48 protein-coding genes, 1 tRNA gene and 2 pseudogenes (2 of these 51 running past the window's edge) are annotated in these 56,174 nt (G+C 72.1%); 26 read left to right on the top strand and 25 right to left on the bottom strand.

What is annotated here, in order from left to right:
- From AB0C66_RS23165 to metH, 3 genes are all read right to left on the bottom strand, one after another.
- Positions 1 to 803, bottom strand: partial view of an ABC transporter substrate-binding protein gene (locus tag AB0C66_RS23165; protein WP_362441629.1) — the 5' portion only. Its footprint begins 802 nt before the window's first position; 803 of the gene's 1,605 nt are visible here — the first part of the coding sequence; the start codon lies at positions 801 to 803; its stop codon lies off the left edge, out of view.
- A 337-nt stretch (positions 804 to 1,140) separates the two neighbouring features.
- Positions 1,141 to 1,842 carry an HAD family phosphatase gene (locus tag AB0C66_RS23160; protein ID WP_362441626.1) on the bottom strand — a complete coding sequence of 234 codons (702 nt, stop codon included), beginning with the start codon at positions 1,840 to 1,842 and terminating at the stop codon, positions 1,141 to 1,143.
- Positions 1,843 to 1,981: 139 nt separating this feature from the next.
- Complete coding sequence (gene metH, locus AB0C66_RS23155) at positions 1,982 to 5,491, bottom strand: methionine synthase (protein WP_362441623.1); 3,510 nt, start codon at positions 5,489 to 5,491, stop codon at positions 1,982 to 1,984.
- A 321-nt stretch (positions 5,492 to 5,812) separates the two neighbouring features.
- Here metH and AB0C66_RS23150 point away from each other — a divergent pair, with 321 nt between their 5' ends.
- The 6 genes from AB0C66_RS23150 to AB0C66_RS23125 all read left to right on the top strand — a co-directional run bounded on the left by AB0C66_RS23150 (position 5,813) and on the right by AB0C66_RS23125 (position 12,361).
- Positions 5,813 to 6,577 carry an IclR family transcriptional regulator gene (locus AB0C66_RS23150; protein WP_362441620.1) on the top strand — a complete coding sequence of 255 codons (765 nt, stop codon included), beginning with the start codon at positions 5,813 to 5,815 and terminating at the stop codon, positions 6,575 to 6,577.
- Positions 6,578 to 6,829: 252 nt separating this feature from the next.
- Positions 6,830 to 7,627: an MIP/aquaporin family protein gene (locus tag AB0C66_RS23145; protein ID WP_362441617.1), complete on the top strand. Its 798-nt coding sequence runs from the start codon at positions 6,830 to 6,832 to the stop codon at positions 7,625 to 7,627.
- Positions 7,628 to 7,660: 33 nt separating this feature from the next.
- A complete protein-coding gene (gene glpK / locus AB0C66_RS23140) occupies positions 7,661 to 9,208 on the top strand; it encodes a glycerol kinase GlpK (RefSeq protein WP_362441615.1) in 1,548 nt (515 codons plus the stop codon).
- 4 nt (positions 9,209 to 9,212) lie between these two features.
- On the top strand, positions 9,213 to 10,823 hold the full coding sequence (locus AB0C66_RS23135) for a glycerol-3-phosphate dehydrogenase/oxidase (protein ID WP_362441613.1): 1,611 nt from the start codon (positions 9,213 to 9,215) through the stop codon (positions 10,821 to 10,823).
- 290 nt (positions 10,824 to 11,113) lie between these two features.
- Entirely contained in the window at positions 11,114 to 11,584 is a 471-nt protein-coding gene (locus AB0C66_RS23130) for a hypothetical protein (protein WP_362441610.1), read from the top strand.
- A gap of 105 nt (positions 11,585 to 11,689) precedes the next feature.
- Complete coding sequence (locus AB0C66_RS23125) at positions 11,690 to 12,361, top strand: FadR/GntR family transcriptional regulator (protein ID WP_362441608.1); 672 nt, start codon at positions 11,690 to 11,692, stop codon at positions 12,359 to 12,361.
- Positions 12,362 to 12,374: 13 nt separating this feature from the next.
- Here AB0C66_RS23125 and AB0C66_RS23120 read toward each other — a convergent pair whose 3' ends face one another.
- From AB0C66_RS23120 to AB0C66_RS23090, 7 genes are all read right to left on the bottom strand, one after another.
- Positions 12,375 to 13,226, bottom strand: coding sequence for an amidohydrolase family protein (locus tag AB0C66_RS23120; RefSeq protein WP_362441605.1), 852 nt, complete (start codon positions 13,224 to 13,226; stop codon positions 12,375 to 12,377).
- 23 nt (positions 13,227 to 13,249) lie between these two features.
- A complete protein-coding gene (locus AB0C66_RS23115) occupies positions 13,250 to 14,251 on the bottom strand; it encodes an aldo/keto reductase (protein ID WP_362441602.1) in 1,002 nt (333 codons plus the stop codon).
- Positions 14,252 to 14,277: 26 nt separating this feature from the next.
- Positions 14,278 to 15,318 (bottom strand): ABC transporter permease, encoded by a 1,041-nt coding sequence (locus AB0C66_RS23110; protein ID WP_362441599.1) that lies wholly within the window; start codon positions 15,316 to 15,318, stop codon positions 14,278 to 14,280.
- On the bottom strand, positions 15,315 to 16,958 hold the full coding sequence (locus tag AB0C66_RS23105) for a sugar ABC transporter ATP-binding protein (protein WP_362441596.1): 1,644 nt from the start codon (positions 16,956 to 16,958) through the stop codon (positions 15,315 to 15,317). Before AB0C66_RS23105 ends, AB0C66_RS23110 begins: the two co-directional genes overlap by 4 nt.
- Before the next feature lie 2 nt (positions 16,959 to 16,960).
- Entirely contained in the window at positions 16,961 to 18,001 is a 1,041-nt protein-coding gene (locus AB0C66_RS23100; RefSeq protein WP_362441593.1) for a sugar ABC transporter substrate-binding protein, read from the bottom strand.
- A gap of 96 nt (positions 18,002 to 18,097) precedes the next feature.
- Positions 18,098 to 18,913 carry an SDR family oxidoreductase gene (locus AB0C66_RS23095; protein WP_362441590.1) on the bottom strand — a complete coding sequence of 272 codons (816 nt, stop codon included), beginning with the start codon at positions 18,911 to 18,913 and terminating at the stop codon, positions 18,098 to 18,100.
- Positions 18,910 to 20,265 carry an enolase C-terminal domain-like protein gene (locus AB0C66_RS23090; RefSeq protein ID WP_362441871.1) on the bottom strand — a complete coding sequence of 452 codons (1,356 nt, stop codon included), beginning with the start codon at positions 20,263 to 20,265 and terminating at the stop codon, positions 18,910 to 18,912. Before AB0C66_RS23090 ends, AB0C66_RS23095 begins: the two co-directional genes overlap by 4 nt.
- A 268-nt stretch (positions 20,266 to 20,533) precedes the next feature.
- Here AB0C66_RS23090 and AB0C66_RS23085 point away from each other — a divergent pair, with 268 nt between their 5' ends.
- A complete protein-coding gene (locus AB0C66_RS23085; RefSeq protein WP_362441587.1) occupies positions 20,534 to 21,721 on the top strand; it encodes a PAC2 family protein in 1,188 nt (395 codons plus the stop codon).
- A 120-nt stretch (positions 21,722 to 21,841) separates the two neighbouring features.
- On the opposite strand, the gene mshC is transcribed toward AB0C66_RS23085, so the two are convergent.
- From mshC to AB0C66_RS23065, 4 genes are all read right to left on the bottom strand, one after another.
- Entirely contained in the window at positions 21,842 to 23,071 is a 1,230-nt protein-coding gene (gene mshC, locus AB0C66_RS23080; RefSeq protein WP_362441584.1) for a cysteine--1-D-myo-inosityl 2-amino-2-deoxy-alpha-D-glucopyranoside ligase, read from the bottom strand.
- Positions 23,072 to 23,225: 154 nt separating this feature from the next.
- Positions 23,226 to 24,107, bottom strand: coding sequence for an SCO1664 family protein (locus tag AB0C66_RS23075; protein WP_362441581.1), 882 nt, complete (start codon positions 24,105 to 24,107; stop codon positions 23,226 to 23,228).
- Positions 24,071 to 24,661 (bottom strand): DUF3090 domain-containing protein, encoded by a 591-nt coding sequence (locus tag AB0C66_RS23070; RefSeq protein ID WP_362441578.1) that lies wholly within the window; start codon positions 24,659 to 24,661, stop codon positions 24,071 to 24,073. The genes AB0C66_RS23075 and AB0C66_RS23070 overlap by 37 nt, the downstream gene beginning before the upstream one ends.
- 150 nt (positions 24,662 to 24,811) lie before the next feature.
- Positions 24,812 to 25,507 (bottom strand): histidine phosphatase family protein, encoded by a 696-nt coding sequence (locus AB0C66_RS23065; protein ID WP_362441575.1) that lies wholly within the window; start codon positions 25,505 to 25,507, stop codon positions 24,812 to 24,814.
- Positions 25,508 to 25,640: 133 nt separating this feature from the next.
- Here AB0C66_RS23065 and corA point away from each other — a divergent pair, with 133 nt between their 5' ends.
- Positions 25,641 to 26,633 carry a magnesium/cobalt transporter CorA gene (gene corA, locus AB0C66_RS23060; RefSeq protein WP_362441573.1) on the top strand — a complete coding sequence of 331 codons (993 nt, stop codon included), beginning with the start codon at positions 25,641 to 25,643 and terminating at the stop codon, positions 26,631 to 26,633.
- A gap of 13 nt (positions 26,634 to 26,646) precedes the next feature.
- Here corA and AB0C66_RS23055 read toward each other — a convergent pair whose 3' ends face one another.
- Positions 26,647 to 27,450: a ferritin-like domain-containing protein gene (locus tag AB0C66_RS23055; RefSeq protein ID WP_362441570.1), complete on the bottom strand. Its 804-nt coding sequence runs from the start codon at positions 27,448 to 27,450 to the stop codon at positions 26,647 to 26,649.
- 223 nt (positions 27,451 to 27,673) lie between these two features.
- Positions 27,674 to 28,726: an LLM class F420-dependent oxidoreductase gene (locus AB0C66_RS23050; protein WP_362441567.1), complete on the bottom strand. Its 1,053-nt coding sequence runs from the start codon at positions 28,724 to 28,726 to the stop codon at positions 27,674 to 27,676.
- 127 nt (positions 28,727 to 28,853) lie between these two features.
- Here AB0C66_RS23050 and AB0C66_RS23045 point away from each other — a divergent pair, with 127 nt between their 5' ends.
- Together AB0C66_RS23045 and AB0C66_RS23040 are read left to right on the top strand one after the other, a co-directional pair.
- Positions 28,854 to 29,834, top strand: coding sequence for an aldo/keto reductase (locus tag AB0C66_RS23045; RefSeq protein ID WP_362441564.1), 981 nt, complete (start codon positions 28,854 to 28,856; stop codon positions 29,832 to 29,834).
- The gene (locus AB0C66_RS23040; protein ID WP_362441561.1) at positions 29,831 to 32,023 is read left to right on the top strand and encodes a helix-hairpin-helix domain-containing protein; all 2,193 of its coding nucleotides are present in this window, start codon (positions 29,831 to 29,833) and stop codon (positions 32,021 to 32,023) included. The genes AB0C66_RS23045 and AB0C66_RS23040 overlap by 4 nt, the downstream gene beginning before the upstream one ends.
- A 317-nt stretch (positions 32,024 to 32,340) precedes the next feature.
- Here the strand turns inward: AB0C66_RS23040 and AB0C66_RS23035 are convergent, their stop codons facing one another.
- Complete coding sequence (locus AB0C66_RS23035; RefSeq protein ID WP_362441558.1) at positions 32,341 to 33,006, bottom strand: hypothetical protein; 666 nt, start codon at positions 33,004 to 33,006, stop codon at positions 32,341 to 32,343.
- Between the two features lie 47 nt (positions 33,007 to 33,053).
- Between AB0C66_RS23035 and AB0C66_RS23030 the strand changes: the two genes are divergently transcribed.
- Positions 33,054 to 33,242 carry a DUF5703 family protein gene (locus tag AB0C66_RS23030; protein WP_014059547.1) on the top strand — a complete coding sequence of 63 codons (189 nt, stop codon included), beginning with the start codon at positions 33,054 to 33,056 and terminating at the stop codon, positions 33,240 to 33,242.
- A 137-nt stretch (positions 33,243 to 33,379) separates the two neighbouring features.
- Here the strand turns inward: AB0C66_RS23030 and AB0C66_RS23025 are convergent, their stop codons facing one another.
- Both AB0C66_RS23025 and AB0C66_RS23020 read right to left on the bottom strand, forming a co-directional pair.
- Positions 33,380 to 34,240: a chaplin gene (locus AB0C66_RS23025; protein ID WP_362441555.1), complete on the bottom strand. Its 861-nt coding sequence runs from the start codon at positions 34,238 to 34,240 to the stop codon at positions 33,380 to 33,382.
- A 468-nt stretch (positions 34,241 to 34,708) separates the two neighbouring features.
- Positions 34,709 to 36,046 (bottom strand): M20/M25/M40 family metallo-hydrolase, encoded by a 1,338-nt coding sequence (locus tag AB0C66_RS23020; RefSeq protein ID WP_362441552.1) that lies wholly within the window; start codon positions 36,044 to 36,046, stop codon positions 34,709 to 34,711.
- Between the two features lie 253 nt (positions 36,047 to 36,299).
- Between AB0C66_RS23020 and AB0C66_RS23015 the strand changes: the two genes are divergently transcribed.
- The 3 genes from AB0C66_RS23015 (at position 36,300) to AB0C66_RS23005 (ending at position 37,562) form a co-directional block, all read left to right on the top strand.
- Positions 36,300 to 36,384 (top strand) — tRNA-Leu (locus tag AB0C66_RS23015).
- A gap of 142 nt (positions 36,385 to 36,526) precedes the next feature.
- Positions 36,527 to 37,123, top strand: coding sequence for a DinB family protein (locus AB0C66_RS23010; protein ID WP_362441549.1), 597 nt, complete (start codon positions 36,527 to 36,529; stop codon positions 37,121 to 37,123).
- 1 nt (position 37,124) lies between these two features.
- A complete protein-coding gene (locus AB0C66_RS23005) occupies positions 37,125 to 37,562 on the top strand; it encodes a VOC family protein (RefSeq protein WP_362441546.1) in 438 nt (145 codons plus the stop codon).
- Positions 37,563 to 37,817: 255 nt separating this feature from the next.
- Here AB0C66_RS23005 and AB0C66_RS23000 read toward each other — a convergent pair whose 3' ends face one another.
- Positions 37,818 to 38,549, bottom strand: coding sequence for a CDP-alcohol phosphatidyltransferase family protein (locus tag AB0C66_RS23000; protein WP_362441543.1), 732 nt, complete (start codon positions 38,547 to 38,549; stop codon positions 37,818 to 37,820).
- A gap of 125 nt (positions 38,550 to 38,674) precedes the next feature.
- On the opposite strand from AB0C66_RS23000, the gene AB0C66_RS22995 reads away from it, so the two are divergent.
- The 5 genes and pseudogenes from AB0C66_RS22995 to AB0C66_RS22975 all read left to right on the top strand — a co-directional run.
- Positions 38,675 to 39,652, top strand: coding sequence for a zinc-binding alcohol dehydrogenase (locus tag AB0C66_RS22995; RefSeq protein WP_362441540.1), 978 nt, complete (start codon positions 38,675 to 38,677; stop codon positions 39,650 to 39,652).
- A 100-nt stretch (positions 39,653 to 39,752) separates the two neighbouring features.
- Positions 39,753 to 40,151 (top strand): 6-carboxytetrahydropterin synthase, encoded by a 399-nt coding sequence (locus tag AB0C66_RS22990; RefSeq protein ID WP_362441537.1) that lies wholly within the window; start codon positions 39,753 to 39,755, stop codon positions 40,149 to 40,151.
- Between the two features lie 32 nt (positions 40,152 to 40,183).
- A complete protein-coding gene (locus AB0C66_RS22985; protein ID WP_362441868.1) occupies positions 40,184 to 41,254 on the top strand; it encodes a glycosyltransferase family 4 protein in 1,071 nt (356 codons plus the stop codon).
- A complete protein-coding gene (locus AB0C66_RS22980; protein ID WP_362441534.1) occupies positions 41,251 to 42,093 on the top strand; it encodes a class I SAM-dependent methyltransferase in 843 nt (280 codons plus the stop codon). The genes AB0C66_RS22985 and AB0C66_RS22980 overlap by 4 nt, the downstream gene beginning before the upstream one ends.
- A pseudogene (locus AB0C66_RS22975) lies at positions 42,090 to 43,022 on the top strand (lysylphosphatidylglycerol synthase transmembrane domain-containing protein); the annotation flags it as partial. The gene AB0C66_RS22980 and the pseudogene AB0C66_RS22975, both read left to right, overlap by 4 nt.
- Positions 43,023 to 43,208: 186 nt before the next feature.
- Here AB0C66_RS22975 and AB0C66_RS22970 read toward each other — a convergent pair.
- Together AB0C66_RS22970 and AB0C66_RS22965 are read right to left on the bottom strand one after the other, a co-directional pair.
- Positions 43,209 to 43,853: pseudogene (locus AB0C66_RS22970) on the bottom strand (RibD family protein); the annotation flags it as partial.
- On the bottom strand, positions 43,850 to 44,602 hold the full coding sequence (locus AB0C66_RS22965; protein WP_362441531.1) for a creatininase family protein: 753 nt from the start codon (positions 44,600 to 44,602) through the stop codon (positions 43,850 to 43,852). The pseudogene AB0C66_RS22970 and the gene AB0C66_RS22965, both read right to left, overlap by 4 nt.
- Before the next feature lie 98 nt (positions 44,603 to 44,700).
- Between AB0C66_RS22965 and ribA the strand changes: the two genes are divergently transcribed.
- Entirely contained in the window at positions 44,701 to 45,357 is a 657-nt protein-coding gene (gene ribA, locus AB0C66_RS22960) for a GTP cyclohydrolase II (RefSeq protein WP_362441528.1), read from the top strand.
- 150 nt (positions 45,358 to 45,507) lie between these two features.
- Entirely contained in the window at positions 45,508 to 46,608 is a 1,101-nt protein-coding gene (locus AB0C66_RS22955; RefSeq protein WP_362441525.1) for a serine hydrolase domain-containing protein, read from the top strand.
- A gap of 45 nt (positions 46,609 to 46,653) precedes the next feature.
- Here the strand turns inward: AB0C66_RS22955 and AB0C66_RS22950 are convergent, their stop codons facing one another.
- The 3 genes from AB0C66_RS22950 to AB0C66_RS22940 are packed head-to-tail and all read right to left on the bottom strand — an operon-like array spanning position 46,654 to position 50,770.
- Positions 46,654 to 48,615 carry a GMC family oxidoreductase gene (locus AB0C66_RS22950; protein ID WP_362441522.1) on the bottom strand — a complete coding sequence of 654 codons (1,962 nt, stop codon included), beginning with the start codon at positions 48,613 to 48,615 and terminating at the stop codon, positions 46,654 to 46,656.
- Positions 48,612 to 50,081, bottom strand: coding sequence for a hypothetical protein (locus tag AB0C66_RS22945; protein WP_362441519.1), 1,470 nt, complete (start codon positions 50,079 to 50,081; stop codon positions 48,612 to 48,614). The genes AB0C66_RS22950 and AB0C66_RS22945 overlap by 4 nt, the downstream gene beginning before the upstream one ends.
- Positions 50,078 to 50,770, bottom strand: coding sequence for a GntR family transcriptional regulator (locus AB0C66_RS22940; RefSeq protein WP_362441516.1), 693 nt, complete (start codon positions 50,768 to 50,770; stop codon positions 50,078 to 50,080). The genes AB0C66_RS22945 and AB0C66_RS22940 overlap by 4 nt, the downstream gene beginning before the upstream one ends.
- Positions 50,771 to 50,931: 161 nt before the next feature.
- Here AB0C66_RS22940 and AB0C66_RS22935 point away from each other — a divergent pair, with 161 nt between their 5' ends.
- The 5 genes from AB0C66_RS22935 to AB0C66_RS22915 form a co-directional block, all read left to right on the top strand.
- Complete coding sequence (locus AB0C66_RS22935; protein WP_362441513.1) at positions 50,932 to 51,447, top strand: 2Fe-2S iron-sulfur cluster-binding protein; 516 nt, start codon at positions 50,932 to 50,934, stop codon at positions 51,445 to 51,447.
- Entirely contained in the window at positions 51,444 to 52,436 is a 993-nt protein-coding gene (locus AB0C66_RS22930; protein WP_362441510.1) for a xanthine dehydrogenase family protein subunit M, read from the top strand. Before AB0C66_RS22935 ends, AB0C66_RS22930 begins: the two co-directional genes overlap by 4 nt.
- Positions 52,433 to 54,562 carry a xanthine dehydrogenase family protein molybdopterin-binding subunit gene (locus tag AB0C66_RS22925; RefSeq protein ID WP_362441506.1) on the top strand — a complete coding sequence of 710 codons (2,130 nt, stop codon included), beginning with the start codon at positions 52,433 to 52,435 and terminating at the stop codon, positions 54,560 to 54,562. Before AB0C66_RS22930 ends, AB0C66_RS22925 begins: the two co-directional genes overlap by 4 nt.
- A gap of 100 nt (positions 54,563 to 54,662) precedes the next feature.
- Entirely contained in the window at positions 54,663 to 55,235 is a 573-nt protein-coding gene (gene grpE / locus AB0C66_RS22920; RefSeq protein WP_362441503.1) for a nucleotide exchange factor GrpE, read from the top strand.
- Between the two features lie 36 nt (positions 55,236 to 55,271).
- Positions 55,272 to 56,174, top strand: the 5' portion of a protein-coding gene (locus AB0C66_RS22915; protein ID WP_362441500.1) for an Hsp70 family protein. It continues 675 nt past the right edge of the window; only the first 903 of its 1,578 coding nucleotides appear in the window; the start codon lies at positions 55,272 to 55,274; its stop codon lies off the right edge, out of view.

Here is a 56,174-nt window from a genome sequence, read left to right as displayed (position 1 = left end):
TCGATCTGGTCGGGCGAGAAGCCTCGGTGGACCACGTCGACATCGCCGTCGACCAGCGCCCGCTCCAGCTCCGCCGAGGTCTTGTAGAAGCGCATCACGACCTTGTCGGTCTTCGGGGTGGCGTCGCCCTTGTAATGCGGGTTCTTGGTGAAGGTGACCTTGGCCAGCCGGTTGTCGCTGACCTCGGTCTCGGCCTGGTACGGACCGGAGCCCACCATGTCGAAGCCCTCGTGCAGCTTGTCCGGCGCGTAGACCTCGCTGTCGAGGATGGCCGCGGCAGGGGTGGTCAGCTTGGAGGGGAAGGTGGCGTCCGGGGAGGCGAGGTGAATGACCACCTCACGGTCGTTGGGGGTCTCGACCTTGTCCACGTTGGAGAGCAGGGAGACCGGACCGTTGCGGTTGTTGATGCGCAGGATGCGCTCCAGGGAGAACTTCACGTCCTCGGAGGTGAGCGCGTGGCCGTTGGAGAACTTCAGCCCGCTGCGCAGGGTGCAGCGGTACTGCTCGCTCTGCCGGTCCTGGAAGCCGCACTTCTCGGCGGCGTCGGGGATCGGTTCGGTGCCGGAGCGGGGCAGCCGCATCAGCGTCTGGAACGCGTTGTGCAGGACGCTCCAGGAGGCGAAGTCGTAGGCGAGGTCCGGGTCCAGGGGCGCGGGCGCCGCCTTGGTGGCCTCGATCCCGTCCGTGCTGCCCAGGACGAGCGCGTCACCGTCCGAGCCTGAGCCGTCGGTGCCGCCGCACGCGGTGAGCGCTGACATCAGTAGGCCCGCCACGGTGGGCAGCACCAGCGACTTGCGCTTCATTGTCGGGAGTCTCCCTGCGATCGATCAATCACTCGCGACGAGATTAGTCCGCGGCGCCAGCCATGCTGAGACACAACGAAGTTGAGGCGAAATCACGCCCCGATAACGAGCAACGATTGACCGATATACGGACGCGGTCGCGTTTCGTACGGCATGTCATCAATCCGGACACAAGGGTGTACGCAAACCGCACCAGAGAGGACGTGCAGCATAGACCCACCCCCCACGTCGACACCAAGTTCAGTGATAAACATCACGTTCGTTTTCACGGTGTCCTGGAGGGAAAAGTCCCCGGGTTATTCAGTCTGTCATTTGCAGAAATACGCTCAGTGTGCGATCAGTGCATTCCCGTGACCAGGGCCTGAAGAAATGGGAGATCGACTTCTTCGAGCGATCCGACGACCGTACGGCGCGCCGCGGGTTCGATCGCCACCACGGACGGCACCGCCACCACCTGACAGCCCGCCGCCTCGGCCGCCCGCACCCCGGTCGCGGTGTCCTCGACGACCACACAGCGGGCGGGGTCGGCGGCCAGTCCCGCGGCGGCGAAGAGATACGGGTCGGGGTACGGCTTGGTGCGTGCGATCTCGTCGCCCGCGACCGTCAGTGTGAAGTGCTCCTCGCCCAGCGAACGCAGCACCCGGTCCATCACCCGCCGGTGCGAGGCGGAGACCAGGGCGGTCGGGATCCCGTGCGCGACCAGCTCGGTGAGCAGCCGGTGGGCGCCGGGCAGCATCGGCACCGTGCCGTCGATCAGCTCGGTGAAGCGGCTGTTCAGCAGGCCGGTCAGCTCCGCGAGCGCGATATCGGCGCCGGTGGCCTCGATCAGGAAGGAGGCGCTGCGGGTCATCGGGCCGCCGACGACGACCTCGCGGTACTCCTCGGCCAGCGCGTGGCCGAGCTCGGCGAAGATCGAGACCTCCGCGTCCCACCAGATGCCCTCGGTGTCGACCAGGGTGCCGTCCATGTCGAGCAGAACGGCTTGCAGAGCGGATCCTTCGGCCGTACGGGTAGTGACGACGGGGATGCTGCTGGTCATCCAAACACCTCCGGACAAGGGGCACGAAGGCCGGCCTCCTCCCGTGGAACGGAAGGCGACCGGCCTCTACCGGATCGACCAGTTTACGACGTGCCGCCGCGCGGCGCCTCATGGCCGCTCGCGGGCGGTCCCGGGGCGGTCACCGTGCGTTGAAGTACTTCGCCTCCGGGTGGTGGATGACGATGGCGTCCGTGGACTGCTCGGGGTGCAGCTGGAACTCCTCGGAGAGCTTCACGCCGATGCGCTCGGGCTGGAGCAGTTCGGCGATCTTGGCGCGGTCCTCGAGGTCGGGACAGGCGCCGTAGCCGAGGGAGAAGCGGGCGCCGCGGTACTTCAGCGCGAACATGTCCTCGACGTCGGCGGGGTCCTCCCCGGCGAAGCCGAGCTCGGAGCGGACCCGGGCGTGCCAGTACTCGGCCAGTGCCTCGGCCAGCTGCACCGACAGCCCGTGGAGCTCCAGATAGTCGCGGTAGGAGTTGGACTCGAACAGCTCGGCGGTGGCTTCGCCGATCCGGGAGCCGACCGTGACGACCTGGAGGCCGACGACATCGGTCTCACCGGACTCCTCGGGCCGGAAGAAGTCGGCCAGACACAGCCGCCGTCCGCGGCGCTGGCGGGGGAAGGTGAAGCGGGTGCGCTCGCTGCCGTCCTCGTTCAGCAGCACCAGGTCGTCGCCCTTGGAGACACACGGGAAGTAGCCGTAGACCACGGCCGCCTCCAACAGGTTCTCGGTGTGCAGCTTGTCCAGCAGCCCGCGCAGCCGCGGGCGCCCCTCGGACTCGACCAGCTCCTCGTAGCCGGGCCCGTCACCGGTGCGGGCCTGCTTCAGCCCCCACTGGCCCTTGAACAGCGCGCCCTCGTCCAGCCAGGAGGCGTAGTCGGCCTGCTGGATGCCCTTGACCACCCGGGTGCCCCAGAACGGCGGGGCGGGCACCGGGTTGTCGGTGGCCACGTCGGAGCGGACCGGCCCCTGGTCCGGCTCCGGCTCCAGCACCTGGACGGCCTCGCGGCGGGGGACGCGGCGCTGCTTGAGCTCGGGGAGGGCGGCGCCGGGGACACCGCGCTTCACGGCGATCAGCGCGTCCATCAGCCGCAGCCCCTCGAAGGCGTCGCGGGCGTAGCGCACCTCGCCCTCGTAGACCTCGTGCAGATCCTGCTCCACATAGGCCCGGGTGAGGGCGGCCCCGCCGAGGATGACCGGGTAGTCGGCGGCCAGCTTGCGCTGGTTCAGCTCCTCCAGGTTCTCCTTCATGATCACGGTGGACTTCACCAGCAGCCCGGACATCCCGATGACATCCGCGCGGTGCTCCTCGGCGGCCTCCAGGATCGCGGAGACCGGCTGCTTGATACCGAGGTTGACCACGTTGTAGCCGTTGTTGGACAGGATGATGTCCACGAGGTTCTTGCCGATGTCGTGGACGTCGCCGCGGACGGTGGCGAGCACGATGGTGCCCTTGCCCTCGGTGTCCGACTTCTCCATATGCGGCTCCAGGTGGGCCACCGCGTTCTTCATGACCTCGGCGGACTGGAGCACGAACGGAAGCTGCATCTGGCCGGAGCCGAACAGCTCACCGACCACCTTCATCCCGTCCAGCAGCGTCTCGTTGACGATGTCCAGGGCGGCCCGCTCGAGGAGCGCGTCGTCGAGGTCCTGCTCGAGGCCGTTGCGCTCACCGTCGATGATGCGGCGCTTGAGGCGCTCGTCCAGTGGCAGGGCGAGCAGCTCCTCGGCCTTGCCCTCCTTCATCGACTTGGTGTCGACGCCCTCGAAGAGCTCCAGGAGCCTCTGGAGCGGGTCGTAGCCCTCGCGGCGGCGGTCGTGGATCAGATCGAGGGCGACCTGGACCTGCTCCTCCTCCAGCCGGGCGATCGGGAGGATCTTGGAGGCGTGCACGATGGCGGAGTCCAGCCCCGCCTTGACGCATTCGTCCAGGAAGACGGAGTTGAGCACGATCCGGGCGGCCGGGTTGAGGCCGAAGGAGATGTTCGACAGCCCGAGTGTGGTCTGGACGTCGGGGTGGCGGCGCTTGAGCTCGCGGATGGCCTCGATGGTGTTGACGCCGTCCTTGCGGGACTCCTCCTGACCGGTGCAGATGGTGAAGGTCAGACAGTCGATGAGGATGTCGGACTCCTGGATGCCCCAGTTGCCCGTCAGATCGTCGATGATCCGCTCGGCGATCTCGACCTTCTTCTCCGCCGTGCGGGCCTGGCCCTCCTCGTCGATGGTGAGGGCCATCAGCGCGGCGCCGTGCTCCTGGGCCAGCCGGGTGACCCTGGCGAAGCGGGAGTCGGGGCCGTCGCCGTCCTCGTAGTTGACCGAGTTGATGACCGCGCGGCCGCCCAGCTTCTCCAGGCCCGCCCGGAGAACGTCGACCTCGGTGGAGTCCAGCACGATCGGCAGGGTGGAGGCGGTGGCGAAACGGCCCGCCAGCTCCGCCATATCGGCCACACCGTCACGGCCCACGTAGTCGACGCACAGGTCGAGCAGATGGGCGCCCTCGCGGATCTGGTCGCGGGCCATCTCCACACAGTCGTCCCAGCGGCCCTCGAGCATGGCCTCGCGGAACTTCTTCGACCCGTTGGCGTTCGTCCGCTCACCGATGGCCAGGTACGAGGTGTCCTGGCGGAACGGAACGGTCTGGTAGAGCGAGGCGGCACCGGGCTCGGGGCGCGGTTCGCGCTCGCCCGGGGCCACTCCACGGACCCGCTCGACGACCTGGCGCAGGTGCTCGGGGGTGGTGCCGCAGCAGCCGCCCACCAGGGACAGGCCGTACTCGCGGACGAAGGTCTCCTGGGCGTCGGCCAGCTCGCCGGGGGTGAGCGGGTAGTGGGCGCCGTCCTTGCCGAGCACCGGCAGACCCGCGTTGGGCATGCACAGCAGGGGGGTGCGCGAGTGGCGGGCGAGATAGCGCAGATGCTCGCTCATCTCGGCCGGGCCGGTGGCGCAGTTGAGCCCGATCATGTCGATGCCCAGCGGCTCCAGGGCGGTCAGCGCCGCGCCGATCTCCGAGCCGAGCAGCATGGTGCCGGTGGTCTCCACCGTCACCGAGCAGATCAGCGGGAGGTTCGCGCCGGTGGCGTCCAGCGCGCGCCGGGCGCCGAGGACGGCGGCCTTGGTCTGGAGCAGGTCCTGGGTGGTCTCCACCAGCAGGGCGTCGGCCCCGCCGGTGATCATGCCTTCGGCGTTGGCCTGATAGGCGTCGCGCAGCACGGTGTACGGGGCGTGCCCCAGGGTGGGCAGCTTGGTCCCGGGCCCCATCGAGCCCAGCACCCAGCGGTCGCGTCCGTCGGCGGCGAACTCGTCCGCCACCTCGCGGGCGATCCGGGCACCGGCCTCGGACAGCTCGAAGACGCGGTCGGCGATGTCGTACTCGCCGAGGGCGGCGTGGTTGGCGCCGAAGGTGTTGGTCTCCACGCAGTCCACGCCCACCTCGTAGTAGGCGGCGTGGACGGAGCGGACGATATCGGGGCGGGTGAGATTGAGGATCTCGTTACAGCCCTCGAGCTGCTCGAAGTCGTCGAGGCTGGGCTCCTGCGCCTGGAGCATCGTCCCCATCGCGCCGTCGGCGACCACCACACGGGTGGCCAGCGCCTCGCGGAGCGCGTCGGCTCGGGCGGCGGATGTGGGTGATGGCTTGTGCAAGGCCATGGAAGTGCTCCCTGGAGTGCGACGGCTGTCGGCTTTGCGCCCCCACCGAGGGGGGCGCACCAGGCCAGCGTAGCCGCCGCACGCGGAACCGCGATGTTCGTTCCACCTTCCGGGACGGCGGCGCCCGCGATCGGCCGGTACCGGGGGCCGTGGGAGAGGCGGTGGCGGAGGCCCGGGACGGCGGCCCTGGCGCGGGCCATTACGCGAGGTCGTGGCGGGCGTCACGGTGGAGGTTGATCGTTTTCGTACGCCCTCCTGTACCGCAACGTCGACATGGACCGATAGTGTTCAGCATTGTCGAACACGGTCGGGAGGTTGGCGATGGCCCGGAACATCCAGTCGTTGGAGCGAGCTGCGGCGATGCTACGCCTGCTCGCCGGTGGGGAGCGACGTCTGGGACTGTCCGATATCGCCTCCACCCTGGGACTGGCCAAGGGGACCGCGCACGGCATCCTGCGCACCCTCCAGCAGGAGGGCTTCGTCGAGCAGGACGAGGCGTCGGGCCGCTATCAGCTCGGCGCGGAGCTGCTGCGCCTGGGCAACAGCTATCTGGACGTCCACGAGCTGCGCGCCCGCGCCCTGGTGTGGACCGACGACCTCGCCCGCTCCAGCGGGGAGAGCGTGTATCTGGGCGTGCTGCACCAGCAGGGCGTGCTCATCGTCCACCACGTCTTCCGCCCCGATGACAGCCGCCAGGTGCTTGAGGTCGGCGCGATGCACCCGCTGCACTCCACCGCCCTGGGCAAGGTGCTCTCCGCCTACGACCCGGTGGCGCACAGCGAGGTGGCCGAGGGCGAGCGCAAGGAGTTCACCCCCCGCACGGTGACCGGGGCCGAGGAGTTCGAGGGCGTCCTCGCCCTCACCCGGGCCCGGGGCTGGGGCGCGGACGTGGAGGAGACCTGGGAGGGCGTGGCGTCGGTCGCCGCCCCCGTCCACGACCGCCGGCGGCTGCCGGTCGGGGCCGTGGGGATCACCGGCGCCGTGGAACGGGTGTGCGACGGCGGAGAATTGCGCTCGGAGCTCGTGGCGGCCGTCCGGGACTGCGCCCGCGCCGTGTCCCGGGATCTCGGCGCAAGCCGCTTCTGATCCCGTCCGCCCAGGTCCGCACCGGTTCACAACGGTTTCACATACCCACGATTTTTCCGTCACACGACCCTTGACGAGGTCTCCCCCGTGAAGAAAACTGCCGTGCATCGGTCGGCATTGTCGAACACCTAACGACAATATTCGCTATGGTGGACTCGCCGCGGGCCGACCAACGCCCTCACCTGAGGGCGCGGACCACCGGAGGGACCCGGGGGTTCGCCTTCCCCTGGACGAAGGACAAAGGAGTCGCGGGTGTCCAGCTCCGACATCTTCATCGGCGAGACCATCGGTACCGCCGTTCTCATTCTGCTCGGCGGCGGAGTCGTCGCCGGCGTTGTCTTGAAGCGCTCGAAGGCGTTCGGCGCGGGATGGCTCGCCATCACCTTCGGGTGGGGCTTCGCCGTTCTCACCGCCGCGTACATATCCGCCCCGCTCTCCGGAGCGCACCTCAACCCGGCCGTGACCCTCGGGCTCGCCATCACCGACGGCACCGAGTGGAAGGACGTACCGGTCTATCTGCTCGGTCAGATGACCGGCGCCTTCATCGGCGCGATCCTGGTCTGGCTCGCCTACCTCGGCCACTTCCAGGCCCACCTCACCGACCGTGAGATCGTCGGCGGTCCGGGTGCGCAGGACACGGCCGCGGCCGATGTCAAGCAGGCCGCGGGCAGTGCCGGCCCGGTGCTGGGAGTCTTCTCCACCGGCCCGGAGATCCGGAACACGGTGCAGAACCTGCTCACCGAGATCATCGGCACCGCCGTCCTGGTGCTCGCCATCCTCACGCAGGGTCTGAACGGCAACGGCAACGGCCTGGGCACCATCGGTGTCCTGATCACCGCGCTGGTCGTGGTCGGCATCGGTCTCTCGCTCGGCGGGCCCACCGGCTACGCCATCAACCCGGCCCGTGACCTGGGCCCCCGCATCGCCCACGCCCTCCTGCCGCTGCCCAACAAGGGCGGCTCGGACTGGGGCTACGCATGGATCCCGGTCGCCGGCCCGCTCCTCGGCGGTGTCCTGGCGGGCGGCATCTTCGAGATCGCCTTCGCCTAGCCCCCACCCCTCAGACACGCAGGAGAGCCACCTATGACCGACACCCACACCACCAGCGCCTCCTCCCACGGTCACGGTCCGTTCATCGCCGCCATCGACCAGGGCACGACCTCCAGCCGCTGCATCGTCTTCGACCGCGACGGACGCATCGTCTCCGTCGACCAGAAGGAGCACGAGCAGATCTTCCCCAAGCCGGGCTGGGTCGAGCACAACGCGACCGAGATCTGGGAGAACGTCCAGGAGGTCGTCAACGGCGCCATCACCAAGGCCGGGATCACCTCCGCCGACGTCAAGGCGATCGGCATCACCAACCAGCGCGAGACCACCCTGCTGTGGGACAAGAACACCGGTGAGCCGGTGCACAACGCGCTCGTCTGGCAGGACACCCGCACCGACGCCCTCTGCCGTGAGCTCGGCCGCAACGTCGGACAGGACCGCTTCCGCCGGGAGACCGGCCTTCCGCTGGCCTCCTACTTCGCGGGCCCGAAGATCCGCTGGCTGCTCGACAACGTCGAGGGTCTGCGGGAGCGCGCCGAGTCCGGCGACATCCTCTTCGGCACCATGGACTCGTGGGTCATCTGGAACCTCACCGGCGGGGTCAACGGCGGGGTGCATGTCACCGACGTCACCAACGCCTCCCGCACCATGCTGATGAACCTGCACACCCTCGACTGGGACGAGAAGATCCTCACGTCGATGGAGATCCCGGCCACGGTGCTGCCGAAGATCCGCTCCTCCGCCGAGGTCTACGGCCGCACGGCCGACGGTGTCCTCGCGGGTGTGCCGGTGGCCTCCGCACTCGGTGACCAGCAGGCCGCCCTCTTCGGCCAGACCTGCTTCTCCGAGGGCGAGGCCAAGTCCACCTACGGCACCGGCACCTTCCTGCTGATGAACACCGGCGACAAGCCGGTCAACTCCTACAACGGGCTGCTGACCACCGTCGGCTACCGGATCGGCGACCAGAAGCCGGTCTTCGCCCTGGAGGGCTCCATCGCCGTCACCGGTTCGCTGGTGCAGTGGATGCGGGACCAGATGGGCCTGATCAACAGCGCCGCCGAGATCGAGACGCTGGCCAGCTCGGTGGACGACAACGGCGGCGCCTACTTCGTGCCGGCCTTCTCCGGTCTGTTCGCCCCGTACTGGCGGGACGACGCCCGCGGTGTCATCGCGGGTCTGACCCGTTACGTCACCAAGGCGCACATCGCCCGCGCGGTGCTCGAGGCCACCGCCTGGCAGACCCGCGAGATCGTCGACGCGATGACCAAGGACTCCGGTGTCGAGCTCACCGCGCTCAAGGTCGACGGCGGTATGACCTCCAACAACCTGCTGATGCAGACCCTCTCGGACGCCCTGGACGCCCCCGTGGTGCGTCCGATGGTCGCCGAGACCACCTGCCTCGGCGCGGCCTACGCCGCCGGCCTGGCCGTCGGCTTCTGGCCCGACACCGAGGCCCTGCGCGCCAACTGGCGCCGGGCCGCGGAATGGACCCCCCGTATGGACGCGGACGTTCGCGACCGCGAGTACAAGAGCTGGCTCAAGGCCGTGCAGCGGACCCTGGGCTGGATCGAGGACGAGGAGTAACAACATGACCACCCTGCAGAGCGTTCCGTCCCTCGGAACGCACCCGGCTGTCGGTTCGAACCCGGGCCGTGCCGAAACCCGGGAACAGCTCTCCAAGGCTTCTTACGACCTCCTGGTGATCGGTGGCGGCATCCTGGGCATCACCACTGCCTGGCACGCCGCGCAGTCCGGGCTGCGGGTGGCGATGGTGGACGCCGGCGACTTCGCCGGCGCCACCTCCTCCGCTTCCTCCAAGCTGCTCCACGGCGGCCTGCGCTACCTCCAGACGGGGGCGGTCAAGCTGGTCGCCGAGAACCACTTCGAGCGGCGGGCGGTCTCCCGTACCGTCGCTCCGCACCTGGCCAACCCGCTCACCTTCTACCTGCCGGTGTACAAGGGCGGTCCGCACGGCGCGGCCAAGCTGGGCGCGGGCGTCTTCGCCTACTCCGCGCTCTCCGCCTTCCGTGACGGCGTCGGACATGTCCTCAAGCCCGAGAGGGCCGCGCGTGATGTGCCCGAGCTGCGCACCGACGGCCTCAAGGCGGTCGCGGTCTACGGCGACGGTCAGATGAACGACAGCCGGATGGCCCTGATGACGGTCCGCGCGGCGGCCGAGGCCGGTGCCACCGTGCTCAACCACGCCGAGGTCACCGGGTTGCGGAAGACCGACGGCCGGGTCACCGGCGCGGACCTCAGGGACCGTACCGACGGCACCGAGTTCGGTGTCAACGCCCGGCTGGTGCTCAACGCCACCGGCCCCTGGGTGGACCACCTGCGCCGGATGGAGGACCCGGGCGCGGCCCCGTCGATCCGGCTGTCCAAGGGCGCGCACCTGGTGCTCAAGCGCACCTCGCCGTGGAACGCGGCGCTGGCGACCCCGATCGACAAGTACCGCATCACCTTCGCCCTCCCCTGGGAGGACATGCTGCTGCTCGGCACCACCGACGAGGAGTTCGAGGGCGACCCGGCCGATGTCGCGGTCAACGAGAAGGACGTCTCCCAGATCCTGGACGAGGCCGCCTTCTCCATCCGCGACCAGCAGCTCTCCCGTGATCTGATCACCTACTCCTTCGCGGGTCTGCGGGTGCTGCCCGGTGGCCCCGGCGACACCGCGAAGGCCAAGCGCGAGACCGTGGTCACCGAGGGCAAGGGCGGGATGCTGTCCATAGCCGGTGGCAAGTGGACGACCTTCCGGCATATCGGCCGCACCGTGATGACCAAGCTGGCCGAGCTGCCCGGCCGTCCCCTCGCGGACGACATGGAGCCGGTCAAGCAGCTGCCGAAGCACATGCCGCTGCCGGGCATCGCCAACCCGCACGCGGTGGAGCACCGGCTGCTGGTGGACGGTGGCACCCCCGGTCCCCGGATGGCCGCCGACACCGCGCGCCACCTGGCCACCCACTACGGCTCGCTCTCCTTCGACATCGCGCGGCTCGCCAGCGCCGACCCGGCGCTCGCCGAGCGGATCCACCCGGACGCCCCGGAGATCTGGGCGCAGGTGGCCTACGCCCGCGACCACGAGTGGGCCGAGACGGCCGACGACGTACTGCGCCGCCGCACCACCCTCACCATCCGCGGTCTGGACTCGGACGACATCCGCGGCCGGGTCGAGGACCTGCTGGCCAAGCGCGCCTGACCCCCGCGGGCCGCTTACGGTCCGGACGGCCGGGCGGGAGGAACACTCCTTCCGCCCGGCCGTCCGGCTTTCCCGGACGCCCCCGCGCAACCCCGTCAACTCCGCTCGCGCATAGGAGAGTTGACGGGGCGGCTGACGACGTACAACCCCTCGGTCCCCCGGGGCGAAAAATCAACGGGGACTCTCTTGCCTTCTTCGGTGGCACGCGCATCAATGACAGCGCCCCTTTGTGACGGGCAGTCAGCACGGATTCCCCTTCACGCATTTCCCCCACACCGGAAGGCACCCCCATGAGACGCATCACGCTCGGGATCAGTACGGCACTGGGCACGGCGGCACTGGCCACCGGGGCGCTCGCGCTGGCGCCGACGGCCTCCGCGGTCGACCCCACCACCGCCACCATCACCGCCGACTGCGGGACCTTCGGCTCCGGATCGGCGACGCTCACGGCCACGCAGGACGGCACCGCCGCGACCATCACCCTGTCCTCGTCGGCGGTCAAGGCGCCCCTCGACGTCCCCGCCGGGGCCGTCCAGTCCACACTGACGCTGTCGAAGAACGGCTCGGAGACCACCACCTTCACCGGCTCCTCCAACCCGGCCATCCCGACCGGCTCCGATGTGTCCACCGGTCCGCTGACCGGTACGGTCGCGGCGGGTGACGTGCTGGAGGCCAAGTCCCTGAAGCTCGTGGTGTTCGGCTTCATCACGGTGGACTGCACGGCCACTTCGGCCCAGTCGCCCGGCCCGTTCACCTTCTGAGCCCACTGCTCCGCGGCGGCCCGGTGGCGTCCTCGGCGGACGCCACCGGGCCGGTCACGCCATAATGGACCCATAGATCGGATGTTTGTTCCGGGGAGGTCCACCATGGCGGTCACCGACGAGGCGATCGAGAAAATCAAGGGCATGATCGTCTCGGGTGCGCTGCGCCCGGGGGACCGGCTCCCCAAGGAGAGCGAGCTCGCCGCCGACCTCGGGCTGTCCCGCAACTCGCTGCGGGAGGCGGTGCGGGCGCTCTCACTGATCCGCATCCTCGACGTACGGCAGGGCGACGGCACCTATGTCACCAGCCTGGACCCGCAGTTGCTGCTGGAGGCCCTGAGCTTCGTCGTCGACTTCCACCGGGACGACACGGTGCTGGAGTTCCTCGCGGTGCGCCGCATCCTGGAGCCCGCCGCCACCGCGCTGGCCTGCACCCGGATCGGCGACGCCGAGCTGGACGCGCTCACCGCCCAGCTGGACGCGCTGGGGCAGGAGCCCTCGGTGGAGGAGCTGGTGGCCTGTGATCTGGAGTTCCACCGGGGCATCGTCCAGGCGTCGGGCAACTCGGTGCTCTGCTCCCTGCTCGACGGGCTCTCCGGGCCCACCACCCGGGCCCGGGTGTGGCGCGGGCTGACCCAGGAGGACGCGGTCAGCCGCACCCTGCACGAGCACCGGGCGATCCTGGCCGCCCTGCGCGACCGGGACGCGGAGGCGGCGCGCTCCTGGGCGACGGTGCATATCGCCAGCGTCGAGCAGTGGCTGCGCTCCACGCTCTGAGGGGGCGGACGGCTCAGCCCCCGAGGCCGTAGACCCCGGCCGCGGTACCGCCGAAGACCGCGGCGCGCTCGTCGGCCGTGAGGCGCAGCGCGGCCCGTTCCGCCAGGGCGACCACCTCGTCGTAGGGGGCGGCCAGGGTGCACACCGGCCAGTCCGAGCCGAACAGCACCCGGCCGGGCCCGAACGCGTCCAGCACATGCCAGGCGTACGGCAGGATCTGCTCGGAGCGCCAGCTGTCCCAGGGCGCCTCGGTGACCAGGCCGGAGAGTTTGCAGACCACATTGGGCAGGGCGGCGAGCGCGGTCAGCCGCCAGGCCCAGGGCTCGCGTTCACCGGCCGCGATGGGCGGTTTCGCGGCATGGTCCAGGACGAAGCGCAGTCCCGGCAGCTCGCGTACGGCGTCGATGGCGGCGGGCAGTTCGCGCGGGGTGACCAGCAGGTCGTAGACCAGGTCCGCGTCGGCCACGGCGGCGAGCCCCCGGCGTACGTCGCCACGGGCCAGCCAGCGGGCGTCGGGCTCGTCCTGGACCTGGTGGCGCAGGCCCACCAGCCGGTCGCCACCGGGTCCGGCGGCCAGTGCGGCGAGCACCTCGCGCAGCCGGGGGTCGGTGAGGTCGGCCCAGCCGACGACGCCCGCGATCCGGTCCGACGCACCGGCCAGGGCGAGCAGTTCCCGCGTCTCCGCCAGGGAGGAGCTGGACTGGACGAGGACGGTGGCCCCGATGGCGTGGGCGTCCAGATGGGGTGCGAGGTCCCGCGGGGTGAAGGTGCGGCGGATCGGGCCCGCCCAGGGGCCGTCCATCCACGGCTGCGCGCGGCGGGTCAGGTCCCACAGGTGGTGGTGGGCGTCGACGCGCTGCGGCACGGGGCGCTCCTTCGCGGTCGGATTCACGGTCGGACCGGCAGCGGGAGGTCGTCGTCGAGCAGTCCGCGGCGCACCAGAGCGTGCCACAGCTCGTCGGGGATGTCGTGGCCGAACAGGGCGGCGTTGTCGCGGACTTCGGCCGGTGAGCCGCAGCCGACGACCGCGGCGGCCACGGTGGGGTGGCCGAACGGGAAGCGCAGGGCGGCCGCCCGCAGCGGCACCCCGAACCGGGCGCACTCCTCGGCGAGGCGCCGGGCGCGCTCGACGGTCTCCGGGGGCGCGGGCCGGTAGTCGTAGCGGGCGCCTGGGCCGGGGGCGGCGAGGAGACCGGAGTTGTAGACGCCGCCGACCACCACCGAGGTGCCGCGCCGCTCGCACACCGGGAGCAGATCGTCGTAGGCGGTGCGCTCCAGGAGGGTCCAGCGTCCGGCGCACAGCACGACGTCCACATCGAGGTGGGCGACGAAACGGGCGAGTACGTCGCTGTGGTTCATACCGAAGCCGATGGCCCGGACCACCTTCTGGTCGCGCAGCTCGGCCAGGGCCGGGAAGCCCGTCTCATAGACCTCACGGATGTGGTGTTCCGGATCGTGGAGGTAGACGATGTCGACGGCGTCGACTCCGAGCCGTTCCAGGGAGGATTCCAGGGCGGTGAGGATGCCGTCCCGGGTGAAGTCCCAGGCGCGTACCCGGTCGGGGGTGTCGGCGAACCCCTCCGGCTGGGCGGGCTCCCCGGGCGCGCGCGGCCGCAGCCGCCGCCCCACCTTGGTGGACAGGGTGTACGCGGTGCGGTCGCGCCCGGCCAGCGCCCGCCCCAGCCGCTCTTCGGAGAGGCCGACGCCGTAGTGCGGGGCGGTGTCCAGATAGCTGAGGCCCGCGTCCAGGGCGGCCCTTACGGTGGCCTGGGCGCGCTCCTCGGGCACCGCCGCGTAGAGGTTGCCCAGCGGTGCGCAGCCGAGCCCCAGGGGCGGTACACGGACGCCGGAGCGCCCCAGTTCCCGCGGTCCGCGCGGTGTCCACGCCATGGCCGCCTCCTCCCTCCCGGTCTCCCTCAGTCCTGCTTCTCGCCGCCGGCGTAGCGGGAGATGATCAGCGCGACGATGATGATGGAGCCGTTGATGAACTGGTTCCACAGGGGCGGAACGCCGCCGAGGGTCATCACATTGACGACCAGCTGGAGGGTCAGCACACCGGTGAGCGCGCCGAAGAGGGTGCCCCGGCCGCCCTTGAGGCTGATGCCGCCGATGACGGCCGCGGCGAACACCTGGAAGATCCAGCCGTTGCCCTGGGTGGCGGCGACCGACCCGTAGTGGCCGGTATAGAGGATCCCGGCGAACGCGGCGAGCAGCCCGGCCACGCTCAGCACGATCCAGGTGACGCGGTCCACGCGGATGCCCGCGGCGCGGGCGGCCTCGGGGTTGCCGCCGATGGCGTAGAGGGCGCGGCCGTGGCGCAGATAGCCGAGGGCGAGGCCGCCGGCGGTGTAGAGGCCGAGGCAGAGCCATACGGCGGCGGGGGCGCCCAGCCAGTCCGCCTTGCCCAGGTAGCGGAAGGACTCGGGGACGTTGACGATCGACTGGCCCTCGGAGATGCCGACTTGGAGCCCGCGCAACATGGTGAGCATGCCGAGCGTCGCGATGAAGCCGTTGACGCGCAGGGTGAGCATCAGGAAGCCGTTGGCGGCCCCGATGGCCGCGCCGACGGCCAGACACAAGGGGATGGCCGTCCACACCGGCAGCAGCCCCAGGCCCTCGAACCGGGCGCCGTGCGCGGGCAGGACGAGCCACAGGGCGATCACGGGAGCGACCGCGATGGTGGACTCCAGGGAGAGGTCCATCCGTCCACTGATCAGGATCAGTGCCTCGCCGAGCACCAGCAGTCCCAGTTCGGTCGACTGCTGAACGACGCCGATCAGATTGTCCTCAGTGAGGAAGGCGGGCGAGACGATGAAGCCGATCACCCCCAGGACGAAGATCACGGGCACCAGGGACAGATCGCGCCAGCGCGCGAGGTCCGGCCGTGGGCGGGCCCGGTCCGCCGCCGGTCCGTCCACCACCGGTTCGGCGGCCCGCTGCCGTGCGGTATCGGTCATGGCTGCCTTCCTCCCCTGCCGTCGTGCCCGTCCTTATGGCCCTGGTGGGCGCCGCGGTGTGTCCCGCCGGGTGCCGGGTCCGCACCCCGCTGGGTGATGCCTTCCATCGCGGCGACCAGTCCGTGGTCGGTCCAGCCGCTGTCGAACGCGGCGACCACCCGGCCGCGGAAGAACGCCAGAACGCGGTCGCAGACCCTGAGGTCGTCCAGTTCGTCGGAGACGATGACCGCCCCGCTCCCGGCCGCGGCGACCTCACGCACCACCCCGAGCAGCGCCTCCTTGGACCTCACATCCACTCCGGCGGTGGGGCGGATGGCGACCAGAACGCTCGGCTCGCGCGCGAGCGCCCGCGCGATGACGACCTTCTGCTGATTTCCGCCGGACAAACCCGAGACGGGCTGTGAGGGTCCCGCGGTTTTGATGTCCAGCGAGGTGATCATGCGCTGGGCGAAGGCGCGGGTACGGGAGGGCAGCACGGTGCCGTACGGACCGAGCTGGTCGGTGACGGTCAGGGTGGCGTTCTCCGCGACACTGCGCCCGGGGATCAGCCCCTGGCGGTGCCGGTCCTCGGGGACATAGCCGATCCCGGCGTCGAGGGCGTGCGGCACACTGCCGGTGCGCACCGGACGGCCGCGGACCGCCAGCCGTCCGCCGTCCGGACGGCGCAGCCCCACCAGGGTCTCCCCCACCGCGGTGTTGCCGCTGGCCGTCGCCCCGGCCAGGCCCACCACCTCGCCCGGGCGCACCACCAGGTCCAGCGGTGCGAACGCGCCCGCCACGCACAGCCCTTCGGCGCGCAGCACCGGTGCGCCGTCCGGTGCGCCGTCCGGTGCGCCGCCCGGTCCGGCCCCGCGGCCGGTGGGCGAGGCCGGGACCGCCGCGCGGGAGTCGCCCCCGGGCGCCCCCGCGGTGTCCCCGGTCATCGCCGCGACCAGGGCCTCCTTGGGCAGTTCGGCCACCGGGGCGGTGAGCACATGGCGCGCGTCGCGGAAGACGGTGACGGTGTCGCAGAGTTCGTAGACCTCGTGCAGATGGTGCGAGATGAACAGGAACGCGACCCCCTGGGAGCGCAGTTCGGCGAGCCGGGTGAAGAGCCGGTCGATCCCGCCCGCGTCGAGCCGCGCGGTCGGCTCGTCGAGGATGATCAGCCGGGCCCCGAAGGACAGGGCACGGGCGATCTCGACGAACTGCCGCTGCTCGACGCCGAGCTCCTTCGCCCGCGTCCGGGGGTCCACCTCGACGCCGTACTCGGCCAGCAGCGCATGGGCGGCCTCGCGCAGCTCGGCCCAGCGGATCCGTCCGGTGCCGGGGAGGCGGCCCAGATGGAGGTTCTCGGCCACCGTCAGCTCGGGGACCACCATCGACTTCTGGTAGACACAGGCCACCTTGGCGCGCCAGGCGGCCGTGTCGCCGTAGCCGGGGGCGGGCTCTCCGGCGAAGGTCACCTCGCCCGCGTCCGGGCGCTCCATCCCGGTCAGCACGGAGACCAGGGTGGACTTGCCCGCGCCGTTGCGCCCGACGAGCGCGTGGGCCCCGCCGGAGGCCACGGCCAGCTCGGCCCGGTCCAGGGCGACGGTGGGGCCGAACCGCTTGACGACGCGCCGGGCGCACACCGCGGCGGGCTGTTCCACGGCGGCCATGGCTACTTCCGCTTCTCGAGCTGGTTGGCCCACAGCCCGGGGTCGTCGGCGTTCTTCTTGGTGACGAGCGGTGCCGGGAGCTGGTCCTCGAGACCGCCCGCGATCCTGACGATCCGTGAACCGTGGTCGGTGCGGCCGGGGTGGAAGGTCTTGCCGTCCAGAGCCGCCCTGGCGTACTTCAGCGCGTAGGTGGCGTAGAGGTCGGCGGGCTGGGAGAGGGTGGCGTCGATCTTCCCCGAGCGGATGGCGTCCAGTTCCTCCGGGATACCGTCGTTGGAGACGATCGTGATGTGCCCGACCGAACCCGCGGGCTTCAGCAGCTTCTTCTGCTCCAGCAGCGCCAGGGTGGGCTGGAGGAAGGCGCCGCCCGCCTGCATATAGATGCCGTCGATGTCCCGGTGCTGGGCCAGCAGGCTCTGGAGCTTGGCGGAGGCGACATCGCCCTTCCAGTCGGTCGGCAGCTCATGCACGGTGATTCCCGGGTACTTCCGCTTCATACAGGAGGCGAAGGCACGTGACCGGTCCCGGCCGTTGATGGAGCTGAGGTCGCCCTGGAGCTCGGCGACCCGGCCCTTGCCGCCGAGCTTCTTCCCCAGATACGCGCACGCCCTGGTGCCGTAGGCGCGGTTGTCGGCCCGGACCACCATGTAGACCCTTCCGCTGTCGGGGCGCGTGTCCACGCTGATGACCGGGATCTTCTTCTCCGCCAGCCGTTCGAGGGTGGAGGCGACCGCGCCGGTGTCCTGCGGGGCCATCACGATGGCCTTGGCGCCCTGGTCGCTGAGGGCCTGGACGTTGGCCACCAGCTTGGAGATGTCGTTCTGCGAGTTGGACAGCGGCAGGGCGGAGACGGTGCCCTTGTCGATGCCCTTCTCCAGGTACTGCTGGTAGGAGTTCCAGAAGTCGGTGTCCGTGCGCGGCATGTCGATGCCGACCTTGCCGCCACCGGCGCCGCCGCTCTCACGGTTGCAGCCGGTGAGCGTCGCGGCGACGGCCAGCAGCACGGCGCAGGCGGCGGTGGCGGAGGTGCGCGGTCTCGTCATCGGGTCCCGTCCTTGGTCGGTCCTGGTTCCTGCGGTGCGGGTGTGGCTGTGTGCGCGTTCTCCATGCGCGGCCTCCGTGCGCTGCGGGGGCGTTGTTCAGCGGGCGGGGCCGGGTGCCCCGGGCGGATCGGGGTCGGGGCGCAGCCGTAGCCCCTGCATCCCGCCGTCCACGGCCAGCGCGGTGCCGGTGACGGCCGCGGCGGCGGGTCCGGCCAGATACGCGACGGCGGCCGCCACCTCCGCCGCCGACACCAGCCGTCCGGTCGGCTGACGGGCCTCCAGGGCGGCGCGCTCGGCCGCGGGATCGGCCGCCCGGTCCAGCAGCCGCGCCACCCACGGGGTGTCCACGGTGCCGGGGTTGACGCAGTTGACGCGGATGCCCTCGCGGACGTGGTCGGCGGCCATGGCCCGGGTCAGCGCCAGTACCGCGCCCTTGCTGGCGCTGTAGGCGGCCCGCTGCGGCAGACCCGCGGTGGCGGCGATCGAGCAGGTGTGGGTGATGGACACCCGGCCGGGCCGGTCGGCCGCGGCAGCGCGCAGATGGGGCAGCGCGGCCCGCGCGGTGCGCACCAGGCCCAGCACATTGACGTCCAGCAGCCGTTGCCACTCCGCGTCCGGGGTGTCCTCGACGGTGCCGACGGCGCCGACCCCCGCGTTGCCGACGACGATGTGCAGGGCGCCGAACGCGGTGACGGTCTCGGCCACCGCGGCCCGTACCGCCTCGTCGGAGGTGACATCGGCGGTGACCGGCAGGGTGCCCGCCGGGGCGCCGGAGGGGTCGCGGTCGAGCACCGCGACCCGGGCGCCGCGGTCGCGCAGCTCGGTGGCCACGGCGGCGCCGATACCGGAGGCGCCGCCGGTCACCAGGGCGGCCAGTCCCTCGAAGTCGCCGGTGGGGCAGGGCTGGTTCACGGGGTCCCTCCTGTTGTCGGACCGGTGTGGGGCACCGCGGCGCGGCGGACGCGGTCGCGCCATTCGGGGCCGTCGGGATAGCGGTAGGCGGCCAGCGACGCGGGGCGCATCCGGGCGGAGAAGCCCGGGGCGGCCGGAGCCCGGTAGCGGCCCGCCCGCACGACGGCCGGGTCGGTGAAATGCTCGTGGAGGTGGTCGACGTACTCGATCACCCGGTCGTCCCGGCTCCCCGAGACGGCCACGTAGTCGAACATGGACAGGTGCTGGACGAGTTCGCACAGGCCCACCCCTCCCGCGTGCGGGCACACCGGCAGTCCGTGTTTGGCGGCGAGCAGCAGGATCGCGAGGTTCTCGTTGACCCCGGCGACCCGTGCGGCGTCGATCTGGACGAAGTCCACCGCCCCGGCCTGGAACAGCTGCTTGAACACCACGCGGTTGGCGATGTGTTCACCGGTGGCCACCCTGACCGGCTGTCCGGCGCGGATGGCGGCGTGGCCGAGGACGTCGTCGGGGCTGGTCGGCTCCTCGATCCAGTGCGGCTGGTACGGGGCCAGCGCGTGCATCCAGCGCAGCGCCTCCGGGACGTCCCAGCGCTGGTTGGCGTCCACGGCGATACGGACACCGGGCCCGACGGCCTCGCGGGCCAGCCGCAGCCGTCTCAGGTCCTCGTCCAGGTCGGCACCGACCTTCAGCTTGATCTGGCCGAAGCCGTCCGCGACAGCCTCCCGCGCCAGCTTGATCATTTTCTCGTCGGAGTAGCCGAGCCAGCCGGGTGAGGTGGTGTACGCCGGATAGCCGCTCTCGCGCAGCCGCGCGGCCCGCTCGGCGCGGCCGGGTTCGGCGGCGCGCAGGATGGCCAGCGCCTCGTCACGGGTGAGGGCGTCGGTGAGGTAGCGGAAGTCCACCAGTGCCACCAGCTCCTCGGGGGACATATCGGCGAGGAACTGCCACAGGGGTTTGGCGGCGTGGGTGGCGGCCAGGTCCCAGGCGGCGTTGACCACCGCCCCGGCCGCCATATGCATCACGCCCTTCTCCGGACCGAGCCAGCGAAGCTGCGAATCCCGCGTCAGATCCCGGTACAGCGCGGCGAGTTGGTCGGCGGCGTACGGGGCGGGGCGGCCGATCACATGGGGGCGCAGCGCGCGGAGGGCGGCGGCGATGACGTCGTTGCCGCGCCCGATGGTGAAGACGAAGCCATGCCCCTCGGCCGCGGCGGCACCGGCGTTCGTCCGCAGCACCACATAGGCCGCGGAGTAGTCCGGGTCCGGGTTCATGGCATCGGACCCGTCGAGCCGCTCCGAGGTGGGAAACCGGATGTCGTGGACCTCGAGTTCGGTGACGACGGGACGCAGAATCAACGAGGGCTCCCTCAACGAAACGCGAAAGAACATCGGACCTTTGCCGGTGATCCGATGTATAGCGCTGTTGTTCGCGTGCCGTCCAGAGGTGCGCCACGATTTCCCGAGGACAGGTCGGATGAATCTCCGTGTGGTGGTGAGTGTCGTGGTGTACGGGGGCTGCGGCGGGACCCCCGGTAAGCCGTAGGCTTGGGTCGCACGCAATGGAACTGGAACCGAGGGCGGCACGGACCCGTCCGCCCCGGTCGGAAGGGAGCGCTGGGTGATCGAGCTTGAGGGGGTTCCCGAGCTGATCGACCCGGTCATGATCTGTGCCTTCGAGGGCTGGAACGACGCCGGGGACGCGGCCTCCACCGCGGTGGGGCATCTGGACCGGGAGTGGAAGGGCGAGGTCTTCGCCGCGCTCGACGCCGAGGACTACTACGACTTCCAGGTGAACCGTCCCACCGTGGCCCTCGAGTCCGGGGTCCGCAAGATCACCTGGCCGACGACCCGGCTCTCCGTCGTCCGCGCGGAGAACGGCGAGAAGACCCGCGATCTGGTGCTGGTGCGCGGGATCGAACCGAGCATGCGGTGGCGGTCGTTCTGCAACGAGATCCTCGGCTACGCCCATGAGTTGGGCGTGGAGATGGTCGTGGTACTCGGCGCGCTGCTCGGCGACACCCCGCACACCCGGCCGGTGCCGGTCAGCGGGGTCACCTCCGATCCGGACCTGGCCCGCACGCTGGACCTGGAGGAGACCCGCTACGAGGGCCCCACGGGCATCGTCGGGATCCTCCAGGAAGCCTGCACCCACGCCGGTGTTCCGGCCGTGAGCCTCTGGGCGGCCGTACCGCACTACGTCTCGCAGCCGCCGAACCCGAAGGCCACCCTGGCGCTGCTCAACCGGCTCGAGGACCTGATCGGGGTGCGGATCCCGCTGGGCGAGCTGACCGAGGACGCACGGGCCTGGCAGCTGGGCGTGGATCAACTGGCCGCCGAGGACAGCGAGGTGGCCGAGTACGTCCAGTCGCTGGAGGAGGCGCGCGACACCGCGGAGCTGCCGGAGGCGTCGGGCGAGGCCATCGCCCGCGAGTTCGAGCGCTATCTGCGGCGGCGGGACGGCCAGCCGGGACCGGGCGGCCACGCCACCGAGAGCGGTGGCCTCGTGGACGGCCGGGACGGTCCGGGCACCGGTTCGTATCTGCGCGACTCCACCAGCGGCCACACGCGCCCGCGTAAGCCCTCCCCGAAGGACGAGGTGGCCAGGGAGGAGAGCGAGGGCCCCGACGGCGACGAGAGCGCCCCTGAAGCCTCCGACGGCACCGGCACCGGCACCGACGCCGAGGCCGAGGCCGAGGCCGAGGCCGAGGCCGACGGAAACGAGGGCCGGGAAGGGAACACCGGGGACGGCGACACCGGCAGCGGGAACGCGGGGAGCGGGGACGACCGGCCCGACTCCCACGGCTGACCACATACGGGCTGACCACATACGGACCGCATGACGAACGGGCCCGCACCGGAGAGTGTCCGGTGCGGGCCCATTCGTATGGTCAAGGAACGGTCAGCGGCTGTCAGGCGGCCGACAAGGTCAGAGCGCCACTCCCAGCAGCGCGTCCACCGCACGCGACACCAGACCGGGCGCCCCCTCGTCCGTACCGCCGGAGGACTCCTGCGCGGCGGCCCAGCGGTCCACGGCGGCCAGTGCGGACGGCGCGTCGAGGTCGTCCGCCAACGCCTCGCGGATCTCCTCCACCAGCGCGTCGGCCGACGGTCCGTCCGGCCGGGAGACGGCGGCGCGCCAGCGGCCCAGCCGCTCCAGCGCCTCCCGCAGCACCTCGTCCGTCCACTCCCAGTCGGCCCGGTAGTGGTGGGCCAGCAGCGCGAGCCGGATGGCCGCCGGGTCCACACCGTCGCGGCGCAGCGCCGAGACGAAGACCAGGTTGCCCTTGGACTTGGACATCTTCTCGCCGTTCAGGGCGACCATTCCGGCGTGCACATACGACTGCGCGAACGGCCGCTCGCCGGTGAGCACCTGGGCGTGCGAGGCGCCCATCTCATGGTGCGGGAAGGCGAGATCGGAGCCGCCACCCTGTACGTCGAAGCCCATGCCGAGGTGGTCGAGGGCGATGGCCACACACTCGATATGCCAGCCGGGGCGGCCGGGGCCGAGCGACGCACCGTCCCAACTCGGCTCGCCCTCACGGGCGGCCATCCACAGCATCGGGTCCAGGGGGCTCTTCTTGCCGGGGCGCTCGGGGTCGCCGCCGCGCTCGGCGGACAGCAGCCGCATCGCCTCGGCGTCCAGCCCGCTGACCGACCCGAAGGCGGGGTCGGACTCCACGGAGAAGTAGATGTCGCCCTCGAGCTCATAGGCGGCGCCCAGGTCGCGCAGCCGCTCCACCAGCGGCACGATGCCCGGTATGGCCTCCACGGCGCCGATGTAGTGCCGCGGGGGCAGCATCCGCAGCGCCGTCATGTCCTCGCGGAAGAGCGCGGTCTCGCGCTCGGCGAGCGCGGTCCAGTCGTCGCCGTTCGCCACGGCCCGCTCCAGCAGTGGATCGTCGATATCGGTGACGTTCTGGACGTAATGCACCTGCCGCTTGGTGTCGAGCCACACGCGCTGAACCAGGTCGAACGCGTTGTAGGTCGCCGCATGGCCCATGTGGGTCGCGTCGTACGGAGTGATACCGCAGACGTAGATGCGGGCGACGGGGCCGGGGGTGAGGGTGAGCGGTCCCCCGGTCGCGGTGTCGTGAATCCTCAGGTCGCGGCCTCTGCCGGGCAGGGCGGGAACCTCAGAAGCGGGCCAGGCATACATGCCATGAGCGTAACCGGATGCCGGTTCCGGATACGAACCGGATCAGACCTGTTGGCCGGATCGGCGCTCTTGCGTTCTTACCCCGAAGGTGCTGTACCCATGTTCGACGGCCGCACCGGAGTACGAGAAGACGCGGCCCGCCGCCCTTCTGGGATCAGACCGGCGGCCAGGGGATCGCGGGCCACTGCCCGCTGGGCACGGGGTGCACCCCGGTGCGCAGCAGCACGGCCACCCGGGCCCGCAGCGCCTCGATCTCGGCCGTGGTGATCAGCTCCGCCAGCCGGGCGCACAGCGGTCCGCCGTCGGCCAGCCGCTCCGCCAACCCGCCCAGCGCCTCGACCACATCGTCCGGCAGCGGCTCCCCCGCCCACCCCCACAGCAGGGTGCGCAGCTTGTCGTCGGCGTTGAAGGTCACACCGTGGTCGATCGCGTAGAGCCGCCCACCGGCGGCGGGCAGCAGATGTCCGCCCTTGCGGTCACCGTTGTTGATCACCGCGTCCAGGACGGCCAGCCGGCGCAGCCGTACGTCGTCGGCGTGGACCAGCAGCGCGGTGCGCCCCTCCCCCACCTCGGCGAAGCCGACCGCCTTCCAGCCGGGGCCCGGCTCGTCGCCCTCGATGAGCGCGAGCAGCTCCGTACCGCTCCCGCCGTCCCCGCCGTCGCCGTCATCGCCGTCATCGCCGTCGCCGTCGGCCATCTCGACCTCTACCCACAGCTGGCACATCCCCTCGCCGTACGGGCCGTCGCGCAGCACGGTGGGCGGGACCAGCCCCCAGCCGGTGGCCTCGGAGACCTCATACGCGGCGACCTCGCGCTGGGCCAGTGTGCCGTCGGGGAAGTCCCACAGGGGCCGCTCCCCGGCAACCGGCTTGTAGACACACGGCATGCTGTGGCCCTGGTACTCGACCGTGCAGTAGAGGACCGCGTTGGACGCCTCCCGGACCCGGCCGCGCACCGTCAGCTCACCCAGGGCCAGCAGCTCGGACGGCTCGGGGGGCGTCACGCTCCGCGGCGGTATCCGTTCTGGCGCGGACATACGTGTCCCTCCGGGTCGAGCGGCAGGCTGCACAGCGGGCAGGGCGGCCGGCCGGCGTTGACGACGTCCAGGGCGCGCTTGGCGAAGGCGCGGGCCTGGGTGCCGGTGAGCCGCACCCGCAGCATGGGCGGCCCGTTCACATCGTCCTGGAGCAGCCGCTCCTCGGCCTCGGCCAGGTCCTCCTCGGACTCGGCCTCCAGCTCGACCAGGGCCTGTGCCTCGACGATCATGCGTTGTTCCTCGCCGTCCCAGGCGAGCGCCATGGTGCCGACCCGGAACTCCTCCTCCACGGGGGCTTCCAGCGGCTCGGTGTCGGCGAGTTCATTGGGTGCGACGGCCGGGACCGGGGCGTTTCCGCCGGTGCGCCGGACGACCTCGTCCAGCAGCTCGTCTATCCGCTCGGCCAACGCGGCGACCTGTGTCTTCTCCAGCGCGACGCTGGTGGTCCGGCCAGCCGCGGTCGCCTGGAGGAAAAAGGTGCGGCGACCAGGCAACCCGACCGTACCGGCGACGAACCGGTCCGGCGGGTCATAGAGGAACACCTGACGGGACAACGTCCTGCTCCATTTGGTTCGACTGCTCGGCTGGTTGACTGCTGATTGCTGAATGTCACGACTGCCCGGTCACGGCGGTCATCACGGCGTGCGCGCACCGCGGCACCACCCTACTGCGCACGGAGATCACGTCGCTCCCGCGCATGGCGCTCACGGTGCCCCCGCGTCGCCGCCCACCGCCGCGTCCCCGCCCTGGTCGCCGGGGGCGTGCTCACGCGGGACCAGACCCCCGAAGTCGCCGGTGTCCCCGAGCCGTACGAGGAACGGCCGGGTGGGGGTGTAGCGGACCGCGGTGACCGAGCAGGGCTCGACCGAGATGCGCTGGAAGAGGTCGAGGTGCAGTCCGAGGGCGTCCGCGATCAGGGACTTGATGATGTCGCCGTGGGAGCACATGAGGTAGACCGCGTCGGCGCCGTGCTCGGCCTCGATCCGGGCGTTCCAGTCGCGCACCGCGTCGACCGCCCGCGCCTGCATGGCGCGCATCGACTCACCGCCCGGGAAGGCGGCGGCGGAGGGGTGCTGCTGGACGATGTTCATCAGCGGTTCGTCGGCGAGCTCGGCCAGTTTGCGCCCCGACCAGTCGCCGTAATGGCACTCCCCGATCCGCTCCTCGGTGTGCAGGGGCAGCTCGGGGCGGGCGGTGAGCAGCGGGGCCAGCGTCTCCTGGCAGCGCTGGAGCGGGCTGGTGACGACGGCGGCGAGCGGCAGCCGCTCCAGCCGTCCGGGCAGCGCGGCGGCCTGGGCGGCGCCGCGCCCGTCGAGGGCGACACCGGGCGTCCAGCCCGCGAGGACGCCCGCGGTGTTGGCGGTGGACCGGCCGTGCCGTACGAGGATCAGCGTGGGCATGCCTGCCACCCTACGACCACGGACGGGCGCCTCAGCGGGCACCTCGAGGGGCACCTCGGAGGGGGCCTCGGACGGGGTGCACCGGCACCCCCCGCACCAGCCCCCCGTGCGTATCCGAGCCGAGGGCGGCAGAATGCCCCGCGTGATCGTGGACTGTGCCATCTACCAGGACGGGCGTCGTACCGAGGGGCCCGCCGACTTCTCCGACGCCCTCGACCAGGCGCGCGCGGCCGGGGACTCCTTTCTCTGGATCGGGCTCCACGAGCCGACCGCGAAGGAGTTCGAGCTCGTGACCAGCGAGTTCGGGCTGCATCCGCTGGCCGTGGAGGACGCCCTGCACGCCCACCAGAGACCGAAGCTGGAGGTGTACGACGACTCCCTGTTCCTGGTGCTCAAACCGGTCCAGTACGACGAGAAGGCGGGCACCGTCACCGCGGGTGAGCTGATGGTGTTCGTGGGTGACTCCTTCGTGGTGACCGTCCGGCACGGGGAGGCCAATCCGCTCGGCGCGGTGCGGGACCGGCTGGAGGACGCGCCGGAGGTGCTGCGGCACGGACCGACGGCCGTGATGTACGCGGTCGCCGACGCGGTCGTGGACCACTACCTCGATGTGGCGGACGAGCTCCACGAGGACCTGGACGGGCTGGAGACCGATGTCTTCGCGCCGGACAGCGCCGCCGGGCACAACACGGCGGGGAGGATCTACGCCTTCAAGCGCGAGGTGCTCGAATTCCGCCGGGCCACCGGCCCGTTGGCCGAGCCGATGGCGCGGCTGGCGGGCGCCGGGGTGCCGTTCGTCCACGAGGGGTCGCGGCCGTTCTTCCGCGATGTCAACGACCATCTGACCCGGGTGAACGAGCATGTGGAGGGGCTGGACCGGCTGCTGTCGGACATCCTCGCCGCCCATCTCGCGCAGATGGGCGTCCGGCAGAACGACGATATGCGGAAGATCTCGGCGTGGGCGGCGATGGCCGCGGTGCCGACGCTGATCGCCGGAATCTACGGGATGAACTTCGACTACATGCCGGAGCTGGAGCAGCCGTGGGGTTATCCCGCGGTGGTGCTGCTGATGGTCGGTGCGATCACGCTGCTGTACCGGATGTTCAAGCGCCGCGGCTGGCTCTGATCCGGCCCCCGCCTCAGGCGAACTCGGGGGCCTCGGAGGCGCTGGGCGAGGGGCCGGGACCGCCCAGGGCGTCCCGCCGCTCGGGCATCCGCAGCGTGACCATCCGCCGCCAGCCGCCCATCCGCTCGAAGCCGTACATGGCGCGGACCCCCGCCGAGAGCAGCGAGGACTTCGCCTTCGACCATCCCAGGATGTGCCCCATGTGGGACATCACGGCGAGGCTCACGGCCCGGTAGACCTCCATCTCGACCAGCGCGCTGTCCCGCAGCGTCCGCTGGATGGTCCGGCCGTATCCGGCGGCGGCCAGCCGCAGCAGCTCCTCGTGGCAGTAGGCGAGGTGGTTGTCCTCGTCGTGGGAGATCATCTCGACGGCGCGGCCGATGTCCGGATGGTCGCCGAAGTACTTGCGCAACATCAGCATCTGGGCGGACGCCCGCTGCTCGGTGACCCGGCTGTGGGCGAGATAGACGACGATGTCGTGCTCGGTCAGCGGCTCGTCGCGGCGCAGCTTGTCATGGGCCAGACCGATGCCACGCGCCTCCAGCAGCATGGTGTAGTCGGTGTCGCGCGGGACCTCGATGAGCTCGAGGCCGCGCTTGCGCAGCAGGGCGTTGAAGATCCGGCCGTGTTTGTCCTCGTCGGCGCCATGCCGGGTGATCTTGGGTGCGAGAGCGCGCTGGCTGTCGGGCACCAGGATGGCGATCCGGCCGTTCTCCCAGCCCCCCTGGGCCTCGCCGCTGGCCGCGATGGAGCAGAAGAGCCGGAACGCCTCGTCGTTGTCGAGGATCTCCTGGTACACGCTTTTCACCGAGAGCATCACTGCCACCTCCGTGCGCTCCGTGCACGACACTCGCGCAGAAGAAGTCAAATGCCGGGGGTGCGGAGCGGCAACAGGTGAGGGGTTCGGCTCGTCCATATGGGCGATTCCGCGGAAGCGCGCGGGGGCGTAACCAGTCGGGGGCGCGGGCGTTGTGCACGGTGACGGCCGTGGCGGGGAAGACCCCCGAGCCCCCACCACGGCCGCAGACTTCTCGGCGGCCCTACGACGCCACCCCGGCGCGCTCCAGCGCCTCGACGCCCGCCCGCAGACCGGCCAGCCGCTCCTCCAGCGTGAAGCCCGCGGGGGTCAGCGACAGGGTGGTGACCCCGGCCTGGGCGTACGCCTGCATACGGTCGGCGATGCGCTCCACGGGGCCGATCAGCGAGGTGGAGTCGATCAGCTCATGGGGCACGGCCGCGGCGGCACCGGCCTTGTCACCACCGAGGTACTTCTCCTGGATCTCGGCGGCCTCCTTCTCGTACCCCATGCGCTGCGCCAGCTTGTTGTAGAAGTTCTGCTTGGCGCTGCCCATGCCGCCCACATAGAGCGCGGTGTACGGGCGGAAGTGGTCGGCGAGGCCGCGCACATCGTCGCCGACGGCCATCGGGACGGTGGGCACCACATCGAAGCCCTCGAGGTCCTTGCCGACCTTGGCCCGGCCCGCGCGCAGCGAGCCGAGGGTGGTCTCCTCGGCGTGCTCGGGGGCGTAGAACAGCACGAGGGCGCCGTCGGCGATCTCGCCGGTCTGCTCCAGGTTCTTGGGGCCGATGGCCGCGATGTACAGCGGGATGTGCTCACGCACCGGGTGCACGGTGAGCTTGAGCGCCTTGCCGGGGCCGCCGGGCAGCGGCAGCGTCCAGTTGTCGCCCTCGTGGGTCAGCCGCTCACGCGACATGGCCTTGCGGATGACCTCCACGTACTCGCGGGTGCGGGCGAGCGGCTTGTCGAACCGCACGCCGTACCAGCCCTCGGAGACCTGCGGGCCCGAGACGCCGAGGCCGAGGCGGAAGCGGCCGCCGGAGAGGGTGTCGAGGGTGGCGGCGGTCATCGCCGTCATCGCGGGGGTACGGGCCGGGATCTGGAAGATGGCGGCGCCGACGTCGATGTGCTCGGTCTGCGCGGCGACCCAGGCGAGCACGGTGGCGGCGTCCGAGCCGTACGCCTCGGCGGCCCAGCAGACCGAGTAGCCGAGCCGGTCGGCCTCCCGGGCGACCGCGAGGTTGTCCGCGTCCATCCCGGCGCCCCAGTAGCCGAGGTTGATTCCGAGCCTCATACCGCACCTCTTACTGATCAGTAACGTCCCTGTTCCGGGGACTCTAGCGCGCGGGACCGCGATACGTCAGGGGGAGGTTATCCACAGGCTGCCACGGCTCGCTTTCCGGCCAGTAATCTCGGTGTTCATGGAGCAAAGGCACCTCGGCCGCACGGGCCTGCGCGTCTCCCGGCTCGGGCTCGGCACGCTCACCTGGGGGCGGGACACCGACGAACACGACGCGGCGGACCAGCTCAAGGCGTTCTGGGAGGCGGGCGGCACACTGGTCGACACCGCGGATGTGTACGCGGACGGCGGCGCCGAATACCTCCTGGGGCAGCTGCTGGAGGGGCTGGTGCCCCGGCGCGACCTGCATATCGCCACGAAGGCGGGCAGCGTGCCCGATCCCGACCGGCGCTTCGACGGTTCGCGCGGCCATCTGCTGGCCGCGCTGGACGCCTCGCTGGAGCGGCTGGGCACGGACTATGTCGATCTGTGGCAGGTGCACGCCTTCGACCCGCTCACCCCGCTCGAGGAGACGCTCCAGGCGCTCGACATCGCGGTCAGCAGCGGGCGGGCCCGCTATGTGGGCGTCTCCAACTTCTGCGGCTGGCAGCTCGCGAAGGCCGCCACCTGGCAGCTCGCCGCCTCCGGTGCGCATACCCGGCTCGCCAGCACCCAGATGGAGTACTCCCTGCTCCAGCGCGGAGTGGAGCGCGAAGTCCTGCCCGCCGCCCTGGATCTGGGCATCGGTCTGCTGCCGTCCTCGCCGCTCGGCCGGGGCGTACTGACCGGCAAGTACCGCCATATGACCCCCGCGGACTCCCGCGGCGCGTCCGAGCTCGCGGCCTTCGTCGCGCCCTATCTCGACGAGGAGGCGAGCCGTGTCGTCGAGGCCGTCGCCATAGCCGCCGACGGTCTGGCCACCACGACCCTGGAGGTCGCCCTCGCCTGGGTCCGCGACCGGCCGGGCGTCGCCGCGCCGATCGTCGGCGCGCGCAACGCCCAGCAGCTGAGGGCGGCGTTGTCGGTGGAGAGCCTTAGTCTTCCGGACGAGATCTGCCAGGCGCTCGACGATGTGTCGGCGCCCGTGCACCGCTATCCCGATCAGGACTGGAGCACGCTGTGAGTACCGACCGCCTCGCCGGCGAGGCCGCATCCGCGCCCGAGGAGGCCGACCTCGTCACGCCCCCGTCGCCCGCGCCCGCGGCGGGAGAGGGTGCCGAAGCCGAAGCCGAGGCCGCGCCGGACCCGGCGTCCGGGAAGGGGAAGCGGTCGGCCGCCGCCGAGGCGCTGGCGGCCGCGGTGCGGGCGGTGGAGAGCGGTGAGCGGTCGGCGGCGTCGTTCTTCAACGAGCCCGCCCCGGCACGTCGTCCGGCGCCCGGCCCGGCCCCCGCGGCGCCACGGCCCCCGCAGCCGCGGCTTCGTGCGGATGTGTCCGGTGGCGGCCCGGATGGTGTGGTCCGGGCGGCTTCCCGCCCGGCGCGCGGTCCGGACGGCGAGATCCCGGGCGCCGCCGACGTCCGGCAGGTGCTCGCGGCGGGTGGGGCACCCGAGACTCTGGCCGGGCGGGTGGCCGAGGTGCTCGGCGAGCGGGCGGCCGAGGCGCTGCGCGAAGACCCCTGGCAGCTGCTGGCCGTCCCCGGCGTGCGCCACGACCAGGCCGACGGCTTCGCCCGCGCCCTGCTCGGCCCCGACGGCCGACCGGACGACGAGCGCCGGGTGCGGGCACTCACCGGCTGGCTGCTGGAGCGCGCCGCGCTCGAGGGCCACACCGCGCTGGAGTCCGGCGCGTTGTGCGAGGCGCTCGCCAAGGTGTCCGTGCCCGACCCGGACGAGGCGCTGCGCACCGTGATCGCGGACGGCGAGGTGCTGGTGTTCCAGGACGCGCTGGACACTCTGGAGGCCCCGAGAGCCGCCCGTCCCGCCCCCGCCGATGACGAGGCCGAGGCCGAGGCCGCACAGCCTGTCCGGATCCTGCTGGGTCTCGACCGCTACGCACTGGCGGAAGAGAGCCTGGCCGACGCTCTGTCCCGGGTGGCCAGCACCTTCGCCGCGCCGTCGGGCGCCGCCGAGGAGTCCGCCGAGGACGGCGCGGACGGCGAGTTGGAGGCGGCCCGCTGGGAGCAGGCGGCCGCCGCCGCGCCGTCCCCCTCCGCCGCCGAGTTGATCCGCACCGTGGCGGGCCACGGCCTGGTCACCCACAGCGGTGGTGAGGCGGCCCGCGCCGAACCGGCGGCGCTGGTCGCCGCCGCCCGTGCGATGGGGCTGCGGGCGTACGCGGCGGCGCACAGCGAGGACGGCAGACGGCGGTTGGCCGCGCTGGTCGACACCGACCCGTCCGACACCGCGACGCCGTCCGCCGTCACCGTCGCCGGGCTGCTGTCCGGTGGTGAGGGCCCCGGCCGCGACGAGGAAGGGGCGCTGGCCCTCGATCTGCTCGCCGTGCTGGACGCGCCGCAGCTCGACGTGGAGACGGCGGCGGTGCTCGTCGAGTCCGCACCGGACGGCGCACGGCTGGTGCTGAGCGGCGATCCCGGAGTGCTCTGGTCCGCCGGGCCGGGCCGGGTCTTCGCCGATCTGCTGGCGGCCCGCCGCTGCCCGCAGGTCGTCTCCCGTACCCCCGACCCCGGGCCGATCGGCGAGCTGGTCTCCGGGATCGGCATCGGCGAGCTGAACCAGGTCGAGGCACCGGGCAAGGAAGTCGTGATCGTGCCCGTGCGGGACGCGGGCGAGGCGGTGCACCGCACCGTGCAGCTGGTCGCCGACTCGGTGCCGCGCGCGATCGGCGTTCCGCCGGAGGAGACGCAGGTGATCACCCCGGGCCACGGCGGTGCCGCCGGGACGCGTGCGCTCAACGCCGCCCTCAAGGACCGGCTGAACCCCGGCCCCGGCCGGTTCGGCGGCTTCGATCCGGGAGACCGCGTGGCGTACACCCCGGCCCCGGGTCGCACGGTCCTGGCCACGGTGGTGTCGGCGGAGGCCGACGGACTGCGGCTGGACTGCGGCGGCACACCCGTGGTGGTGGCGCGCGAGGAGGTCGGCGAGCTGCTGCGGCACGGTTGGGCGATCACCGCCCACCAAGCCGCCGGATCGCGGTGGCCCGCCGCGGTCGTGGTGCTGCCGGGGGACGCGGCGGCCGCCCTGACCCGGGCCTGGGTCTACACGGCGTTCGGCCGCGGCGAGCGCCATCTGTCCGTGGTCCACGGCGCGGATGCGGCGCTTCCCCGGGCGGTCGCGGAAGTCCCCTTCAAGGACCGCACCACCCGCCTGCGCGCCCTCCTCCAGGCCCAAGCCCAGGTCCCTCCGATGGGCTGACCCCGAGGGCGCGCGCCAGCGGCCCGTAGGGCCGTGCCGCCCGCCCCGGGTTTGGCAGCGAGACGGCTGTTTCCTGGGCGGCGGCCCGGGGACGGCCGCCCGCGGCGCCGAGGCCACGGCACGCCCGGCGGTCACGCGGCGGGCACCCACCCACGGTCACGCTGCCGCGCCTCGCAGCCCGCACACAGAAGACGGACCGGTGCCGCCTGCCCCCGGCAGGGCCGGGGGACGGGCTGCGCGTGGGCGGCGGCCCGGGGACGGCCGCCCGCGGCGCCGGGCCGCCGTGGTGCCGGGCCGTTCGCCCCGGGGGCGCGGGGTCAGCTCCCGGGGCCCAGTACCTCGAGGTCTTCCTCGTCCTCCTCGTCGAAGACCGAGCTGACGTCGAAGCGACAGACCACCAGCTCCGGATCGGCCTGGTCGAAGGGGGCGGACAGCCACTCCCCCGGTTCGGCGGGCTCCTCGGCGGCCGCCACCCACAGGGTGGAGTCGCCCTCCTCCAGTCCGAATTCCTTGTGCCGGGAGGCGATCTCGTCCGGTTCGAACTCGCCGAAGAGCACCCCCAGCGCGGCGTGGACGCTCTCGCCGACGGCGGCCGGTTCGCCGCCCAGGCGGCCGTTCCCGGCGGCGGAGTCCGGGTCGAGGTCGGCGATCCGCTGGGCCTGCGCGAGCAGGCGCTGCGGTTCGGCGATGGTGTAGTCCCTCCGGAGCAGTACGTTCAGCACGCTCGGCTCGTCCGGCCCGGCGTAGGCGGGCAGGGTGTCGTCCCCGGGGATCTCGAAGGGGGTGACCTCGTCGTAGGCGTCGTAGAGCAGCTCGTCGTAGACCTCGGCTGCCGCTGCCAGTTCGTTGAACGCGGCATACACGGCCGGGTCTGCCTCACCCGACCGGCGTTCGACAGCGTCGAGGTGACGATCCAGTGCGGCTTTCACCGCTTCGGCGGCGGCGCGTACCTCGGCAGCGGATGGCTGCGCAGCATCAGACATAGTGCAGACGCTATCCGTAGCAGGGCAGTTCCCGCACAATAGATGCGATGCCGGAATATGAATTCTGCGACGTGTATGTGCCGCGCGGGGTCTCCCGCAAGGCGACTACCCGCTTGCTCACCGACCACGCCGAATACGGACACTGGGAGTTGGATCGTCTGAGGCTCAACCCCGACGGCAGCCGAAGGGTGCGCTTGCGGCGGCGGATCATCCGCCAGCTCCGCGCCACCTGGTAGGGCGCCGGAACGCGGAGCGGGCCCCGCTGTGTCGCGGGGCCCGCCGAGAGTCACCGTACCGTCACGTCGTGTGAGGTGCGTAGGTGCGATGTGACTCGTGGTGCGTGTGGGATGTGGTGTGCCGTACGGAGCGCGGGTCAGCGCCGCGCCGCACGGGACCGGCGGTAGAGGACCGTGCCCGCGAGCAGCATTCCGGCGGCGGCCGGAATGGCCAGGTCGACCGGTCCGGCACCGGTGTGGGCCAGCTGCTCGTCACCCGCGATGTGGGAGCCGCCGAGGTTCGAGGACGGGTTGGAGCCGTAGGAACCGGGCTTGTCCGAGTCCGAGTCATCGCCGGGGTTGTTGTCGCCCGGGTTGTTGTCCCCCGGGTTGTTCGGCTCACCGGGGTTGTTGGGCTCACCCGGGTTGTTGGGCTCGCCCGGGTTATTCGGCTCGCCCGGCTCGTTGGGCTCACCCGGCTCATTCGGCTCACCGGGCTCGTTGGGCTCACCCGGCTCATTCGGCTCGCCCGGCTCGTTGGGCTCACCCGGGTTGTTCGGGACCGCCTCGACCATTCCGCAGTCGCCGCCGCCGCTGGAGTTCCCGATCGCGGCCACGCCGATGTTGTTCCCGCAGACATTGACCGGAACGTCGACCGGGACCTGGACATTGTTGCCGGAGCCGACCCCGGACGAGCCCTGGGTGCCGCCCTGGGCCTGGGAGCCGCTGGTGGAGCTGGAGCCGCCGGAGCCACCGGAGCCGTCGTCCGAGCCGCCGGTCTGGCCGCCGCAGCTCCCGCCCCCGGCGCCGTTCAGCATTCCGATGACGGTGACCGTGTTTCCGCACAGGTTCAGCGGCACGTGCACCGGCGCCTGGATCGAGTTGCCCGAGACCACCCCCGGCGAGTTGACGGCGCCGCCGTCCGCCCCCGAGCTGGCGTGGGCGTAGCCACCCGTCATGGCCAGCACGCCGCTCGCCGCCGCTACGGTGATCAGGCCCTTCTTCGCAACCTGTCGCATAACTTCTTGCTCCCCTGCCTTTGCCGTACGTCCCGGCCGGGATGCGCGCGGGCGTCTCGCCCGCACCCCCATGCCCGGGCCGCTCCGGAGCGCGTGGCACGCCCTCCGGAACACCCCGGGATCACACCCCGGTGGACCGTGACCCGATGTCACGTGATCGATGCGGTAGTCGCCGAAGACGGGGCACTGCACCCACCCCCCATTTCGGCAGCGCGGCCGCTGTCACGAGCCGCACACACCATGTAACGAGGAGGGAGCAATCAAGCTATCAAGCTAAGACAGCATTCACTCTTTTCGGTTCTTTCGGTATGTGTGATCGATTAGGCCGAACCGGTGGGATCGCGTGACCTGTCGACGTCCGCGCTGGTCACGGCCGTGACCAGCGCGGAGCGAACGAAGCGCACGAACACGAGCGCGGCCCGAGCCGTACCCCGGCCGGGCACGGGCCGGGCACCAGCGGAGCGGCGATCAGCAGGCGTCCAGGAACCGGTCCAGCACCCGCACCCCGAACTTCAGACCGTCCACCGGCACCCGCTCGTCGACGCCGTGGAACATCCCCGCGAAGTCCAGCTCCGGAGGCAGCCGCAGCGGTGCGAAGCCGAAGCAGCGGATGCCGAGGTCGTCGAAGGACTTGGCGTCCGTCCCGCCCGACAGGCAGTACGGCACGGCGCGGGCGATCGGGTCCTCCGCCTTGAGCGCCGACTGCATCGCGTCGACCAGCGCCCCGTCGAAGCTGGTCTCCAGCGCCTTGTCCGCGTGTACGTCCTCGCGCCTGACCCGCGGGCCGAGGATGCCGTCGAGGTCGGCGAGGAACTCCTCCTCGTACCCCGGCAGGAAGCGTCCGTCGACGTGGGCGGTGGCCTGCCCGGGGATCACATTGACCTTGTAACCGGCACCGAGCATCGTCGGCGCGGCCGTGTTCTGGAGCGTCGCCCCGATGATCTTCGCGATACCGCCCAGCTTGGCGAGCGTCTCCTCCATGTCCTCCGGGTCGAGCGGGGTGCCGAGCGCGTCGGACAGCTCGTCCAGGAACGAGCGCACGGTCTTGGTCACCCGCACCGGGAACTTGTGCCGCCCGAGCCGCCCGACCGCCTCCGCGAGCTCCGTGATCGCGTTGTCGTTGTTGGTCATCGAGCCGTGCCCCGCGGTGCCCTCCACCGTGAGCCGCATCCAGTGCATGCCCTTCTGGGCGGTCTCGATCAGATACAGCCGCAGGTCCTCGTTGACGGTGAACGAGAAGCCGCCGACCTCGCCGATCGCCTCCGTCACGCCCTCGAAGAGCTCGGGGTGCCGATTGACCAGATGCCGCGCCCCGTACACCCCGCCCGCCTCCTCGTCGGCGAGGAAGGCCAGCACGATGTCGCGCGGGGGCTTACGGCCGGTGCGCAGCCGGTCGCGTACGACCGCGAGCGTCATCGCGTCCATGTCCTTCATATCGACCGCGCCCCGGCCCCAGACGCAGCCGTCGACGATCTCCCCGGAGAAGGGGTGGTGGGTCCAGTCCTCGGCGTTGGCCGGCACCACATCGGTATGGCCGTGGATGAGCAGCGCCGGGCGGGAGGGGTCCTCGCCCTCGATCCGCGCCACCGTCGAGGCCCGGCCCTTGTGCGACTCGAAGATCTTGGGCTCGAGCCCCACCTCGGCCAGCTTCTCGGCGACGTACTCGGCGGCCACCCGCTCGCCGGGGCCGGAGTGGTCACCGTAGTTACTGGTGTCGATACGGATCAGATCGCGGCAGAGGTCGACGACCTCGTCCTCGCCCCTGACCGCACCGGCCGTCGTCGCGTCCGAAAGCGACTCACTCACGCTGCCTCCTCCTGTTTCACTGCCGCGGAGCGCCCGCCCGTACCCGGGCCGGCCCGCGACGGGGTCCACGAGCCATCCTCCCTCGCCCGCCCGTCCAGCCCAAGGCGGCGATACGGTCGTCATGCCCCGGTAAACGCTCCGCCGCCCCGCCCCGGAGCCGTGCGGGGCGGGCGAGCACGCGTGATCGAGCACGCCCGGATGTTTGCTATGGTTTCCACGTCGGAACGGCCGCGGGCCGAACGACGGACACCTGGTCCGGGTGGCGGAATGGCAGACGCGCTAGCTTGAGGTGCTAGTGCCCTTTATCGGGCGTGGGGGTTCAAGTCCCCCCTCGGACACATAGTGATCAGCCCACGGGCTGTGTGAGTGCCGGTCGAGTCTCCTCTCGGTCGGCACTTCGCGTTTCCCGGATCCTTCAGGAGCCGCGGGGCGACTCCGACGGCACATGCCGGTGTCCGCTGTACGCGGGAGGCTGGAACCATGACCGACCAGACCTGGAACCCCCTGCTCCGAGATCAGATCGCCTGGCACTGGACCCATCAGCTGCGTGACCGCCTGGACGGGCTCACCGACGACGAGTACTTCTGGGAGCCGGTACCCGACTGCTGGAGTGTGCGGCCGCGCGGCACCGGCACCGCGGCGGTGCAGGCCGGTGGCGGAGCGATGACCATCGACTTCGCCATGCCGGAGACCGACCCGCCACCGTTCACGACCATCGCCTGGCGGCTCGGGCATGTGATCGTCGGTGTGCTCGCGGTACGCAGCGCCTCGCACTTCGGCCGCGCGCCCACCGACTACCAGTCGTTCCAGTACGCCGCGACCGCGTCCGAGGCGCTGGCCCAGCTCGACGCGGAGTACGCCACGTGGCTGGCCGGGGTCGAGTCCCTCGGCGAAACCGGTCTTGCCCGCCCGTGCGGCGAGGCGGAGGGGCTGTACGCCGACCATCCGCTGGCAGCGCTGGTGCTGCATATCAACCGCGAGCTGATCCACCATCTTTCGGAGGTGTGCCTGCTCCGCGACCTCCACCGGCACACCGAGCAACAGACCCGGCAGCAGACCCGACGGGAGGCGAGCTGAGATGGCCCGCGATGTCCAGATCACTTACGACTGCGGCGACCCGGCCGGATTGGCCGCGTTCTGGGCCGAGGCCATGGGCTACCGACTTCAGGATCCACCCGAGGGGTTCGCGTCCTGGCAGGAGGCCCTGGAGGCGATGGGCGTACCGCCCGAGAACCGCAATGACGCCTCGGCGGTGGTCGACCCCGCGGGCTCCGGGCCCCGGTTCTTCTTCCAGCGGGTGCCGGAGGGCAAGCGGGCCAAGAACCGTGTGCACCTCGATGTGCGAGCCGCCCCTGGGCTCGAGGGTGACGCGCGGATGGCGGCGCTGGAGGCGGAAGGGGAACGGCTCGTCGCCCTCGGCGCCACCCGGCTCGAGCGCCATGAGCCCGCTCCCCCGCTCGGCACCGGGCATATCGTGATGGCCGACCCCGAGGGCAATGAGTTCTGCCTCGACTGATCAGTCGTATGGCGCCTGTCCCGGGGGCAGGGCCGTACCGGAACGGGACGGCGCGGGAGGCGCCGTCGACCGGTGTGACACGCATCCGGTCGACCACACCGAGGTGACGGCCCATCAGCAGCCCCGGAGGACACACCTGGCGAGCGGGTGCCCGGCTACGCCCCGCGAAAGGACTGAGCGTGTTCAGGGTGGTAGCGGTGGCGGTCGGCCGCAGGCTACGTCGCAGGGCCGAGCGCGTCACCGGTCCGGCTACGGTCAGCCCTCCGCCCGCTGGTGGCGGGTGCGCCAGAGCCATCCGATGTCACGGGTGAACGACCAGCTCAGCAGGGCCAGGGCGAGCAGCACTTCGGCGAAGGCCGCTGCCCTGGGCAGGATCGCGGCCCCGGCCACCAGCAGGGCGATGCCCTGGAGCGCGGCCACCGTCTTGCGGGCCGTGCTCGGCGGCAGTGCGCCGCGCAGCCACGGCAGGAACCGGGACGCCACGACGAACGCGTAGCGCATGGCCCCGATCAGCAGCACCCAGGGGCCGAGCGAGGTGGCCACATAGACGCTGAGCACCAGGATCAGGAACGCGTCCACTTCCATGTCGAAGCGGGCGCCCAGCGGGGACGACGTACCGGTACGACGGGCCACCTTGCCGTCCACCATGTCCAGGATCAGGGCCACCGCGGTGAGTGCGACCAGCACCGTGACCTGCGGTGGACTCTGGAAGGAGTCCGCGACCATCGCGGTCACCCCGCCGACCAGGGTGGCCCGCGCCAGGGTGACGCGGTTGGCCGCCCCGAACGAGCGCAGCCACGAACGGGACACGGCGCGGTTGAGCACCGCCCAGGTGGCGAGGGCGAAGACCAGTCCGGTCAGCCATCCCGCCGGGCCGAGACCGAGTGCCGTGCCGAGGAGGGCGAGCAGGGCAAGCTGTGCTCCCGCCCCCGCCGCGGTCTCCTGTCGCAGCGGTTTGGTGTTGTACGTGTCATTCAGGGTTGCCACCGTGCACCCTCCGGCTGTGTGGCGGAGTGGAAGAGTGCCGCGTACCGTGATCGCGGCTGGCTATCCGTACGTGTGCCGCCGCCCGATTGTTCAGCTGTTCAGCGCGATCCTTCTGGAGGACCTCGATGGAGCGCGTCGCCCGCGCCTTCTGGCTCCGCTCCCCCGGCCACGGCGAGATACGGGAGGTGTCACTGCCCGAACCCGCCGACGGTGAGGTGGTGGTGCGCGCCCTGTGCTCCGGGGTGAGCCGGGGTACGGAGACCCTGGTGTTCCGCGGCGGGGTGCCGGAGAGCCAGCACACCGCGATGCGGGCGCCGTTCCAGGAGGGCGCGTTCCCCGCGCCGGTGAAGTACGGCTATCTCAGCGTCGGTGAGGTGGAGCGGGGGCCCCGGGAGCTGCTGGGGCGCACGGTGTTCTGTCTGTATCCGCACCAGACCCGCTATGTGGTTCCGGCGAGCGCGGTGACCGTGGTGCCGGAGAACGTGCCCGCGGCGCGGGCGGTGCTGGCCGGGACGGTGGAGACCGCGGTGAACGCCGTATGGGACGCCGCGCCGCTGCTCGGCGACCGGATCGCGGTGGTGGGAGCCGGGATGGTCGGGGCGGGTGTCGCCGCCGTACTGGCCCGCTTTCCGGCCGTACGGGTGCAGCTGGTGGACGCGGATCCGGCGCGCGCCGGTGTCGCGGCGGCGCTCGGGGTGGAGTTCGCGCTGCCGGAGGAGGCCGCGGACTGCTGCGATCTGGTGGTGCACGCCAGCGCCACCGAGGCCGGGCTCGCCCGCTCGCTGGAACTGCTCGCCCCGGAGGGCACCGTGGTGGAGCTGAGCTGGTACGGCGACCGGCGGATCAGTGTGCCGCTGGGCGAGGCGTTCCACTCGCGGCGGCTGACCGTGCGCAGCAGCCAGGTGGGCACGGTGTCGCCGAACCGGGGCCCGCGCCGCGGCTACGGCGACCGTCTCGCGCTGGCGCTCGAGCTGCTGGCCGACTCCTCGTTCGACGCGCTGGTGACCGGGGAGTGCGCCTTCGAGGAGCTGCCGGAGGTGTTGCCGAGGCTCGCCTCGGGTGACCTTCCGGGACTCTGCCATCGTGTGCTGTACGGGCCCTGAGGTCATCGCGAAATCGGTCTGAACACGGGGAACGCATCGGCCGTACTACACGGCGTGCCCCGGCAGACGGGCCCGACGCGCGCACCTGGAGGGTCATCCGTTGTTCAGCATCACCGTCCGCGACCACATCATGATCGCTCACAGCTTCCACGGCGAGGTCTTCGGTCCCGCGCAGCGGTTGCACGGAGCGACGTTCCTCGTGGACGCCACGTTCCGCCGTACCGAGCTGGACGACGACAACATCGTCGTCGACATCGGACTGGCCACCCGTGAACTCGGGCAGGTCACCGGAGCGCTGAGCTATCGCAATCTCGACGACGAACCGGACTTCGCGGGCATCAACACCTCCACCGAGTTCCTGGCCAAGGTGATCGCCGACCGGCTGGCCGAGCGGGTGCACGCGGGAGCGCTGGGCGAGGGCGCCCGGGGTCTTTCCGCTCTGACGGTCACCCTGCACGAGTCGCATATCGCCTGGGCGAGTTACGAGCGTGCTCTGTGAGCGGCGAGGAACCGCGGGCGGTGCACATCGTGATGCCCGGCGATGTGCACGACCCCACCGCGCCGAGCGGGGGCAACGTCTACGACCTGCGGGTGTGCCGGGATCTGCCCGGCGCCGGCTGGCAGGTGCACGAGCACCCGGTGGCCGGGTCGTGGCCGCAGCCGACCGCGGGGTCCCGTGCCGAACTGGCCCGGATCCTGGCGGAGCTGCCCGACGGCAGTGTGGTCCTCCTCGACGGGCTGGTGGCCTGCGCGGTGCCCTATCTCATCGTCCCCGAGGTGGCGCGGCTGCGGCTGGCGGTGCTGGTGCATCTGCCGCTGGGCGACGAGACCGGGCTCGCCCCGGGCCGGTCGGCGGATCTCCAGGCCCTGGAGGGCCGGACGCTGCGCGCGGTGGGCGCGGTGGTGGCCACGAGCGACTGGGCGGCGCGGCGGCTGGTGGAGTTGCACGGACTCGCCCCGGGTCAGGTGCATGTGGCCGCGCCCGGCGCCGACAGGGGGCCCGCGGCGGAGGGCGGCGAGGACGGTACGCGGCTGTTGTGCGTGGCGTCGGTGACCCCGCGCAAGGGACAGCGGGGCCTGGTCGAGGCGCTCGCCGGGATCGGCGATCTGCCGTGGGAGTGCACCTTGGTGGGCGGGCTCGACCGGCATCCCGGCTATGTGGCCCGGGTGCGGGAGCTGATCGGAAGGGCGCGTCTGGAGGACCGGCTGCGGCTGGCCGGACCGCGTTCGGGCGCGGAGCTGGAGGCCAGCTACGCCGCCGCCGATCTGCTGGTGCTGCCCTCGCACGCGGAGACGTACGGCATGGCCGTCACCGAGGCGCTGGCCCGTGCGATTCCGGTGCTCGCCACCGAGGTGGGCGGGGTGCCGGAGGCGGTGGGCAAGGCGCCGGACGGCAGTGTGCCGGGCATGCTCATCGCCCCGGAGGACCCGGAGGCGCTCACCGCCGCGCTGCGCCGCTGGCTGGGTGAGCCCGCCACCCGCGGGCGGCTGCGGGAGGCCGCGCGCGGCCGCCGCAGCGCCCTGGACGGGTGGGACACGACATCGCGGAGTCTGGCCACTGCGCTGGACGGGCTCCGCCGGAACACCGGGAGGGCCGCGTGACGGCGACCGATACACCGCGCTACACCCCCGACTGGCTGGAGTTGCGCGAGGGTGCCGACGCGGCGGCCCGCGCCCCCGAGCTGCTGGACTCGCTGCGCGCGCAGCTGGCGGCGCGGCCCTGTCCGGACGGTCCGCTGGTGGTGCACGACCTGGGCTGCGGCACCGGGTCGATGGGCCGCTGGCTGGCGCCCCGGCTGAACGTACCGCAGCGCTGGGTGCTGCACGACCGGGATCCGCGGCTGCTCCAGCGGGCCGTCGAGCAGCCGCCGTGCGACGCCGGGGGCACACCGGTGGCCGTCGAGACGCGGCGCGCGGATCTGGGACGGCTGACCGCCGACGATCTGGCGGGGGCCTCGCTGGTGACCGCCTCGGCGCTGCTGGATGTGCTCACCCGGGAGGAGATCGACCGGCTCGCCGCGCTGTGCGCGGCGGCGAAGTGCCCGGTGCTGCTGGCGCTTTCGGTGGTGGGACGGGTCGAGCTGACCCCGGCCGATCCGCTGGACGAGGAGATCCTGGACGCGTTCAACGCCCATCAGCGGCGTGGTGTGCTGCTGGGTCCGGACGCGGTGACGGTGGCCACCGCGTCGTTCGAGCGGCAGGGCATGGTGGTGCGGACGCACAGCAGTCCATGGCATCTCGGCCCGGAGGAGTCCGCGCTGACGGCGGAGTGGCTGCGGGGGTGGATCGGCGCGGCCAAGGAGCAGCGGCCGGACCTCGGGGCGCGCGCCGACGCGTATCTGCGGCGCCGCCTCGCGGTGTGCGAAACGGGCGGGCTGGGAGCGGTGGTGCACCACCGCGATCTGCTGGCGCTGCCCGTACCGGGGGAGGCGGTGGCATGAGCGGGGCGGTCCGGGCGCGGCTCGGCGCGGTGGCCGGTGCGGTCATCCTCACGGTGCTGCTGTGGCGGCTGGGCACGGGCGCGTTCGTCGACGGGCTGCGCAGGATCGACGGGCCGACGCTGCTGGGCGCGCTCGGACTGGGCCTGCTCACCACGGTGTTCAGCGCGTGGCGCTGGTGTCTGGTGGCGCGGGGGCTGCGGATCCGGCTGCCGCTCGGCCGGGCCGTGGCGGACTACTACCGCTCGCTGTTCCTCAACGCGGCCCTGCCCGGCGGGGTGCTGGGCGATGTGCACCGCGCGGTACGGCACGGGCGCACCGCCGGTGATGTCGGGCGCGGGGTGCGCGCGGTGGTCCTGGAACGGGTCGCGGGCCAGGTGGTGCTGATCGCGCTGGGAGTGGTGCTGCTGCTGGCGCATCCGGCGGTGGCGCTGGAGCAGGGCGGACGGGTGGCCGGGCGAGTGGCCGCGGCCCCGGGTGTCGCGGCGGTCCTGGCCGTGGCGGTGGCCGGGCCGGTGGCACTGGTGGTGTGGCGGCGGCGCGGAGCGTCCCGGCCCGCCAAGGGGCGGCGGGCGCTCCGCGGCGCGCTGGCCGAGGCGCGCCGCGGGCTGCTGGCCCGCGGCAGCTGGCCGGGGGTGGCGGTGGCCTCGGTGGTGGTGCTGACCGGGCATGTGGCCATGTTCCTGCTGGCCGCGCGGGCCGCGGGGTCAACCGCTCCGGTCGCCGTGCTGGTTCCGCTGCTGGTGCTGGCCCTGATCGCCATGGCCCTGCCGCTGAACGTCGGCGGCTGGGGCCCCCGCGAGGGGGTCACCGCCTGGGCCTTCGGCGCCGCGGGGCTCGGCGCGGGCCAGGGGCTCTCGGTGGCCGTGGTGTACGGGGTGCTCACCTTCGCGGCGAGCCTGCCCGGTATCGCGGTCCTCATCAGCCAGTGGATCGCCGGACTGCGGCGTCCCCAGGTCGAGGTCGAAGAGGGTGTCCTCGCCGAGGACACCGCGGCGCACGGGCGGCCGGAGCGCGTCCCGCAGCACCGGGGTGCCGGCGAACCGGAGTCCGGGGACGCCGTCGCCGATGAGGACCGGCGCCACCGTGACGTAGAGCCGGTGCAGCGCCCGCTCGTACAGAAAGCGGGACACGGTCACCCCGCCGCCCTCGACCAGTATCCGGCCCAGGCCACGCCGCGCGAGTACGTCCACCAGGCGGTGGGGGGCGAACGCGTCGCGGTCCGGCAGCGTCAGCACCTCCACGCCCCGCGGGGCGGCCGGGCGCTCGCCGTCGGCGGCCACCACCCACAGCGTGGGCGCTGAACCGTCCGTGAAGACACGGCGAGTGAGGGGAACCCGGCCATGCGGATCGATCACCACACGCACCGGATGGTCACCGGCGCAGGCGCGGACGGTCAGTTGGGGGTCGTCGGCGGCGGCGGTCCCGGCGCCGACCAGCACCGCGTCGGTGAGCGCCCGCAGCCGGTGCAGATGGCGGCGGTCCTCCTCGCCGGTGACATAGTCGGCGTCGCCGGTGCGGGTGGCGATGAATCCGTCCAGGCTCTGGCCGAGCTGCGCCACCACCAGCCGGGGCCCGGCCAGGCACAGCGGGGTATAGCGCGCGGCGAGTTCCCCGGCTTCGGGTGTGGCGGGCTGCCGCCACCGGTGTGTACCGTCCGCGCCCCGGACCAGACCGGCCGTCGCGGCCTCCGCCACGGTCCGGACCGTGCGGAGCAGATCCCATGCCCGCGTCGCGTCGAGCTCGGCGGTGCGGTCCGTCATCGCGTCTCCTCCGGGGCACCGAGCAAGGAGAGATACTCATCGAAGGAATCGACGAGACCGGCGAGAAGCTCCTTTCCCTTTTCGGCGGATGCCAGGGAGGGGCGTCCTATGACCCCGGACTCCGTATAGGCGGACATACCGAGGGTGAGCAGATGCTTCCGGTCATCCGCTATCCAGTCGGCCTTTTCCTGGCCGGGCCGGACGAGTTCCGGGCGGACCCGCAGGAGGATGGAAGTCTCCACTTCTCCCGCATGCATATCGCTGTTGGACGGCGTCTGCACTCCGGCCCGCTCACGTGCGGCCGCCCAGTCGGCCGAGCCCGGGAAAAGCGCCATACGCGTGCCGGTGCCCGCGGATTCCTGAACCACGTTCCGCAGCACGTAATTCCCGCCGTGTCCGTTGACCACGGCGAGCGCGTGGATGCCGGAGCCCCGCAGCGATGCGGCGATGTCCCGGACGACGGCGTGCAGGGTGGTGGCGGAGATGCTCACCGTGCCCGGCCAGTCCGCGTGCTCGTGCGAGCAGGAGACGGTGATCGGGGGCAGTGCGAGCACCGGGTGGGCCGCGGCGATCTCGGCGGCGATGGCGCTGGCCACGACCGTGTCGGTGATCAGCGGGAGCCCGGCGCCGTGCTGCTCGAAACTCCCCACCGGCAGGACGGCGACCCGGGCTCCGCGGGCCCTCACGTCCTCCGTCGTATCCGTCGGCAGAAGATCCGGGATCTGTGGTCGCGCTCCCGAACTGCTCATGTTTTTCGGGCCTTTCGTTCGTACACCGGGGCATCGTGTTGACACGTGCTCGCCATTTTCACCTACACCGCAGGCAGTTTGCCAGATAGGATCGGGACATGACAGTAAGTGATAGCGTGTTCGACTCCAGCGCTCGCACCGCGGGTGCCAAGCGCGTGGTGAATCTCCAACTGTCCACCGTGTACGGCGAATTCCGCGCGGTCGGCTACCTCGACCTCAATCGCGGGGATGAACAAATAGCCCTGGTATACGGTGATGTCGAGGGTGAGGATGTCCTTACCCGACTGCATTCGGAGTGCCTGACCGGAGATGCCTTCGGCTCCAAACACTGCGAGTGCGGAGATCAGCTCTCCGCCGCGCTGAACACCATCACGCGCGAGGGCCGCGGCATTCTGATCTATCTCCGCGGCCATGAGGGCCGGGGCATCGGTCTGCTCTCCAAGTTGCAGGCGATGCAGCTCCAGGCGGAGGGGATGGACACCGTCGAGGCCAATCTCGCCCTCGGGCTGCCCGCCGACGCCCGCGACTACCAGGTGGCGGCCGAGATGCTGCACGACCTCCAGGTGCGGTCGGTACGGCTGCTGTCCAACAACCCGCTCAAGCGGGAGGCGCTGCTGCGCCACGGCATCGACGTCAGCGAGCAGGTGCCGCTGCTGACCCCGCCGCGCGAGGAGAACATCACCTATCTGCGTACCAAGCGGGACCGGATGGATCACTATCTGCCGCATCTGGAGGTCGCGGCCGACCGCTCATGAGGCGGTCGGCGGAAGGCACGGCGGGGGCGGCCGGACCCGCCGTGCCGGGCCGAGCGGTGCCGCCGCGCCGACCGGGCGATGAGTTTCGCGTCGCGGTCCGGTCCACCCTTCGACGGGCGGGACCGGAAGGGTCGGCACGGAGGAGCGGTGATGGGCGGTATGCGGGAGCGGGTCCGGCGGAGCGTCGACCGGATGGTGGAGTCGGGGGCGGAGCGCGGCGTGCAGGTGGCGGTCTACCGGCACGGGGAGCCGGTGGTGGACGTGGTGGCGGGGGTGGCCGACCCGGCCACCGGGCGGGCGGTGACCCCGGCCACCGTGTTCTACAACTACTCCATCGGTAAATCGGCCGCCTCGGCGCTGGTGCATCTGCTCGCCGAGCGGGGTGCCTTCGGCTACGACACCCCGGTGGCGGAGCTGTGGCCGGAGTTCGGCGCCCGGGGCAAGGAGAAGGTGACCGTACGGCAGGTGCTCACCCACTCCGCCGGGGTGCCGGGGCTGCCGCTGGACACCACCCGCGAGGCGCTGTGCGACTGGGAGCGGATGTGCGCGGTGATCGCCGACGCCGAGCCCTGGTGGGTGCCGGGCACGGCGGTCGGTTATCACGCGTACACCTTCGGCTACATGGTCGGTGAGATCGTGCGCCGGGTGACCGGCCGTCCCCTCGCCCGGGTGCTGCGCGAGGAGCTGACCGGACCGCTGGGCGTGGCGGACGAGCTGTACTTCGGGATGCCGGTGTCCGAACACGGGAGGCTGGCCCCGCTGGAGGACGCGCCGGGCGCCGCGGAGATGCTGGCGGGGCTGCCCGAGGAGCTGCCGATGTTCAGGGCCGGGCCGAAGTGCACGTTCCCGACTGCCGAGCTGGGCAACCGCACGGACATCCTGGAAGCCGATATCCCGGCGGGCGGCAAGACCTCCGCCCGCGCCATGGCCCGGCTGTACGCGGCGCTGCTGGGCGATGTCCCCGGTGTCCGGCTCGTCTCCCCGGCGCGGCTGCGGGAGATCACCTCAGTGGCGGCGAGCGGCACCGACCGGATCTACGGCAACGAGTCCACCTGGGGGCTGGGGTTCGCGCTCGGGCTGCCCGACGGGTCGGGGCGCGAGGCCGGTGTGTTCGGGATGGGTGGCGCGGGCGGCAGCTACACCTTCGGGGATGTGTCGACCGGGTTGGCGTTCGCCATGACCAAGAACCGGCTCTCCCCCGACTTCTCCGCCGTCACCGAGGTGATCGGCATCGTGACCGCCGAGGCGTAGCCGGGCCGGACGGGCCGGAGACACCCGACAGGCCCGGCGGGCCGGTCATGAGACACCGCCCGACACCCCCACGGTCACTCCCGCGCCCTCCAGATGGGCTTCGCACACCGCGAGGGCGGCGGCCATGATGGACAGTTGCGGATTGACCTCGGGGCAGCTGGGCAGCACCGAGGCATCGGCGACCAGCACCCCCCGCACCCCGCGCAGCCGTCCCGCGGGGTCGGCGGGGGCGACTTGCGGATCGCCGCCCGCCGCGGCCGTACCGGTGGGGTGGAACGCCGACAGATGCAGCTGACGGGCGCTCACCTTCGTGAGAGCGGCGTCGAGTTCGGCGAGACCGCGCACCCGTGGGGTGGCGGGGATACCGGTCAGCACCTCCTCCGCGCCCGCGGCGAGCAGCAGTGCGCCCATGGCGCGTACCGCACGGACCAGACGGCCCGCGTCCCGGCGGTCCAGACCGTAGCGGAGCAGGGTGCGCTCCCGGCCCAGCACCCGGCCGGACGGCCGGTCCGCGATCATGGCGCCGAAGGTGGCCAGCCGGTCGGAGGTCTCCAGTTCGCGGCGGAGCTCCCCGCCGAGGCCCGGGAGGACGAAGGAGCCCATCCCCGGCGGGGTGGCGGTGGCCTCGATCAGGATGCCGTCGGCGTGGTGTTCCTCCACCCCGACGCTCTGGAGCACCCCTTCCCAGGCGGTGACGGGCTGGTCGAACCGCCCCGCCACGCTGGTGGCCGGATGGACACTCAGATTGCGGCCGAGCATCGGGTGGCCACCGAGTCCGGAACGGCGCAGCAGCGGGGGTGTCTCCAGGGCGCCCGCCGCGACGACCACGAGCGGGGCGAGGATCTCGAGGGTGCGGCCGTCCTCGCGCCGCACCTTGACCCCGGCGGCGCGCGGTCCGCCGGGGCGGTCGCGTTCGACGAGGATCCGCCGCACCCGGGCGCCGGTGACGATGCGGGCTCCGGCGGCGCAGGCGTCGGGCAGTACGGACAGCTGCACACTCTGCTTGGCGCCGGTCGGGCAGCCCACGACGCACTGGCAGGAGCCCTTGCAGCCGGGGGCGTTACGGCGCAGTGGCGCCGCCGCCCAGCCCAGCCGCTCGGCGCCGCTCAGCGCGAGCAGGCCGTTGTTGCCGAGCACGTCCAGCGGCTGGGTGGCCACCTGAACGGTCCTCTCGGCCTCGTCCAGCGCGGGCTCGAAGCGGTCGGCGAGTGCGAACCCGAAGGTGCCGCGCCACCGCTCCAGGACGTGGTCCGGGGTGCGGTAGCAGGTGCCGGAGTTGACGACGGTGGTGCCGCCGACGGCCCGGCCGACCGGCAGCAGCAGCGGCGGATTGCCGACGGCCACGGTGGCGCCGCCGTCCCGGTACAGCTCGGTGAAGCGGTCCAGCGGGGTGCGTCTGCCGAAGGAGGTGGTGGAGTGGTGGTGGCCCTCCTCCAGGACGACCACGCGCAGTCCGGCGCGGGCGAGGGTGCGGGCGGCCACGGCGCCGCCCGCACCGGATCCGATGACCACGGCGTCGGCGGTGGAGCGGGCGGGCCAGGCGTCGGCCGGGGTGCAGTCGAGCGGCGGGTCCTGGCGCGGGAGGACACTGCCCGGCCGGTGGCCGCCCTGGTCGAGCAGCCGCTCGGTGCCGGCGGCGAGCAGGACGGGGACCTTGACCACGTCGAACAGCGGGAGCAGCGCGGACCGGGCGCCGAGCGAGCCGATCAGCCGCTCCCGTTCGGCCGGGCGGAGGGCGGTGAGCCGCCGGCCGGTGGTGGCGAGGGCGAAGGCGTCGACCGCGGCGGCCGCGGCGCGCACACCGGCGCGGGCGGGCAGCGGCATCGAGGAGAGCACGGTCTCCAGCCGCCGGGAGACCCGGCCGGGCCACGGGGTGGCGCCGTCGTCCGCGAGGAGGGCCGCGACGAGGCCGTCGAGGCTGCCGCCGGGGTCCGGGGCGCGGAGCCGGGCGGCGGCCGTGCAGACGGCGTCACGGGGGCTCGGGGTGCGGGGGGTGTCGGGGCTCATCGGTCGCCCACCTCCGCGTGCGCGGTGCCGTCCAGGGTCCATTCGGCCTCGGTGCGCCAGCCGCCCCACCACCGTTCGAGCAGGATGTGGGCGTCGGCGCTCTCACTGTTGCGGCAGACCGCCGGCGAACCGTCGGGGTCGGCGTAGTCCAGGGCCAGGGTCCGTTCCTCGGGCTGGGTGACCTCGACGCGGATCCGGCGCGTACCGGCGCGGCCGGTCACCGTCCAGGTGGGCAGCGCGACATCGGCGCGGAAGCGGCCGAGTCCGGCCCAGCCCACCGCGGCGCGCTCGGCCCGCCGCGGCCAGGTGCGGCCGCGGTGGCGCAGCCGCAGGAAGACCAGCGGGGGCAGCCGCCGCAGGCCGGGCCGGGTGGAGACGGCGGCCACGATCTCCAGGACGCCGTCGTCGCCCAGGTCGGCGTGGAGCCACGCCCAGCGGTGGGCGTTGCCATGGCCGTAGATACGGGCGGAGGCGCCGGGCGCGCCGTCGAGGGTGAGGGTGGTGTCGTGGTACGCGAAGGTCCCGGTGTAGGTGGCGCGGGCGGCCGGGAGGATCTGGGCGGCGGGCAGCCGGGGGCGCCGCCAGGACCAGCGGGGGAAGGTGTACAGCGGTGTGTCGGTGGGGTGTTCGGCCAGCTGCCAGCTGAACTCACCGGCCGCTCCGCTCAGTTGACCGGGAGTGGCCTGGATGCCGTCGCCGGTGAATCCCTCGGCGGGACGGGTCCAGGGGGTGGGGCCGAAGCGGGCGTGGCGCACCGGGCCGCTCCGGGGGAAGGCGGCGGCCCAGCCGTGGGCGAAGGCCGGGGATCCGTCGGCGGGGGCGACGAGTTCATGGTGCAGCCACAGCCCGGTGCCGGTGGCCGGATCGGTCGCGGTGGTGTACCAGACCTCGGTCCGGCCGGGGGTGCCGTCCCACTTCGGCGCGAGCAGCGGGGCGCTCTCCTCGCCGCGCGGAAAGCGGAAGCTGGCCAGGAACGGCAGGAGTTGGGTGGCCGGCGGAAACCGTACGGTGCCGGAGCCGACCGCCGCGCCGTCCTCGTACAGCGTGTACGGCAGCACGGTCATGGAGGCGATCGGGCGGCGCGGACTGATGGACTTCCAGCCGTCGAGGGTGAGGCGGCGGCCGTCCGCGGTGAACTCGATCCGGTAGCGGATCCGGCGCCGGGCGAGCGGGGAGATCTCCAGGGTGCCGGTGGCGTCGGGGTCGTCGGCCCACCCGGCGACGCGTATCCGCCCGGCGAGAAGGGCCGGTGTGGTGCCGAAGGGGCGCAGCACCCGGTCGGCCGCGACCCGCAGATCGAGGCGGACCGGGCGGTCGTGGTCCTCGCCGTCGAGGCGGATCCGGCCGAGCATGGTCTCGCGGAAGGTGGTGCCCCGGCGGGGCGGGCGGGGGCGGTCGGGCGTGCCGGGGACGGATCCGGTCCCCGGGGTACCGGTGCGGTCGGGGGTGCTCGTACGCGTACTCATGCGAGGCCCTCCAGCATGATGCGTTCGGTGGCGGTCAGATACGCCTCGGCGGCCCGGTGGGCGGCCCGCCGGTCGCCCCGGACCACGGCGTCGACCACCGGTGCCAGCCGGTCGTGGGCGGCGGCCGGGTCGGTGAACGGCCCGGACAGGGCGGTGCGCACGGGCAGATAGGCGTTGAAGAGGGTGTTGGTGAGCAGGGCGTAGACCCGGTTGCCGGTGGCGCGGGCGAGCGCCCGGTGCACTTCGACGTCGGCGAGCTGCACCGCGTCGGTGTCCTGGGCCTCGCCCACCGCGACCAGCGCGGTGCGCAGTTCGTCCTTCTGTCCCTCGGTGGCGCGGGCGGCGGCCCGTTCGGCGATCAACGCGCCCACGGAGCGGCGCACTTCGAAGACCTCGCCGATCCAGTCGGGGCTGTGCCGCACCAGCATGGGCAGCAGATCGGCGCCGCCGAGCCGGGCGTAGTCGCGGACCCGGGTGCCCACACCGTGCCGGGTCTCCAGCAGTCCGGCCTGGATCAGACGGCCGAAGGCGTGTTTGAGGGTGGTACGGGTGACGCCGTACCCCTCGGCGAGTTCGCGCTCCGGCGGCAGCAGGGTGCCCGCCGGGTGGCGTCCGGTGAAGATGTCCTCCCGCAGGCGGTTCTCCAGGACGTCGACGATGGTTTCGCGGGGCAGTGCCTCCACGCTCATCCTCTCCCAGTGGCTCAGTGGATGATCCACATGGAATCACTGGGCACAGGTCACGTCAAGACGCGAGGCTACCGCCGCCGGACGGGCGGTCGGTGGGTATTTATCCGATGATGGGTGGAGCTGCGTGGAATCCCGACTGGACAACGATCAAGGACTCGATCATGGACGTGGAGATCACGCTGCGGGTGGACGGTACCGAGCACCGGCTGACCGTCGACACCCGTACGACGCTGCTGGACGCCCTGCGCGAGCGGCTGGGGAACACCAGCCCCAAGAAGGGCTGCGACCACGGACAGTGCGGCGCCTGCACCCTGCTGCTCGACGGCCGGCGGGCACTTGGCTGCCTCGCGCTGGCCGTGGCCCACCAGGGCGCGGACATCGTCACCGCGGCCGGTCTGGCCGACGGGAACGGCGGCGGGCTGCATCCGCTCCAGAAATCGTTCATCGCCCATGACGCCTTCCAGTGCGGCTACTGCACCCCCGGCCAGATCGTCTCGGCCGCCGGGATGCTGGACGAGGCGGAGGCGGGCTGGCCGAGCGCGGTGAGCAAGGATCCCGGCGCCACCGACGTGGTGCTGGACGACGAGGAGATCGCCGAGCGGATGAGCGGCAATCTGTGCCGCTGCGCCGCGTACGCCAATATCGTCCCGGCCATCGCGGAGGTGGCGCACCGATGAAGCCCTTCCGCTACGAACGCGCCGACGACGTGTCCTCCGCGGTCACCGCGCTGGTCGAGGAGCCGGCGGCGGCCTACCTCGCCGGGGGCACCAACCTGGTGGACCTGATGCGCCTCGAAGTGGCCACCCCCGAGGTGCTGATCGACGTACGGCGGCTGACCTCCGACCGGATCGAGGAACTGCCCGACGGCGGCCTGCGGATCGGAGCGGCCGTCCCCAACAGCGATCTCGCCGCCGACGACCGGATCCGGCGCCGCTATCCGGTGCTCTCCCGGGCCGTGCTGTCGGGCGCCTCGGGCCAGCTGCGCAACCTCGCCACCACCGGGGGCAATCTGCTCCAGCGCACCCGCTGCGCGTACTTCCAGAACGTCACCACGCCGTGCAACAAACGCCAGCCGGGGTCGGGCTGTTCGGCCCTGGAGGGCTATCAGCGCGATCTGGCGATCCTGGGCTCCTCCCCCGCGTGCGTGGCCACCCATCCCTCCGACATGGCGGTGGCGCTGGCCGCGCTGGACGCGGTGGTCACCGTGCGCGGTACGGACGGGGAGCGGGGGATCCCGCTGACCGAGCTGCACCGGCTGCCGGGAGACACCCCCGAACGGGACACCGTGCTGGAGCGCGGTGAGCTGATCACCGGTGTCGAACTGCCCCCGCCGTCCCAGCTGACCACCGCCTCCCGCTACCGCAAGGTGCGCGACCGGGCGTCGTACGCCTTCGCGCTGGTCTCGGTGGCCGCCGCGCTGGACGTGGCCGACGGCACCGTACGGGATGTGCGGATCGCGCTGGGCGGAGTGGCGCACAAGCCGTGGCGGGCCACCACCGCCGAGTCGGCGCTGCGCGGCGCGCCCGCCACCCGGGAGAGCTTCCGGGACGCGGCGGCGGCCGAACTGGCCCCGGCGCGCCCGCTGCCGGGCAACGCGTTCAAGGTGCCGCTCGCCCGCAACACCCTTGTCAGTGTGCTGCTCGAACTGCTGGAGGAGAGGCGATGAGCGACGTCCGCGCCCGGCCCCGCGCCATCGGCAGCCCGCTGGACCGTATCGACGGCGCGCAGAAGGTCACCGGCACCGCCACCTACGCCTTCGAATGGCCGCTGGAACACGCCGTGTACCTCTATCCGCTCCAGTCCACCATCGCCGCCGGGCGGATCACCGGGGTGGACACCGCCGGGGCCGAGGCCGGACCCGGGGTGCTCGCGGTGCTCACCCATCTCAACGCGCCCTCGCTGACCTGGCCCGACGACCCCGAACTCGCCGTACTCCAGACCGATGAGGTGGCCTGGCGCGGCCAGTTCACCGGAGCCGTGGTGGCCGAGACGCTGGAGGCCGCGCGGGCCGCCGCCGGACTGGTCCGGTTCACCTACGCGCCCCGGGAGCACGAGGTGGTGCTCCGCGCGGACAGCGACGACCTCCGCAAACCGGTGCACGCCGCCCAGTTCGGCTCGGCACCGGGCGAGCTCCAGGACGGCTCGCCCGCCGACAGCCTGCTCGGGGACGTGGACGCGGCGCTGGAGTCGGCCCCGGTCCGGCTGGACGCCACCTACACCACGCCGATGGAGCACAACAACCCGATGGAGCCGCATACCGCCGTGGTCAGCTGGGACGACGGCGCGCTGACGGTGTACTGCTCCACCCAGGGCTCGTCGTTCAGCCAGACCCTGATCGCCGGGGTGCTGGGGCTGCCACCGGAGCGGGTGCGGGTGATCTCGCCGTATGTCGGGGGCGGTTTCGGCTCGAAGGTCTACCCGCACTCCTACGCGGTGCTGGCCGCGATGGCCGCCCGTACCGTACGGCGGCCGGTCAAGTTCTCGTTGACCCGTCAGCAGATGTTCGCGCTGGTCGGCTACCGTCCCGCCTCGATCCAGCGGATCCGGCTGGCCGCCGACGGCGACGGGCGGCTCACGGCCATCGCCCATGAGGTGGCCGAACAGACCGCGAAGGCCAAGGGATACGCGGACCAGGTGGCGGTGTGCACCCGGATGATGTACGCCGCCCCGCACCGGCGCACCACCCACCGGCTGGCGCCCCTGGACATCCCGGTGCCCACCATCATGCGGGCGCCCGGTGAGGGACAGGGCATGTTCGCACTGGAATCGGCCATGGACGAGATGGCCCTCGCCTGCGGTATGGACCCGGTGGAGTTCCGGATCCGCAATGAACCGGAGGTCCACCCGGAGTCCGGACTGCCGTTCTCCAGCCGCCATCTGGTGGCCTGTCTGCGCGAGGGCGCCCGCCGGGCGGGCTGGGAGCGGCGCGATCCCGCGCCCCGGGCGCGCCGGGACGGCCGCTGGCTGCTGGGCAGCGGAGTGGCGGCCTCGACATATCCCTCGCCCCGGCTCCCGGGGAGCAGCGCCACCATCCGGGTCACCCCGGACGGCCACCACCGGGTGCTGATCGCCGCCGCCGATCTGGGCACCGGCGCCTGGACCGCGCTCACCCAGATCGCGGCGGACGCGCTGGACGTGCCGGTGGAGCGGGTGGAGGTGCGGATCGGGGACACCGCGCTGCCGCCCGCGTCGGTCGCCGGATTCTCCTCCGGCATCAGCAGCTGGGGCAGTTCGATCTGCGCGGCGGCGACGCGGCTGCGCGAGGTGCTGGAGTCCGGCCACGGGGGCACGGTCCCGGCACAGGGCCTCGAGGTCACCGCGGATATGCCCGTCAACCCCGACGAGGACCGGTACGCGATGCACAGTTTCGGCGCCCAGTTCGCCGAGGTGCGGGTGGACCAGGACACCGGGGAGGTGCGGGTGGCCCGGCTGCTGGGGATGTTCGACGTGGGCCGGGTCATCAACCCCAAGACCGTGCGCTCCCAGCTGATCGGCGGGATGACGCAGGGGATGTCGATGGCGCTGTACGAACACAGCGTGCTGGACCCGCGGTTCGGGCATGTGGTCAACCACGACTTCGCGCAGTACCACATCGCGGCCCACGCCGATGTGCACGCGGTGGAGGCGCACTGGGTGCACGAGCGGGATCCGCACACCAACGCGATGGGCTCCAAGGGCGCGGGCGAGGTGGGCATCGTGGGCACGGCGGCGGCCATCGCCAACGCGGTGTACCACGCGACCGGCGTCCGGGTCCGCGAACTGCCCGTCACCCTCGACAAGCTGCTGTCGTAAGCGCCGCGCGGTCAACTCCGCGTGGCGCGGGGCCAGTTCCGCACCCGGGCACGGTGATTGCGCTAGGGTCTGACGCGCCGCACAGACTCGGGGGGCGCGTGTGCCGGAGACGGAACCCAGTACGACCGGGCAGGACAGCGAGCAGGACAGCGGTCCGGACGGTGGGCCGGACAGTGGGCTGGAGCGCGCCGTCGCCGAGTTCACCACCGCGCTGGCGCGTCAGCAGGATCTCGCCGACCGGCGCGAGGAGATCATCACCCGGCTGCACACGGAGCTCCAGGAGCTGCGCCGCGGAGAGCTGGACGCCGCCCTCGACCTGGTGCGCCACGGACTGATCCGGCTGCACGACCGGATCCTGCGCCAGGCCGAGCAGATCGACGCCCCGCTGGACACCGGTGAACTGCGCACGCTGCTGCGGGCGCTGGCCGACGAGACGGCGGACACCCTCGCGGGCACCGGCACCGAGCGGTACGCCCCGGAGGAGGGCGAGCCGTTCGACTCCGCCTCCCACCGGCCGGTGGGACGCGCCGGGGCCGCCTCCCCGGAGGCGGACCGCACCGTCGCGCGGGTGGTGGCGGCGGGATTCACCCGCGGTGAGCGGGTGGTGCGCAAGGCCGAGGTCGTGGTGGCGCGCTGGGAGCCGCCGGACGGTACACCGCCGTCGGCTGGGTAGTGATCGGGGCAGGGAAGCACCGCGGAGGGGGAACGCATGGCCGTCTACGGCATCGACCTGGGCACCACCTATTCCTGTATCGCCTGTGTGGACGATGTGGGCAGACCCACCGTGCTGCGGAATCTGGAGGGTTCGGACACCACCCCCTCGGTCGTCTACTTCGAGAGCGCGGACGGCACCGTGGTGGGCCAGTCCGCCAAGGACGCCGCCGTACTGGACCCGGACGCGGTGGTGCAGCTGATCAAGCGGGACATGGGCGAGGCGGTGACCCGGGAGTTCCACGGCCGGTCGTTCACCCCGGAGGAGATCTCCGCCCGGGTGCTGCGCAAACTCGCCGACGACGCACGGGTCAGCGGCGGCCATGAGGTGCGGGACGTGGTGATCACCGTCCCGGCGTACTTCGGTATCGCCGAGCGCGACGCCACCCGCAAGGCGGGCGAGATCGCGGGCCTGCGGGTGCTGGACGTGGTGGCCGAGCCCATCGCGGCCGCCCTCGACTACGGCGCGCTGGGCGCGGGCGCGGACGGCGGCGACCACGCCGTCCTGGTGTACGACCTGGGCGGCGGCACCTTCGACACCACGGTGCTGACGCTGAGCGGCAGCGAGCTGAAGGTGGTGTGCACCGACGGCGCCAAGGAGCTGGGCGGCGCCGACTGGGACGACCGGCTGGTTCTGCACTTGGTGGACGCCTTCCGGACCAGGTTCCCGGACGCGGGCGATCCGCTGGCCGACCCGCAGACCGAGACCCAGCTGCGCAAGGACGCCGAGGAGGCCAAGAAGGCGCTGTCGTTCCGGGGCGGCTATACGGTCCGGGTGATGCACCAGGGGCTGGTGGAGCCGGTCGAGCTGACCCAGGAACTGGTCGAGGAGCTCACCCGGGACCTGCTGGACCGCACCGTGGACCTCACCCGGCGCACCGTGGAACTGGCCCGGGAGCGC

The organism is Streptomyces sp. NPDC048636, assembly GCF_040650655.1.
GTDB lineage: Bacteria > Actinomycetota > Actinomycetes > Streptomycetales > Streptomycetaceae > Streptomyces.
This window is presented reverse-complemented; position numbering and strand designations above follow the sequence as displayed.

What these genes read in the sequence shown, in the direction of transcription:
- AB0C66_RS23160 (WP_362441626.1), bottom strand. Translation starts at nt 1,842, where the DNA reads ATGACCAGCAGCATCCCCGTCGTCACTACCCGTACGGCCGAAGGATCC.
- metH (WP_362441623.1), bottom strand. Translation starts at nt 5,491, where the DNA reads ATGGCCTTGCACAAGCCATCACCCACATCCGCCGCCCGAGCCGACGCG.
- AB0C66_RS23150 (WP_362441620.1), top strand. Translation starts at nt 5,813, where the DNA reads ATGGCCCGGAACATCCAGTCGTTGGAGCGAGCTGCGGCGATGCTACGC.
- glpK (WP_362441615.1), top strand. Translation starts at nt 7,661, where the DNA reads ATGACCGACACCCACACCACCAGCGCCTCCTCCCACGGTCACGGTCCG.
- AB0C66_RS23135 (WP_362441613.1), top strand. Translation starts at nt 9,213, where the DNA reads ATGACCACCCTGCAGAGCGTTCCGTCCCTCGGAACGCACCCGGCTGTC.
- AB0C66_RS23130 (WP_362441610.1), top strand. Translation starts at nt 11,114, where the DNA reads ATGAGACGCATCACGCTCGGGATCAGTACGGCACTGGGCACGGCGGCA.
- AB0C66_RS23125 (WP_362441608.1), top strand. Translation starts at nt 11,690, where the DNA reads ATGGCGGTCACCGACGAGGCGATCGAGAAAATCAAGGGCATGATCGTC.
- AB0C66_RS23115 (WP_362441602.1), bottom strand. Translation starts at nt 14,251, where the DNA reads ATGGCGTGGACACCGCGCGGACCGCGGGAACTGGGGCGCTCCGGCGTC.
- AB0C66_RS23110 (WP_362441599.1), bottom strand. Translation starts at nt 15,318, where the DNA reads ATGACCGATACCGCACGGCAGCGGGCCGCCGAACCGGTGGTGGACGGA.
- AB0C66_RS23105 (WP_362441596.1), bottom strand. Translation starts at nt 16,958, where the DNA reads ATGGCCGCCGTGGAACAGCCCGCCGCGGTGTGCGCCCGGCGCGTCGTC.
- AB0C66_RS23100 (WP_362441593.1), bottom strand. Translation starts at nt 18,001, where the DNA reads ATGACGAGACCGCGCACCTCCGCCACCGCCGCCTGCGCCGTGCTGCTG.
- mshC (WP_362441584.1), bottom strand. Translation starts at nt 23,071, where the DNA reads ATGTATGCCTGGCCCGCTTCTGAGGTTCCCGCCCTGCCCGGCAGAGGC.
- AB0C66_RS23075 (WP_362441581.1), bottom strand. Translation starts at nt 24,107, where the DNA reads ATGTCCGCGCCAGAACGGATACCGCCGCGGAGCGTGACGCCCCCCGAG.
- AB0C66_RS23065 (WP_362441575.1), bottom strand. Translation starts at nt 25,507, where the DNA reads ATGCCCACGCTGATCCTCGTACGGCACGGCCGGTCCACCGCCAACACC.
- corA (WP_362441573.1), top strand. Translation starts at nt 25,641, where the DNA reads ATGCCCCGCGTGATCGTGGACTGTGCCATCTACCAGGACGGGCGTCGT.
- AB0C66_RS23055 (WP_362441570.1), bottom strand. Translation starts at nt 27,450, where the DNA reads ATGCTCTCGGTGAAAAGCGTGTACCAGGAGATCCTCGACAACGACGAG.
- AB0C66_RS23050 (WP_362441567.1), bottom strand. Translation starts at nt 28,726, where the DNA reads ATGAGGCTCGGAATCAACCTCGGCTACTGGGGCGCCGGGATGGACGCG.
- AB0C66_RS23045 (WP_362441564.1), top strand. Translation starts at nt 28,854, where the DNA reads ATGGAGCAAAGGCACCTCGGCCGCACGGGCCTGCGCGTCTCCCGGCTC.
- AB0C66_RS23035 (WP_362441558.1), bottom strand. Translation starts at nt 33,006, where the DNA reads ATGTCTGATGCTGCGCAGCCATCCGCTGCCGAGGTACGCGCCGCCGCC.
- AB0C66_RS23030 (WP_014059547.1), top strand. Translation starts at nt 33,054, where the DNA reads ATGCCGGAATATGAATTCTGCGACGTGTATGTGCCGCGCGGGGTCTCC.
- AB0C66_RS23025 (WP_362441555.1), bottom strand. Translation starts at nt 34,240, where the DNA reads ATGCGACAGGTTGCGAAGAAGGGCCTGATCACCGTAGCGGCGGCGAGC.
- AB0C66_RS23010 (WP_362441549.1), top strand. Translation starts at nt 36,527, where the DNA reads ATGACCGACCAGACCTGGAACCCCCTGCTCCGAGATCAGATCGCCTGG.
- AB0C66_RS23005 (WP_362441546.1), top strand. Translation starts at nt 37,125, where the DNA reads ATGGCCCGCGATGTCCAGATCACTTACGACTGCGGCGACCCGGCCGGA.
- AB0C66_RS22995 (WP_362441540.1), top strand. Translation starts at nt 38,675, where the DNA reads ATGGAGCGCGTCGCCCGCGCCTTCTGGCTCCGCTCCCCCGGCCACGGC.
- AB0C66_RS22985 (WP_362441868.1), top strand. Translation starts at nt 40,184, where the DNA reads ATGCCCGGCGATGTGCACGACCCCACCGCGCCGAGCGGGGGCAACGTC.
- AB0C66_RS22965 (WP_362441531.1), bottom strand. Translation starts at nt 44,602, where the DNA reads ATGAGCAGTTCGGGAGCGCGACCACAGATCCCGGATCTTCTGCCGACG.
- ribA (WP_362441528.1), top strand. Translation starts at nt 44,701, where the DNA reads ATGACAGTAAGTGATAGCGTGTTCGACTCCAGCGCTCGCACCGCGGGT.
- AB0C66_RS22955 (WP_362441525.1), top strand. Translation starts at nt 45,508, where the DNA reads ATGGGCGGTATGCGGGAGCGGGTCCGGCGGAGCGTCGACCGGATGGTG.
- AB0C66_RS22950 (WP_362441522.1), bottom strand. Translation starts at nt 48,615, where the DNA reads ATGAGCCCCGACACCCCCCGCACCCCGAGCCCCCGTGACGCCGTCTGC.
- AB0C66_RS22945 (WP_362441519.1), bottom strand. Translation starts at nt 50,081, where the DNA reads ATGAGTACGCGTACGAGCACCCCCGACCGCACCGGTACCCCGGGGACC.
- AB0C66_RS22940 (WP_362441516.1), bottom strand. Translation starts at nt 50,770, where the DNA reads ATGAGCGTGGAGGCACTGCCCCGCGAAACCATCGTCGACGTCCTGGAG.
- AB0C66_RS22935 (WP_362441513.1), top strand. Translation starts at nt 50,932, where the DNA reads ATGGACGTGGAGATCACGCTGCGGGTGGACGGTACCGAGCACCGGCTG.
- AB0C66_RS22930 (WP_362441510.1), top strand. Translation starts at nt 51,444, where the DNA reads ATGAAGCCCTTCCGCTACGAACGCGCCGACGACGTGTCCTCCGCGGTC.
- AB0C66_RS22925 (WP_362441506.1), top strand. Translation starts at nt 52,433, where the DNA reads ATGAGCGACGTCCGCGCCCGGCCCCGCGCCATCGGCAGCCCGCTGGAC.